Annotated in this window: 59 protein-coding genes (1 of these 59 running past the window's edge); 28 read left to right on the forward strand and 31 right to left on the reverse strand. The window is 74.1% G+C overall.

The window, feature by feature from the left end:
- Window positions 1-83: 83 nt before the first annotated feature.
- The gene (locus tag AB0C78_RS34455) at window positions 84-2501 is read right to left on the reverse strand and encodes an FtsX-like permease family protein (protein WP_360756428.1); all 2418 of its coding nucleotides are present in this window, start codon (window positions 2499-2501) and stop codon (window positions 84-86) included.
- Window positions 2501-3232 carry an ABC transporter ATP-binding protein gene (locus AB0C78_RS34460; protein ID WP_360756254.1) on the reverse strand — a complete coding sequence of 244 codons (732 nt, stop codon included), beginning with the start codon at window positions 3230-3232 and terminating at the stop codon, window positions 2501-2503. Before AB0C78_RS34460 ends, AB0C78_RS34455 begins: the two co-directional genes overlap by 1 nt.
- Window positions 3233-3341: 109 nt before the next feature.
- On the opposite strand from AB0C78_RS34460, the gene AB0C78_RS34465 reads away from it, so the two are divergent.
- Window positions 3342-3947 carry a response regulator transcription factor gene (locus AB0C78_RS34465; RefSeq protein WP_360756256.1) on the forward strand — a complete coding sequence of 202 codons (606 nt, stop codon included), beginning with the start codon at window positions 3342-3344 and terminating at the stop codon, window positions 3945-3947.
- A gap of 52 nt (window positions 3948-3999) precedes the next feature.
- On the opposite strand, the gene AB0C78_RS34470 is transcribed toward AB0C78_RS34465, so the two are convergent.
- Both AB0C78_RS34470 and AB0C78_RS34475 read right to left on the reverse strand, forming a co-directional pair.
- A complete protein-coding gene (locus AB0C78_RS34470; RefSeq protein WP_360756259.1) occupies window positions 4000-6069 on the reverse strand; it encodes a histidine kinase in 2070 nt (689 codons plus the stop codon).
- 88 nt (window positions 6070-6157) lie between these two features.
- Window positions 6158-6613 (reverse strand): carboxymuconolactone decarboxylase family protein, encoded by a 456-nt coding sequence (locus AB0C78_RS34475; RefSeq protein ID WP_360756262.1) that lies wholly within the window; start codon window positions 6611-6613, stop codon window positions 6158-6160.
- A gap of 139 nt (window positions 6614-6752) precedes the next feature.
- Between AB0C78_RS34475 and AB0C78_RS34480 the strand changes: the two genes are divergently transcribed.
- Complete coding sequence (locus AB0C78_RS34480; protein ID WP_360756264.1) at window positions 6753-7631, forward strand: sigma-70 family RNA polymerase sigma factor; 879 nt, start codon at window positions 6753-6755, stop codon at window positions 7629-7631.
- 25 nt (window positions 7632-7656) lie between these two features.
- On the opposite strand, the gene AB0C78_RS34485 is transcribed toward AB0C78_RS34480, so the two are convergent.
- The gene (locus AB0C78_RS34485; RefSeq protein WP_360756266.1) at window positions 7657-8679 is read right to left on the reverse strand and encodes a zinc-dependent alcohol dehydrogenase family protein; all 1023 of its coding nucleotides are present in this window, start codon (window positions 8677-8679) and stop codon (window positions 7657-7659) included.
- Between the two features lie 246 nt (window positions 8680-8925).
- Here AB0C78_RS34485 and AB0C78_RS34490 point away from each other — a divergent pair, with 246 nt between their 5' ends.
- From AB0C78_RS34490 to AB0C78_RS34530, 9 genes are all read left to right on the forward strand, one after another.
- A complete protein-coding gene (locus tag AB0C78_RS34490; RefSeq protein ID WP_360756269.1) occupies window positions 8926-9867 on the forward strand; it encodes a helix-turn-helix transcriptional regulator in 942 nt (313 codons plus the stop codon).
- A 110-nt stretch (window positions 9868-9977) separates the two neighbouring features.
- Complete coding sequence (locus tag AB0C78_RS34495; RefSeq protein ID WP_360756272.1) at window positions 9978-10907, forward strand: alpha/beta fold hydrolase; 930 nt, start codon at window positions 9978-9980, stop codon at window positions 10905-10907.
- Window positions 10908-11146: 239 nt separating this feature from the next.
- Window positions 11147-11314 carry a hypothetical protein gene (locus AB0C78_RS34500; protein WP_360756275.1) on the forward strand — a complete coding sequence of 56 codons (168 nt, stop codon included), beginning with the start codon at window positions 11147-11149 and terminating at the stop codon, window positions 11312-11314.
- A 127-nt stretch (window positions 11315-11441) separates the two neighbouring features.
- Complete coding sequence (locus AB0C78_RS34505) at window positions 11442-12056, forward strand: heme-binding protein (RefSeq protein WP_360756277.1); 615 nt, start codon at window positions 11442-11444, stop codon at window positions 12054-12056.
- Between the two features lie 95 nt (window positions 12057-12151).
- Window positions 12152-12730: a sigma-70 family RNA polymerase sigma factor gene (locus AB0C78_RS34510; RefSeq protein ID WP_360756279.1), complete on the forward strand. Its 579-nt coding sequence runs from the start codon at window positions 12152-12154 to the stop codon at window positions 12728-12730.
- The gene (locus AB0C78_RS34515; RefSeq protein ID WP_360756282.1) at window positions 12727-13371 is read left to right on the forward strand and encodes a hypothetical protein; all 645 of its coding nucleotides are present in this window, start codon (window positions 12727-12729) and stop codon (window positions 13369-13371) included. The genes AB0C78_RS34510 and AB0C78_RS34515 overlap by 4 nt, the downstream gene beginning before the upstream one ends.
- A 286-nt stretch (window positions 13372-13657) precedes the next feature.
- Window positions 13658-15466, forward strand: a complete 1809-nt coding sequence (locus AB0C78_RS34520) for a hypothetical protein (RefSeq protein ID WP_360756285.1) — start codon at window positions 13658-13660, stop codon at window positions 15464-15466.
- An 82-nt stretch (window positions 15467-15548) separates the two neighbouring features.
- Window positions 15549-16709 (forward strand): MBL fold metallo-hydrolase, encoded by a 1161-nt coding sequence (locus AB0C78_RS34525; protein ID WP_360756288.1) that lies wholly within the window; start codon window positions 15549-15551, stop codon window positions 16707-16709.
- A gap of 4 nt (window positions 16710-16713) precedes the next feature.
- Complete coding sequence (locus AB0C78_RS34530) at window positions 16714-17103, forward strand: nuclear transport factor 2 family protein (protein ID WP_360756290.1); 390 nt, start codon at window positions 16714-16716, stop codon at window positions 17101-17103.
- On the opposite strand, the gene AB0C78_RS34535 is transcribed toward AB0C78_RS34530, so the two are convergent.
- From AB0C78_RS34535 to AB0C78_RS34580, 10 genes are all read right to left on the reverse strand, one after another.
- The gene (locus AB0C78_RS34535) at window positions 17036-18253 is read right to left on the reverse strand and encodes a cytochrome P450 (RefSeq protein WP_360756292.1); all 1218 of its coding nucleotides are present in this window, start codon (window positions 18251-18253) and stop codon (window positions 17036-17038) included. The two genes, AB0C78_RS34530 and AB0C78_RS34535, sit on opposite strands and share 68 nt — an antisense overlap.
- A gap of 95 nt (window positions 18254-18348) precedes the next feature.
- Window positions 18349-18948: a 3-isopropylmalate dehydratase small subunit gene (gene leuD / locus AB0C78_RS34540; RefSeq protein WP_360756294.1), complete on the reverse strand. Its 600-nt coding sequence runs from the start codon at window positions 18946-18948 to the stop codon at window positions 18349-18351.
- Window positions 18948-20348 (reverse strand): 3-isopropylmalate dehydratase large subunit, encoded by a 1401-nt coding sequence (leuC, locus tag AB0C78_RS34545; RefSeq protein ID WP_360756297.1) that lies wholly within the window; start codon window positions 20346-20348, stop codon window positions 18948-18950. Before leuC ends, leuD begins: the two co-directional genes overlap by 1 nt.
- Complete coding sequence (locus tag AB0C78_RS34550) at window positions 20345-21301, reverse strand: NAD(P)-dependent oxidoreductase (RefSeq protein ID WP_360756299.1); 957 nt, start codon at window positions 21299-21301, stop codon at window positions 20345-20347. Before AB0C78_RS34550 ends, leuC begins: the two co-directional genes overlap by 4 nt.
- Window positions 21298-22569, reverse strand: a complete 1272-nt coding sequence (locus AB0C78_RS34555) for an enolase C-terminal domain-like protein (RefSeq protein WP_360756302.1) — start codon at window positions 22567-22569, stop codon at window positions 21298-21300. The genes AB0C78_RS34550 and AB0C78_RS34555 overlap by 4 nt, the downstream gene beginning before the upstream one ends.
- Entirely contained in the window at window positions 22566-23594 is a 1029-nt protein-coding gene (locus AB0C78_RS34560) for an aminoglycoside phosphotransferase family protein (protein ID WP_360756304.1), read from the reverse strand. The genes AB0C78_RS34555 and AB0C78_RS34560 overlap by 4 nt, the downstream gene beginning before the upstream one ends.
- Window positions 23570-24685: an alpha/beta hydrolase gene (locus AB0C78_RS34565; RefSeq protein WP_360756306.1), complete on the reverse strand. Its 1116-nt coding sequence runs from the start codon at window positions 24683-24685 to the stop codon at window positions 23570-23572. The genes AB0C78_RS34560 and AB0C78_RS34565 overlap by 25 nt, the downstream gene beginning before the upstream one ends.
- A complete protein-coding gene (locus AB0C78_RS34570; RefSeq protein WP_360756308.1) occupies window positions 24682-25491 on the reverse strand; it encodes an aldolase/citrate lyase family protein in 810 nt (269 codons plus the stop codon). The genes AB0C78_RS34565 and AB0C78_RS34570 overlap by 4 nt, the downstream gene beginning before the upstream one ends.
- Window positions 25488-27044 (reverse strand): AMP-binding protein, encoded by a 1557-nt coding sequence (locus AB0C78_RS34575; protein WP_360756311.1) that lies wholly within the window; start codon window positions 27042-27044, stop codon window positions 25488-25490. The genes AB0C78_RS34570 and AB0C78_RS34575 overlap by 4 nt, the downstream gene beginning before the upstream one ends.
- A gap of 179 nt (window positions 27045-27223) precedes the next feature.
- On the reverse strand, window positions 27224-27847 hold the full coding sequence (locus AB0C78_RS34580) for a TetR/AcrR family transcriptional regulator (protein WP_360756313.1): 624 nt from the start codon (window positions 27845-27847) through the stop codon (window positions 27224-27226).
- A 145-nt stretch (window positions 27848-27992) separates the two neighbouring features.
- Between AB0C78_RS34580 and AB0C78_RS34585 the strand changes: the two genes are divergently transcribed.
- The 3 genes from AB0C78_RS34585 to AB0C78_RS34595 all read left to right on the forward strand — a co-directional run bounded on the left by AB0C78_RS34585 (window position 27993) and on the right by AB0C78_RS34595 (window position 30653).
- Window positions 27993-28571: a VOC family protein gene (locus AB0C78_RS34585; protein ID WP_360756316.1), complete on the forward strand. Its 579-nt coding sequence runs from the start codon at window positions 27993-27995 to the stop codon at window positions 28569-28571.
- 13 nt (window positions 28572-28584) lie between these two features.
- A complete protein-coding gene (locus AB0C78_RS34590) occupies window positions 28585-30108 on the forward strand; it encodes an AMP-binding protein (protein WP_360756318.1) in 1524 nt (507 codons plus the stop codon).
- Window positions 30109-30332: 224 nt separating this feature from the next.
- Entirely contained in the window at window positions 30333-30653 is a 321-nt protein-coding gene (locus tag AB0C78_RS34595) for a nuclear transport factor 2 family protein (RefSeq protein WP_360756321.1), read from the forward strand.
- 56 nt (window positions 30654-30709) lie between these two features.
- Here the strand turns inward: AB0C78_RS34595 and AB0C78_RS34600 are convergent, their stop codons facing one another.
- Entirely contained in the window at window positions 30710-31882 is a 1173-nt protein-coding gene (locus AB0C78_RS34600) for an FAD-dependent oxidoreductase (protein WP_360756323.1), read from the reverse strand.
- A gap of 86 nt (window positions 31883-31968) precedes the next feature.
- Here AB0C78_RS34600 and AB0C78_RS34605 point away from each other — a divergent pair, with 86 nt between their 5' ends.
- Window positions 31969-32559 (forward strand): TetR family transcriptional regulator C-terminal domain-containing protein, encoded by a 591-nt coding sequence (locus AB0C78_RS34605; protein WP_360756325.1) that lies wholly within the window; start codon window positions 31969-31971, stop codon window positions 32557-32559.
- A gap of 5 nt (window positions 32560-32564) precedes the next feature.
- On the opposite strand, the gene AB0C78_RS34610 is transcribed toward AB0C78_RS34605, so the two are convergent.
- Window positions 32565-33302, reverse strand: coding sequence for an HD domain-containing protein (locus tag AB0C78_RS34610; protein WP_360756328.1), 738 nt, complete (start codon window positions 33300-33302; stop codon window positions 32565-32567).
- A 120-nt stretch (window positions 33303-33422) separates the two neighbouring features.
- Here AB0C78_RS34610 and AB0C78_RS34615 point away from each other — a divergent pair, with 120 nt between their 5' ends.
- The 3 genes from AB0C78_RS34615 to AB0C78_RS34625 all read left to right on the forward strand — a co-directional run bounded on the left by AB0C78_RS34615 (window position 33423) and on the right by AB0C78_RS34625 (window position 35790).
- Window positions 33423-33869: a MaoC/PaaZ C-terminal domain-containing protein gene (locus AB0C78_RS34615; protein ID WP_360756330.1), complete on the forward strand. Its 447-nt coding sequence runs from the start codon at window positions 33423-33425 to the stop codon at window positions 33867-33869.
- A gap of 92 nt (window positions 33870-33961) precedes the next feature.
- Entirely contained in the window at window positions 33962-34936 is a 975-nt protein-coding gene (locus tag AB0C78_RS34620) for an alpha/beta hydrolase (RefSeq protein ID WP_360756332.1), read from the forward strand.
- Window positions 34927-35790, forward strand: coding sequence for an SDR family NAD(P)-dependent oxidoreductase (locus AB0C78_RS34625; protein ID WP_360756335.1), 864 nt, complete (start codon window positions 34927-34929; stop codon window positions 35788-35790). Before AB0C78_RS34620 ends, AB0C78_RS34625 begins: the two co-directional genes overlap by 10 nt.
- Before the next feature lie 20 nt (window positions 35791-35810).
- On the opposite strand, the gene AB0C78_RS34630 is transcribed toward AB0C78_RS34625, so the two are convergent.
- Window positions 35811-37214, reverse strand: coding sequence for a hypothetical protein (locus tag AB0C78_RS34630; protein ID WP_360756338.1), 1404 nt, complete (start codon window positions 37212-37214; stop codon window positions 35811-35813).
- A gap of 238 nt (window positions 37215-37452) precedes the next feature.
- On the opposite strand from AB0C78_RS34630, the gene AB0C78_RS34635 reads away from it, so the two are divergent.
- Complete coding sequence (locus AB0C78_RS34635) at window positions 37453-38235, forward strand: CAP domain-containing protein (RefSeq protein WP_360756341.1); 783 nt, start codon at window positions 37453-37455, stop codon at window positions 38233-38235.
- A gap of 14 nt (window positions 38236-38249) precedes the next feature.
- On the opposite strand, the gene AB0C78_RS34640 is transcribed toward AB0C78_RS34635, so the two are convergent.
- Window positions 38250-39722 carry a sigma-70 family RNA polymerase sigma factor gene (locus AB0C78_RS34640; protein ID WP_360756344.1) on the reverse strand — a complete coding sequence of 491 codons (1473 nt, stop codon included), beginning with the start codon at window positions 39720-39722 and terminating at the stop codon, window positions 38250-38252.
- 178 nt (window positions 39723-39900) lie between these two features.
- Here AB0C78_RS34640 and AB0C78_RS34645 point away from each other — a divergent pair, with 178 nt between their 5' ends.
- The 3 genes from AB0C78_RS34645 (at window position 39901) to AB0C78_RS34655 (ending at window position 42850) form a co-directional block, all read left to right on the forward strand.
- Window positions 39901-41061 carry a histidine kinase gene (locus AB0C78_RS34645; protein ID WP_360756345.1) on the forward strand — a complete coding sequence of 387 codons (1161 nt, stop codon included), beginning with the start codon at window positions 39901-39903 and terminating at the stop codon, window positions 41059-41061.
- An 8-nt stretch (window positions 41062-41069) separates the two neighbouring features.
- Window positions 41070-41723 (forward strand): response regulator transcription factor, encoded by a 654-nt coding sequence (locus AB0C78_RS34650; protein WP_360756348.1) that lies wholly within the window; start codon window positions 41070-41072, stop codon window positions 41721-41723.
- A 98-nt stretch (window positions 41724-41821) separates the two neighbouring features.
- Window positions 41822-42850, forward strand: a complete 1029-nt coding sequence (locus tag AB0C78_RS34655) for a hypothetical protein (RefSeq protein ID WP_360756351.1) — start codon at window positions 41822-41824, stop codon at window positions 42848-42850.
- Here the strand turns inward: AB0C78_RS34655 and AB0C78_RS34660 are convergent.
- Window positions 42826-43320 (reverse strand): DUF3237 domain-containing protein, encoded by a 495-nt coding sequence (locus tag AB0C78_RS34660; RefSeq protein ID WP_360756353.1) that lies wholly within the window; start codon window positions 43318-43320, stop codon window positions 42826-42828. The genes AB0C78_RS34655 and AB0C78_RS34660 overlap by 25 nt on opposite strands.
- 6 nt (window positions 43321-43326) lie before the next feature.
- Entirely contained in the window at window positions 43327-43779 is a 453-nt protein-coding gene (locus tag AB0C78_RS34665) for an ester cyclase (protein WP_360756356.1), read from the reverse strand.
- 54 nt (window positions 43780-43833) lie between these two features.
- On the opposite strand from AB0C78_RS34665, the gene AB0C78_RS34670 reads away from it, so the two are divergent.
- Both AB0C78_RS34670 and AB0C78_RS34675 read left to right on the forward strand, forming a co-directional pair.
- On the forward strand, window positions 43834-44442 hold the full coding sequence (locus AB0C78_RS34670) for a TetR/AcrR family transcriptional regulator (protein WP_360756358.1): 609 nt from the start codon (window positions 43834-43836) through the stop codon (window positions 44440-44442).
- A 73-nt stretch (window positions 44443-44515) separates the two neighbouring features.
- Entirely contained in the window at window positions 44516-44986 is a 471-nt protein-coding gene (locus tag AB0C78_RS34675) for a VOC family protein (protein ID WP_360756361.1), read from the forward strand.
- 40 nt (window positions 44987-45026) lie between these two features.
- Here the strand turns inward: AB0C78_RS34675 and AB0C78_RS34680 are convergent, their stop codons facing one another.
- The 3 genes from AB0C78_RS34680 to AB0C78_RS34690 all read right to left on the reverse strand — a co-directional run bounded on the left by AB0C78_RS34680 (window position 45027) and on the right by AB0C78_RS34690 (window position 46359).
- Window positions 45027-45599, reverse strand: a complete 573-nt coding sequence (locus AB0C78_RS34680) for a dihydrofolate reductase family protein (RefSeq protein WP_360756363.1) — start codon at window positions 45597-45599, stop codon at window positions 45027-45029.
- 187 nt (window positions 45600-45786) lie between these two features.
- Entirely contained in the window at window positions 45787-46044 is a 258-nt protein-coding gene (locus AB0C78_RS34685) for a GntR family transcriptional regulator (RefSeq protein WP_360756365.1), read from the reverse strand.
- 81 nt (window positions 46045-46125) lie between these two features.
- The gene (locus AB0C78_RS34690; RefSeq protein ID WP_360756368.1) at window positions 46126-46359 is read right to left on the reverse strand and encodes a winged helix-turn-helix domain-containing protein; all 234 of its coding nucleotides are present in this window, start codon (window positions 46357-46359) and stop codon (window positions 46126-46128) included.
- 166 nt (window positions 46360-46525) lie between these two features.
- Between AB0C78_RS34690 and AB0C78_RS34695 the strand changes: the two genes are divergently transcribed.
- A complete protein-coding gene (locus AB0C78_RS34695) occupies window positions 46526-46810 on the forward strand; it encodes a hypothetical protein (RefSeq protein ID WP_360756371.1) in 285 nt (94 codons plus the stop codon).
- 112 nt (window positions 46811-46922) lie between these two features.
- On the opposite strand, the gene AB0C78_RS34700 is transcribed toward AB0C78_RS34695, so the two are convergent.
- Window positions 46923-47675: a helix-turn-helix transcriptional regulator gene (locus AB0C78_RS34700; protein WP_360756373.1), complete on the reverse strand. Its 753-nt coding sequence runs from the start codon at window positions 47673-47675 to the stop codon at window positions 46923-46925.
- 87 nt (window positions 47676-47762) lie between these two features.
- On the opposite strand from AB0C78_RS34700, the gene AB0C78_RS34705 reads away from it, so the two are divergent.
- Genes AB0C78_RS34705 through AB0C78_RS34715 form a run of 3 tightly spaced genes read left to right on the forward strand, consistent with a single transcriptional unit; the run spans window position 47763 to window position 49403 of the window.
- Window positions 47763-48146, forward strand: coding sequence for a nuclear transport factor 2 family protein (locus AB0C78_RS34705; protein WP_360756374.1), 384 nt, complete (start codon window positions 47763-47765; stop codon window positions 48144-48146).
- Between the two features lie 31 nt (window positions 48147-48177).
- Complete coding sequence (locus AB0C78_RS34710; RefSeq protein WP_360756376.1) at window positions 48178-48531, forward strand: BlaI/MecI/CopY family transcriptional regulator; 354 nt, start codon at window positions 48178-48180, stop codon at window positions 48529-48531.
- The gene (locus AB0C78_RS34715) at window positions 48528-49403 is read left to right on the forward strand and encodes a M56 family metallopeptidase (protein ID WP_360756378.1); all 876 of its coding nucleotides are present in this window, start codon (window positions 48528-48530) and stop codon (window positions 49401-49403) included. The genes AB0C78_RS34710 and AB0C78_RS34715 overlap by 4 nt, the downstream gene beginning before the upstream one ends.
- Here AB0C78_RS34715 and AB0C78_RS34720 read toward each other — a convergent pair whose 3' ends face one another.
- The 6 genes from AB0C78_RS34720 to AB0C78_RS34745 form a co-directional block, all read right to left on the reverse strand.
- A complete protein-coding gene (locus AB0C78_RS34720) occupies window positions 49404-49859 on the reverse strand; it encodes a TerB family tellurite resistance protein (RefSeq protein WP_360756381.1) in 456 nt (151 codons plus the stop codon).
- A 126-nt stretch (window positions 49860-49985) separates the two neighbouring features.
- A complete protein-coding gene (locus AB0C78_RS34725) occupies window positions 49986-51143 on the reverse strand; it encodes a sulfotransferase (RefSeq protein ID WP_360756383.1) in 1158 nt (385 codons plus the stop codon).
- A 14-nt stretch (window positions 51144-51157) separates the two neighbouring features.
- Window positions 51158-51943, reverse strand: coding sequence for an SDR family oxidoreductase (locus AB0C78_RS34730; protein WP_360756386.1), 786 nt, complete (start codon window positions 51941-51943; stop codon window positions 51158-51160).
- Window positions 51943-53151 carry a hypothetical protein gene (locus AB0C78_RS34735; protein WP_360756387.1) on the reverse strand — a complete coding sequence of 403 codons (1209 nt, stop codon included), beginning with the start codon at window positions 53149-53151 and terminating at the stop codon, window positions 51943-51945. The genes AB0C78_RS34730 and AB0C78_RS34735 overlap by 1 nt, the downstream gene beginning before the upstream one ends.
- 109 nt (window positions 53152-53260) lie before the next feature.
- A complete protein-coding gene (locus AB0C78_RS34740) occupies window positions 53261-53734 on the reverse strand; it encodes a nuclear transport factor 2 family protein (protein WP_360756390.1) in 474 nt (157 codons plus the stop codon).
- Between the two features lie 45 nt (window positions 53735-53779).
- Window positions 53780-54620 carry the 3' portion of an ATP-binding cassette domain-containing protein gene (locus AB0C78_RS34745; RefSeq protein ID WP_360756393.1) on the reverse strand. 5 nt of this gene lie beyond the right edge of the window, so only the last 841 of its 846 coding nucleotides appear in the window; the start codon falls outside the window, past its right edge; its stop codon occupies window positions 53780-53782.

A 54620-nucleotide genomic window follows, 5' to 3' on the forward strand; every position in this document is an offset into this window, starting at 1 on the left:
CCGGGGCCCCCCCCTCCCCCCCCCCCCCGCCCGGGGGGGCGGGGCCGCCCCGCCGGGCGCCCGGCCGGGCGCCCGGCGGGGCGTCACTCGCGGGCGCCCACGGCGTCGGCGGGACGGGTCCGCATCGCGAGCCGGGCGGGCAGCGCCGTGGCCGCCGCCGCGAGGAGGCCGCCCCAGGCGATCACGCCGAGGTGGGCGAGCGGCGGGACGGACGGCCCGCCGCCGGTCATGCCGCGCCCGAACGCGGTGAGGGTCGCGAGCGCGATCGCGGTGCCGAGGACGCCGGCGACCAGCACGACGGCGAGGGTCTCCCCGCCGAGCATCCGCGTGATCTGCCGGCGGGTGGCACCGGACAGCCGCAGCACGGCGAGCTCGCGGGCCCGGCCGGCGGTCGACATCGCCAGCGTGTTGACGACGGCGATCGCGGTGAACGCGATGATCAGGCCCATCGCGATGTAGTTGACCTCGGCGTTCGCGGAGGCGGTGTCCTCGGCGAGGGTCGACGCGCTGACGGTCGGGACGCCCTTCGGGGCGGCACCCGCGATGAGGACGGTGCCGCGCGGGTCGTCCACGTGGGCGGCGAGGAGGGCGTGGTCGGCGGTGAGGTCGCCGAAGCCGAGCCCGCGCCCGTAGACGGCGACGACCTTCAGCGCGGCGGGGGTGCCATCGCCGAGGGTGAGCCGGAGCGTGTCGCCGGGCCCGACGTGCAGCCGGGACGCCGCCGTGGTGCTGACCGCGATGGACGACGGGTCCAGCGCCTTGATGTCGCCCTTGCGGACGTCGAGGTCCATGGTCTTGCCGAGCCCTGCGGTGGTGACGCCCTGCACGCCGTAGTTCTCCAGCCCGACCCGGACGGTGCTGTGCACGACCTCCGTCACGGCGGTGACGCCGGGCGCGCGGCGGATCTCTTCCGCGGTGCCGTGCGGGATCTTCGGGCCGGCGACGTGCGCGGCGAGCGTGCCGTCGGTCGCCTGCCGCACGGCGGCGCGTCCCGTGGTCGTCTGCGCGAACAGGATCGTGGCGGTGAGCCCGATCATCAGTGTCAGCGGCGTGATCACGGACGCGAGGCGCCGCGCGCCCGCGCCGAGGTTCGCGGCGGCGAGGTGCCCGGCGACCGGGAACGCGCGCAGCGGGACGGCGAGGACGGCGACGGCCGCGCGGGCGATGACCGGGCCGAGCAGCGCGACCGCGACCGTCCAGGCCAGCGCGGTCAGCATCGTGACGGGGCTCGCCGCGGCCTCGGTGTGCAGGCCGGACAGGACGATCGTCAGCACGACGGATCCGGCGAGGACCAGCAGCCCGGCGGCGGTGCGCGCGACGCCGAGCCGGGGCGGGGTCAGCGCCGCGTCCCCGAGCGCTTCGACGGGGCGGATCCGCGCCGTCCGGCGCCCGGCGATCCGGGCCGCCGCGACGGCCGCGACGATCGCCGCCACCGCAGCCGCGGCCGGCGGGAACGGGCTGACGACCAGGTCGAGGTTCGGGGGCAGGGCGCCGAGGCCGCGGAACCGGTCGCGCAGCCAGAACGCCAGTGGCAGCCCGGCGGCGGCGCCGAGCGGCCCGGCGGCGAGGCCGATGAGCAGCGCCTCCCGCCCGATCATCCGGCGGACCTGCCGGGGCGTCGCGGCGACGGCCCGCAGCAGCGCGATCTCCCGCTGCCGCTGCTGCACCGAGAGCGCGAACGTGCCGGACACGACGAGGATCGCGACGAGCAGCGCCGTCCCGCCGAGCGCGCCGCCCATGCTGATCAGCTTGATCCGGGACCGCTCGGCGCCGGGGAACTCGGCCCGGCCGCGGTCCGCGCCGGTGTGGACGGTGGCGCGGGTGCCGCGCAGCGCGGCGGCGATCGCGGCCTTGGAGCCGGTCGCGCCGATCGCGGTGACCTGGCCGGGGTGCCCGGCCAGCCGGCGCGCCTCGGCGGTGGTGAAGAAGATCGCGGCCTGGTCCTTCAGGGCCTGCCGCGTCACGCCGGACACCCGGTAGGAGCCCGGTTCGGCGGACGCGACCCGGACCCGCGAGCCGGGGCGCAGGCCGTTCGCGCGGGCCGTCGCCGCGTCCACGACGATCTCGTCGGCGGCGGTGGGCGCCCGGCCCTCCCGCAGCGTGAACGGGGTCAGCGCGGCCGACTCCCAGCCGTGCCCCCACGACTCGTCCGGCCCGGCGCCGATCTCCGCGGGGAACGCGACCTCGGTGACGACGCCGCGGGCGCCCGCCGCGCGGACCGCGTCCGCGGCCGAGGCGGGCAGCCACGCCCGCTCCGCGATCGCCTTCGCCTTGTGCTTGACCTTGCCCTTCTTCTTGATCTTCGTCTGGTGGACGAACTGGTCGCCGGTCACCACCACCGGCGCCCCCGCGTACCGCTCCGGCGCGACCGAGCCGCGCAGCCCGGTGTCCAGGAGCACCCCGCACGCGCACACCAGCGCCGCCGCGCACAGCAGCGCGACGAACGCGCCCGCGAACCCCGCCTTGCGGTGCCGCACCGTGGAAAGGACGATCCGCAGCATCAGTTCCACGCCCCCAGCCGGGTCATGCAGGCCGCCACCTTGTCGCTGGACGGCGCGTCCATCGCGTCGGCGATCCGGCCGTCCGCGAGGAACAGCACCGTGTCCGCGTACGACGCGGCGACCGGGTCGTGGGTCACCATCACGACCGTCTGCCCCATGGCGTCGACGGTCTCGCGCAGCAGGGTCAGGACGTCCCGCGCCGTCATCGTGTCCAGCGCGCCCGTCGGCTCGTCCCCGAACACCACTTCCGGACGCGTGACCAGCGCGCGCGCTATGGCGACCCGCTGCTGCTGCCCGCCGGACAACTGCGCCGGACGATGCCCTAGGCGTTCGCTCAGGCCGACTCTCTCGACGACCTCGTCCAGCCATTTCCGGTCGACCCGCGTACGGGCGAGCCGCAGCGGCAAGGTGATGTTCTGCTCGACCGTCAGCGACGACACCAGGTTGAACGCCTGGAACACGAAACCGACCCGCTGCCTGCGCAGCTCCGTCAGCTTCGTCTCGTTCAGGCCGGACAGCTCGGTGTCGCCCAGCCGGACGCTGCCGGACGTCGGGCTGTCGAGGCCCGCCGCGCAGTGCAGGAACGTGCTCTTCCCCGATCCCGACGGGCCCATCACGGCGGTGAACCGGCCGCGCGGGATGCCCGCCGACACCTCGCGCAGCGCCGCCACCGCGCCCCTCCCCTTGCCGTACACCTTGCTGACCGCGTCCATCCGCACCGCTTCGTTCATGCGGACAAGTCTTCTGACCTGCGGCTTCACGGGCCAGAGAGCACATCACCGGTCATATGTGATCTCGTCATGGTCCGGCCCGTGACCGCGTCACTGGTAGACATGAGCCGTGATCAACGTGCTCCTCGCGGACGACCACCACGTCGTGCGCAGCGCGCTGGCGGCCCTGCTGTCGCTCGAACCGGACCTGACCGTGGTGGCCGAGGTCGAGCGCGGCGACGAGGTCCTCGCCGCCGCCCGCGCCGCCCGCCCGGACGTCGCCGTCCTGGACGTCGACATGCCCGGCATGGACGGCCTCGCGGCCGCCGCCGCGCTGCACGACGCCCTCCCCGGCGTCGCCACGCTGATCCTCACCGGCCACGGCAAGCCCGGCCACCTGCGCCGCGCCCTCGCCGCGAACGTCCGCGGCTTCCTGCTGAAGACCGCGCCGCCGGACGAGCTCGCCGCCGGGATCCGCACGGTCGCCGCGGGCGGGCGCGTCCTCGACCCCAAGCTCGCGCTGACCGCCTGGGACCTCGCCGACAACCCGCTCACCCCGCGCGAGACGGACGTGCTGCGCCTCGCCGCCGAGGGCGCGGAGGCACCGGAGATCGCCGAGCGGCTGCACCTGTCGGCCGGGACGGTCCGCAACTACCTGACCGCCGTCGTCACCAAGCTCAACGCGCGCAACCGCACCGACGCGGCCCGCATCGCGCGAGAGGCGGGCTGGCTCTAGAGCGAGAGGCGGGCTGGCTCTAGAGCGAGACGCGCTGGGGACCCCGCCGGCTTCAGCCGATCACGGCCTCCACCCGGAAGCCGCCCTTGCCGTCGGCGCGCGCGCTGAGCGTCCCTCCGGCCGCTGCCAGGCGCGTCGTCAGGTTCCCGATTCCCGACCCGGGAGCCGTACGCGGCGCCGCCGGATCCAGCCCGTCGTTCTCCACGACCAGCCGGACCACACCGTCCTCCTGCGCGGTCACGATGACGCAGCGTTTCGCGGCGCTGTGCCGGAGCACGTTGGTCACGGCCTCGCGTAGAACGGTGCCGAGCACGGCCGACGTCCCGTCCGTCAGTTCCCCGTGCGCGAGGTCCATCTCGACCTCGACCCCTGCCGCGGCCAGCACCGACCGCGCCGAACGCGCCTCCCCGTCCAGCGACAGCCCGGCGTCGCCGCCGGTGGCCGCGTCCAGGTCCCGGCCGGCGCGTTCCGCCATCGCCACGACCTCCTCCAGCTCCGCTCGCGCGCGCGCCGGATCGACGTCCGCGAGCCGCCGCGCCAGCTCGCACTTCAGCAGGATCGCCGCGAGGCTGTGCCCCAGCAGGTCGTGCAGGTCGCGCGCCGCCCGCAGCCGCTCCTGGACGGTCGCGGCCCGCGCCAGCTCCTCCCCGGCCGCCCGCAGGTCCCGGACGAGCCGCGCCAGCCGGACGAGCCCGTACACGACCAGGCCGGTGACCAGCGTGCTGATCACGTAGTTGGTGACGGCCGCCGGCCCGAGCCCGAGTGCCGCTCCGCCCGCCCCGACCGCCGCCATCACCGCGGCGACCAGCGGGATCGCGACCTTGCGCGGCAGGCCGACCAGCAGCGTCCCGACCAGGAACCCCGCGACGCCCAGCCACGGCTTCCCGAGCAGCGGCACGGGCGCGACGCTCAGCACCGCCAGGCCCAGCGCCCACGCCTTGGGCCGCCCGGTGCTCGTCCACAGCAGCTGAAGCGCACCGATGCAGACCAGCAGCGCCGCCGCGACCGGCCACTCCCACCCCCACGGAACCTGCAGCAGCCCCTTGACGGAGAACCCCGCCAGCACGGCCGCGAGCAGTCCCACCGACAGCCGGTAGGCGGCCCGGTCCGGCAGGCTCACCGGCCGCTCGCCCGCCTTCACCGAAGCCTCGACCGCGAACCTGCCGTCCTCCCCGAGCCCGGTGGAGAAGCCGCCGCCCGCCGCCCGCACCCGCCGCGCGGCGTCCTCCAGCCCCTCCTCGCCGAGCTCGGCCGTCCGGACTCCGTCGTTCACGACGCGCAGCCGCACGAACCCGTCCACTTCGGAGGTCTCGATGACGCAGGTCCGCGCCGTCCCAACGCGCACGACGTCCGTGACCGCCTCGCGCAGCGCCATCGCCAGGAGCGCCCCGGCCGGTCCCAAAGGCTCGCTGTGGCTCGTCCGCACCTCCGCGTGGACGCCCGCCGACTCCAGCAGCGCGCGCGCCGCCGACGCTTCTGGGGCTAGCGACATGCTGCGGAAATCGGCCGCCGCTGCGCGGGCCTCGTTCAGCGACCTCCGCGCGACGTCCAGCACGCCCGCGATCTCCTTGGGCCGCTCCAGCGCCCGGCGGCTCCCCGCCGAGATCTCCCGCAGCCCGTCGCCGAGCCCGCGGTTCAGCTCCGCCGCGATCCGCAGCCGCTCCCGCGCCACCGCCGCCATCGTCAGCGGCAGCCGCGCCGCCGCGGTGTCGTCCGCCCGGTCCGCCAGCCGCACCAGCCCGTAGACGACCAGCCCGGTGAGCAGGCACGTGATCGTCACGTCGGCGCCGCCGAGGACCGCCGCGCTCCCGACGACCGCCGCCGCGAGCGGCCACGCGCCCGCCAGCAGCAGCGAGCCCGCCGCGAACCCGAGGACGCCCGCGGACGTGCCGAACGCCAGCACGCCCGCGTAGCCCGCGGCGGCCTGCACCGGGATCCCCCAGCGCCACCGGCCGTCCCGCGCGACGACCCGGACGATCTGGACGCCCAGCACGACCGCCACCAGGGCGACCGCGGCCGCCACCCGGCCGGGCCCCGCCGTCCGCGCCGGCGCCGCCAGGACGTACACCCCGGCGAACGACGCCAGCACGGCTCCGACGATCAGCCGCGCCCGCCCCGGCACCCGACCCTCCACAATCCGGACACACCCCCACATAGTCGGCGTGTCACGATCCTGCCACGCCGCCCGCGCGGCGCGGCCGGGCGCCGGGTCAGTCCCAGCGCGTCCCGGCCGGGATCCGGAACGTCGTGTTGATCCGGTTGAAGAAGTTGGTGACCGCCACCATCAGCACCAGCGACCCGAGCTGCCGCTCGTCGAAGTGCCGCGCGGCCTCCGCCCAGATCTCGTCCGTGACGGCGCCGGGCCGGTCGGACAGCCGCGTCGCCGCCTCGGCGAGCGCCAGCGCGGCCCGTTCCGCCTCGTCGAACAGCGGGTTCTCGTACCAGGCCGCGACGCCCATCAGCTTCTCGTGGGCGATGCCCGCCTTGGCCGCCGCCGTGGCGCCCGCGTCGACGCAGGCGCTGCAGCCGTTGATCTGGCTCGCCCGCAGATGCACCAGCTCCAGCGTCTCGCGCGGCACCCCGCCCGAGTACACCTCCTTGAACAGGAGCTGGACGCCTTTCGTGATGTCGGGCTGGCTCTTCGGGTCCTGAATGCGTGCCGTCATCGCTCCTCCTTGGAACATCCGGTCGGTGGACGGCACTACGACGTCCGGACGCGGCGGGAGGTAACGCGCGGCCCGCGGCGTTACCTCGCTAGCGCCCGGCGCGTCCTGATAGTGAGAACGCCATACGCCGAGGAGGATCGTGACCGAAGAGGACCAGCTCGCCGCGGAGTTCGAGGCGCAGCGCCCCTACCTGCACGCGGTCGCGTTCCGCGTACTCGGCTCCCACTCCGACGCGGACGACGCCGTCCAGGAGGCGTGGCTGCGGCTCGCACGGACCGGCGCCGACGGCATCGACGACCTGCGCGGATGGCTCACCACCGTGACCGGCCGGATCTGCCTCGACCTGCTGCGCAAGCGCGGAACGCGGCGCGAGCAGCCCCTCGAACTGGACATCGGCGCGCTCCCCCTCGACGCGGACGCGGACGCGAACGCACGGATCGATCCGGAGGAGGAAGCGGTGCTCGCCGAGTCCGTGGGCCTCGCGCTGTACGTCGTCATGGACGCGCTGACCCCGGCGGAACGGGTGTCGTTCGTGCTGCACGACGTGTTCGAGGTCCCGTTCGACGCGATCGCGGCGGTCCTCGGCCGGAGCACCCCGGCCGCCAAGATGCTCGCCAGCCGGGCCCGCGGACGGCTGCGGTCCGGCGCGCCCGCGTCCGGCTCCGGCGCCGCCGGCCGGGACGTCGTCGACGCGTTCCTGGCGGCGGCGGGCCGGGGCGACGTCGCCGGGCTGCTGGCCGTGCTCGCCCCGGACGTCGAGCTGCGGGCGCACGGCCCCGGCGGGAGCGTCGTCGTCCGCGGCGCGGGCGAGGTCGCGGCGCAGGCGCGCCGGTTCGCGCGGCCGGGCGCGACCGGCCATCCGGTCCTCGTCGACGGCCTGCCGGGCGTCCTCATCACGGTCGGCGGGCGGCCGGTGACGGTTCTGGCCTTCACGGTCGCGGACGGCGCCGTGACCGCGATCAGCGGGCTCACCGACCCCGCGCGGCTGGGCCGGATCGTCCCGTCCTGGGTCGCCTGACCGCCGCCGCGCACGCGGTCGGGCGTCAGGGCGTCAGGAGGACCTTGATCGCGCGGCGCTCGTCCATCGCCCGGTAGCCCTCGGCGGCCTCCGCCAGCGGGAGCGTCAGGTCGAAGACGCGGCCCGGGTCGATCTCCCGGTTCCAGATCAGGTCGACCAGCTCCGGCAGGAACCGGCGGACGGGCGCCGGCCCGCCGTGCAGGTGCACCTGGGAGAAGAACAGCTCCTCGCCGGGCAGCTCGACGCCGTGCGCGACGCCGACGAACCCGACGTGGCCGCCGGGCCGGGTGGACCGGATCGCCTGCGCCATCGACTCCTGGGTGCCGACCGCCTCGATGACGCTGTGCGCGCCGAGCCCGCCGGTCATGTCCTTGATCTTCGCGACGCCGTCGGCGCCGCGCTCGGTGACGACGTCGGTGGCGCCGAACGCGCGCGCGAGCTCCTGGCGCGGCGCGTGCCGGCTCATCGCGATGATCCGCTCGGCGCCGAGCTGACGGGCGGCGAGGACGCCGCACAGGCCGACCGCCCCGTCCCCGACGACCGCGACCGTCTTGCCCGGACCCACGTCCGCCGCCACGGCGCCGAACCAGCCGGTGCCGAGCACGTCGGACGCGGCGAGCAGGCTCGGGACGAGGTCCGCCGGCGGCGGCTCCGGGGTCGCGACCAGCGTGCCGTCCGCGAGCGGGATCCGGGCGAGCTGGGACTGCGTCCCGATCGTGCCCATCAGCACGCGGTGGACGCACGAGCTCTGGTAGCCCGCGCGGCACAGCTCGCACGTGCCGTCGGACGCCCAGAACGAGCCGATCACGAACTGGCCCGGCCTGATCGTCCGGACGCCCGCGCCGACCTCCTCGACGACCCCGACGTACTCGTGCCCCATCGGGGCGGGGCCGTCGGGCTTCTCCACGCCCCGGTACGGCCACAGGTCGGACCCGCAGACGCAGGTCGCCGACAGGCGGACGATCGCGTCGGTCGGCTCGATGATCGCCGGGTCGGCGCGCTCCTCGACGCGCACGTCGCCGGGCGCGTGCAGCACTGCTCCGAGCATGGAACGGAACTCCTCGGTCTTCGGGAATCTTCGGCTTCGGAATCTTCGGCTTCGGGAAACTTCGGGCTTCGGGGAACGCGGTCAGGCGCCGCCGCGGCTCGCCGGCCGCCGCTCGAGGATCTCCATGTGCTCTCCTTCCTTGCCGTCAGCCATGAAACCCCTGCTGAGAGGCCTATGACAGGGACGGCTGTGTCAGGTAACGGCAGTACCCCCCTCGCCGCGGGCATGCCGCATAGCGTGGATGGCATGGACAGCAGGAACGAGGTCCGGGACTTCCTGGCGTCCCGCCGCGCGCGGATCACGCCGCAGCAGGCGGGGCTGCCCGTCTACGGAGGGAACCGGCGCGTTCCCGGGCTGCGCCGCGAGGAGGTCGCCATGCTCGCGGGCGTCAGCGTGGACTACTACATCCGCCTGGAGCGCGGGAACCTGTCCGGCGTGTCCGACAGCGTCCTGGAGGCGCTGGTCCGCGCGCTGCAGCTGGACGACGCGGAGCGCGCCCACCTGTTCGACCTCGCCCGCGCCGCCGGGCCCGGGGGCGCCGTGCACCGCGCCCGCCGTTCCGCGCCGAAGGTCCGGCCGGGGCTCCAGCGCATGCTGGACGCGATGACGGACGCGCCCGCGATCATCCGCGACGGGCGCATGGACGTCGTCGCCGCCAACCGGCTCGGCCGCGCCATGTACTGGCCGGTCTACCAGAGCCCGCGCCCGGCCGGGCGTCCGCCGAACATCGCGCGCTTCCAGTTCCTCGACCCCGCCGGGCCCGGCTTCTTCCCCGAGTGGAACACCGCCGCCGACATCACGGTCGCGCTGATGCGGACGGAGGCGGGCCGCGACCCCTACGACAAGGTGCTCACCGACCTGATCGGCGAGCTGTGCACCCGCAGCGACGACTTCCGCACCCGCTGGGCCCGGCACAACGTGCGGCGGCACCACGCCGGGACCAAGACCTTCCACCATCCGGCCGTCGGCGACCTCGTCCTCGACTACGAGTCGATCGACCTGGCGGCCGACGGGGGCCTGAACATGACGGTCTACACCGCGAACCCGGACTCCTCCAGCCATGACGCGCTGCGGCTCCTCGCCAGCTGGGCCGCCACCCTCGACGACGACGCCCGCACGAACGACGCCGCGCGCGGAGACGGCCGGCCGCGCCGCGCGCCCGGCCGGTCCCCCGGCCCGCGCGCCTGAGCCCGCCGCCGGCGACGAATCCGCACCGCCCGCGTTGTCACGCGGCCGCATAGAACCGCGGTTTCCAAATAGATACTGTTGTTCTTATGAAACGCACGCGAAGGAACCGCATGCGACGCCGCCTCACCGCGGCCGCCCTGGCGGCGTGCGCCGCCCTCACCGCGCCCGCCGCCGCGTCCACCCCCGCCGAGGCGGAGACCGCGTACCCGGTGGGCGACCTGGCGACCTCGATCGGCAACTTCCTCTTCAGCCCGGACGCCGTCCCCGGGGCCAACATCTGGTCCTGCCGGCCGTCCGCCGCGCACCCCTACCCCGTCGTGATCGTGCACGGCACCACGTCCAACTTCGGCTCCGCCGGCGCCATGATGGCGCCCACCCTCGCCAACGCTGGGTACTGCGTCTACGGGTTCAACTACGGCGAGACGTCCCTGACCGCCGGCCACGTCTACGGGCTCGGCGAGGTCGCCGCGTCGGCCCGCACCATGAGCGCGTTCGTCGACCGCGTGCTCGCCGCGACGGGCGCCCCGAAGGTCGACGTGATCGGCGGCTCCCAGGGCGGGATGATGCCGAACTACTACATCAAGCGGCTCGGCGGCGCGGCCAGGGTCCGCACGATGATCGGGCTCGCACCGACCAACCACGGCACCACCATGCAGGGGCTGGTGAACCTCGGCCGGTCGCTGCACGTCCTCGGGCTGGTCAACGACGCCTACCGGTTCATCGGGGCGCCCACCTACCCGGAGCAGGAGGAGGGGTCCGACTTCCAGAAGGCGCTGTTCGCCGATGGCGACACCGTCCCCGGCGTCCGCTACCTGACGATCGCGACCTCGCACGACACGACCGTCACCCCGCTGGCGAACTCGTTCCTGCACGGCGGCGACTCCACCAACATCCTGCTGCAGGACCTGTGCCCCGACGACCCGGTGAGCCACTCCGGGATGTCGCTCGACGGCCCGATCATGCAGATCGTCCTCAACGCCATCGGACCCGACGAGCCGGGCTTCAAGCCGCGATGCACCGGCTACGGCCCGAACGTCTAGCCGGGGCCCGCCGCCGCGGCGGCATCCATCACGGGGGCCGGATGTCAAGCAGCGGCGGCGGGCGGGCGCCGTACCCGCGAGGGACGGGCTCTGTGGCGCCGGAGCGGTAAACGAAGAGTCGCGCATCATCAACGCAGAGTCATCGCGTCGGGAGAGGTGCGCCGCCGTGCCTCACGGGCGACGCCTTATCGATCACCACGTACGTCGATCACCACGTACCGCGCCATGGGGAGACCTCGATGCCCGACACCGCGATCAGCCGCCACGCCGTCCCCGTCCACCGTGCCGTCCTGGCGTGCGACTGCCCGGGCTGCCCCACATGCGGGGGCAGCGGCACGCTGTCGGGCGGCCGCACCTGCGGGACGTGCCAGGGGACGGGACGGTGCTCGCACGGCGGCGGCCGCTGACCGGGGTGTTTTACCGAGAGTTGCCCGGACGCTGCCCGCGACGCGTTGTCCCCCATCCTCACGCACGGTTACTTTCCGACCTGGAGGGTCACTCCATGTGACCGAATGTCAGGGAATCGGGGGGAACATGTCGATCAGGCGTTTCATCGGCGGCGCCGTCGCGCTGGGCGCGGCCGCCGCCGGGGCGGTCGGCGTCGCCGGGCCGGCGTCCGCCGCCGCGCCGGCCGCTGCCGTCGCCGTCCAGGACGGGCACGGCAAGCCCGCTCACGGCCACGGGAAAGGCCGTGCCCACGGGAAAGGCCATGGGAAAGGCCACGGCCATGGTCACGGCAGGCACGACAGCGCCACGGCGCCGGAGCGGGTGCTGTCGAACAGCGCGCTCGTCCGCGCGTCCAGGGAGTTCGTGGAGTCGGCCCGGCGGCACGGGAACCAGCGCGTCACCATGGTGATCATGGAGCGGGCCGGCACCATCCGGCTGGTGGTCCGCACGCGCAGGGCGGGCCCGCAGACCTACGTGTCCGCCAAGGCCAAGGCGTACACGGCGGTGGCGTTCGGCCAGCCGACCAGCGCGCTGTCCGGGAACGAGACGATCAAGCAGATCCCGGGCACGCTCACGCTGCCCGGCGGCGTCCCGGTGTTCTACAAGGGCTTCCCGATCGCGGGCATCGGCGTGGGCGGCGCGCCGGACGGCCGGATCGACGAGGCGATCGCCAACGACGTGCTGGCGGCGATCGAGCGGTGATCCGCGCGGGGCGGGGCCGCCGGCGGCAGACTCTCCGGTAACGCGTTCGCTCCCCCGAGCCAAGTGGGGGTGAAGCGGCGAGAGGGAGTGAGCGCATGGCCGGATCCGACGACGGCCTCGCCCGCGTGGGACGAGATCCCGCGGCGTTCGAGGAGTTCTACCGGCGGCACGTCGAGGCGGTGGGCCGGTTCGTGGCCCGCCGGGTCGACGATCCGCACACCGCCGCCGACCTGACCGCCGAGGTGTTCCTCGCGGTCATCGAGTCGGCGCACACCTACCGGCCCGCGGCGGGCTCGGAGGTCGGCTGGCTGTACGGGGTGGCCCGCAACGTGGTCGCGGCCGAACGGCGCCGCGCCGCCCGGGAGCGCCGCACGACCGGCCGGGAGGCGGGACGGCGGCGGCTGGAGGCCGACGACATCGCGGCGCTGGTGGAGCGCATCGACGCGGAGGCGGCGGGCCGTCGCACGTACCGGGCGCTGGACGAGCTGCCGGAGGGCGTGCGGGCGGTGCTGGAGCTGATCGCGGTCGACGGGCTGACGGTGACCGAGGCCGCGGCGGCGCTCGGCATCCGGCCGGTGACCGCGCGGGTGCGGCTGCACCGGGCGCGGCGGGTGCTGCGCGACCTGGTGCCGGAGGCGGGCGTGGCGCTCGCGTACGCGAAGGAGGGCGCATGAACGGGTACGAGGAGCGGATCATGTCGGAGCTGAAGGTCGTGGTCGCCGAGCGCGCCGCGGCGGCGGGCACGGCAGCGGAGGCGCCGGCGGCGGCGCGGCGGCGTCCGGGCCGCCGGATCGGGCTCGGCCTGGCGGTCGTCGCGGCGGCGGCGGGCGCCGCGGTCGCGCTCCCGATCGTCACCGGCGGGGGCGAGGCCAGGGCGAACGCGGTCGAGCTGCGGCGGGACGGCGCCGTCGCGGTGCACGTGCGCGAGTTCTCGCACCCCGAGCGGGTCGAGCGCAAGCTGCGGGGCTTCGGGATCCCGGCGAAGGTGCAGTTCCTGCCGAGCGGCAAGAAGTGCAGGCCGGGACGGGCGCACTGGATCTACGACGGGTCCGCCGACCGCGTGTTCGGGACGATCCCGAAGGAGCTGAACGAGAGCGCGACGCTGATCTACCCCAAGCGCCTCAAGCCGGGGCAGACCGTCGTCCTGGACGTGTGGGCGCTGCTCGGCAAGGACGGCGAGATGAGGACGAGCGTCCTGAACGAGAAGGTCGCGCAGGGCCGGGTCGGCGCGTGCGTCGTGGTGCCGGGCGGCCCCGAGGTCCACGAGAACTGGGCGGGCGACGGCCCGAACACGGTCGAAGACCCGAACGACTGACGGTCCCGGCCCGCTGGGGGCGCCGCGACGCAACCCGTCGCGGCGCCCCTCCGCATGTCGCGGGGAACCGGGGCGCGGGCGGGCCGCATCCGGCCGTTGTGCGCAGGACGGCATGGACGCCGCGCGAACTCCGGCTTACCGTGCAGGCCCCGGCAGGCCCGCCAGAGGAGTTCGCATCGAGGACGCAGACCCGCGCGCCGCGCCCCGGCCGGATGGGCCGGCCCGGATCGGCCATCGGATCCGGACAGCCCGCTCCCTGGTCTGGCGCGGCGACCGTCACGGCGCGGTGCTCCTCGCCGGGATCGCGCTGGACGTGACCCTGGACCCGCAGGACCGCGCGGCCGCGGCACGGGCGCTCATGGCCGATGCCTCCCTGGTCGATCCGGCGCTGCTCGCCCGCCTCGTCACCTGCGCGACGCTTCCCCGGGCCCAGCGGGCGATCGCCCTCGACCTCCTCGACGGGCTCGGCGCGTCCGGCGGCCCGGCGCTGGACGCGCTGTGCGCGACCGCCACGGACCGCGCCGTCGACGCGCCGGCCCGGGCGTCGGCCGCGGCTAGGCTGCTCATGACCGGCCGGGCGGCCCGGACACCGCCGGACGTCCTGGAGACGATCGCCGCCGACACCGGGATCGACACGTGGCTGCGGCACGGCGCGCTCAGGAGGCTCGGCGCCGAGGTCCACGCGCGGATCGCCGTGGACCCGGCCGCCGACCCGGAGGTCCGCGTGTGGGCGTTGCGGAGCGCGTTCGCCGCGGGCGAGGAGGACCGTCCTCTCCTCCGTCCCGTCGCATGGCGGCTCGCGTCCGACCCCGGCCTGTCTCCGGAGCTGCGGCTCCAGGCGATGACCGCGCTCGCCGCGGATCCGCCGTCGGCATGGCACCTGCTCAAGATCGCCGAGATCGCGGAGACGGTCCCGGGCGGCGTGCCGGAGGAGTTCGCGGACATCGCCGCGGGCGGCGTCGCGGAGCGGCTCGCGTCGGCCTCCGACGGCACCGCGCGGACGCTGCTCCTCGCCCCGGGGCTGCCGGAGCGCGTCCGGGCCGTCGCCCTGGAACGGCTGCTCCAAGGGTTCCCGCGCGCCGCCGCCCGGCTGCTGCGCGGCGTCCTCCTCGGCGCGGACACCCCGCCCGGCCTGCGCGGGCTCGCCGCCGGGGCCGTCGTCGGGCGGCCGGTCGGGCCGCTCCTCACGCTGGTCGCGGACGGCCGCCTGGACCGCGGCGTCTGGCTGCCCGCCGCCCTCCGCGAGCCCGCGGCGGGCGCGGCCCTCGCCTGGGAGGACGTCCGCACCGGGCGCGGCACCCCGGCGGAGCGGTCGGCCGTGATCGCGTGCCTGTGCGCGTCGGGCGCCGCGCCGCCGGCCGGCGTGCTCGACCGGCTCCTCGCCGACCTGCCGCGGTGGGACGCGGCGCGCCCGTGGCTCGCCGCCGAACTCGCCCGGCGCGACCGGGACGCCGGCATCGCCGCCCTGCGCGCCATGGTCCTCGCGCGCGAGGCGCCGCCGGCCCTGCGGCGGTCCGCCGCCGAACGGCTGCACGGCCTGGACTGCGAGGCCGCGCTCGCCGCGTTCGTCCAGGCCGCCGAGGACGACCCGGTGCCGTCCCCCGGTGTCAGGGCGATGGCGCCGCTGTTCGAGCCCGGCGGTTCCCTCGGCGACGCGGTGCTCCGCCGTCTGGCCGAGCACGCCGTCCCCGGCGCCGCGGCGCCACTGCTCGGCCGAGACGCCGCCGCCGAACTCCTCGACCGTCCGGACGTCTGGGCCCGCCTGTCCCGCGACAGGAGGGTGATGAAACGCGTTGTCCGGTTCCTGCGGTTCCTTGCGGGATGGGCGTCCCGGGTGGTCGCCGCGGCCAGGCGCGGTGCCGCGTCCCTGTCTGGCCGCGCGCCGAAGTCCTTGCGTTTCCGGGGGCGCCGCTTCGGACGCACGCCGCCGCGACCGGCCGTCGAGGCGGCCGGCCTTTCGGAGTTGCCCGCCCGTCCTGCCGACCTCCTCGCCGCGTGCGAACGCCTCCTGGAGGCGATCGACGAGGAGGACGAGGCGGCGTTCCGGGCGCTCGACGAGGCCGTACGCCGCGCGCGCGACGACCGGCGCCGATGATCACGCCCGTCCGGAGGGTATTGCGCTCTGGCGGTTTATGAATCTAATGTCAGCTTCATTCGTGGTACGGATCGGAGCTGACATGTGCGACGGGCAAGTGGACGGGACCGGGACGGCGGGGGCGCGGCCATCGCGGCGGGCGGTCCTCGGGACGGCGGCGGTGGCGGGCATGGCCGCCTTCGGCGCCGCCGCCGCGCCGGGCCGGGCGCTCGCGGCGGCGCCGGCGCGGCCGGACGGCGGGCGGCCGGACGCGCGGACGCGGCTGGTGCTGCTCGGCACCGCGGGCGGCCCGGTGCCGATCGCGGAGCGGTTCGGGATCTCCAGCGCCGTCGTCGTCGGTGACCGGACGTACCTGTTCGACGCGGGGCGCGGGTCGGCCAGCCAGTACGTGCGGGCGGGGCTGCCGTTGAAGTCGCTCAAGGCCGTCTTCGTGACGCACCTGCACGCCGACCACACCGCCGACCTGTTCAACTACCTGATGCTGGCGCAGGCCAGCCCGGACGGCGACGCGCTGGTCCCGCCGGTGCGGGTGTTCGGGCCGGGCCCGGCCGGGGCGATGGGGCCGCCGTTCGCGGGGCCGCGCCCCGTCCCGGACGTCAACCCGGACAATCCCACGCCGGGCCTGAAGGACCTGATCAACGGCAGCCTGGACGCGAACGCCTACACGTTCAACATCTACGGGCGGGAGGGCGCGACGCCGATCCATCCGGAGTCGATCCTGGAGCTCACCGAGATCGACGTGTCCCGGACCGGCGCGGACCCGCTGAAGAACCGCGCGCCGCGCATCCGCCCGTTCACCGTGTTCGAGGACGACCGGATCCGCGTGCAGGCGACGCTCGGCGCGCACGGCCTGGTGTTCCCGGCGTTCGGGTTCCGCTGCGAGACGCCGGACGGGGTGATCACCTTCTCGGGCGACACCGCGTACCACGAGAACATCATCGAGCTGGCGCACGGCAGCGACGTCCTCGTCCACGAGGCGGTCAGCGTGGACTACTACAAGGACAAGAACCAGAACGCGGCGTTCATCGAGCACCTGAAGGAGGCGCACACCGACGTCACGCAGGTCGGGGACGTGGCGCGGCTGGCGGGCGCCGGGAAGCTGGTGCTGAGCCATCTCGGCCCGGCGAAGCCGAGCATGGTGCCGGACCGCGTCTGGTACCAGGGCGCGCGCAGGTCGTACCGCGGGCCGGTGGTGGTCGGGAACGACCTGGTCACGGTGGCGCTGCGCGGGAAGCGGGGCTGACGTCGTGGAACGATCCATCGAGCGCCTCGCGGACGAGTTCGTCGCCGCCGTCGAGACCGGCGACCTGGACGCGATCCGCACGTCCCTCTACGCCCCGGACGCGGAGATCTGGCACAACACCGACGGCAAGGTGATCGGTGTCGAGGAGAACCTGCGGGTGCTGGGCTGGCTGACCGGGGTCCTGCGCGAGATGCGGTACACCGGGATCCAGCGGCGCCTCACGCCGGACGGCTACGTCCAGCAGCACGTGCTGCGCGGCGTCGTGCCGAACGGCGACGAGCTGACGCTTCGCGCCTGCTTCATCGTGACGGTGAAGGACGACCGGATCACCCGGCTGGACGAGTACCTGGACCCGGCGCAGAGCCGCTGCCTGGATCCCTATCGCCCCAGGTGAGCGGGAGGGTGTCGAGGCCGAGCACCAGGCTGGCGTGCTCGGCCGGGCGGGCGCCGTCGGGGACGCGGTAGTGCGGGATCCGGCGGTGCCACTCCTCCAGGGCGACGCGCAGTTCCAGGCGGGCCAGGTGGGAGCCGAGGCAGCGGTGCGGGCCGGCGCCGAAGGCGATGTGCCGGTTGGACGCGCGGTCGAAGTCGACGGTCCGCGGGTCGGGGAACATGCGGGGGTCGCGGTTCGCCATCGCGAGGGGCAGCATCACCATGTCGCCGGCGTGCATGGGGCAGCCCTGGGCCGTGACGTCCTTGACGAGCCTGCGGGCGGGCAGCACCAGGGAGTAGGCGCGCAGCAGTTCCTCGACGGCATCGGGGACGATGCCGGGCTCCGCCGCGATCCGGGCCCGGTCGGCGTCGTGGCGGGCGAGGTGCCAGAACGAGTACGACAGCTGCGCGGCGACGGTGTCGAGGCCGGCGAGGAACAGCAGGGTGCACAGCTGCAGCAGCTCGCCGTCGGTGACGGGCCTGCCGTCCGGCTCGAAGGCGATCGCGGCGCTGACGACGTCGTCGCGCGGGTCCCGGCGCCGTTCGGCGATCAGCTCCTGGAACAGGGCCGTCACCTTGCCCATGGCCTCGACGCGCCCGCCCCGCGCCGGCGGCGCGTGCAGGATCGCGTACTCCCACTCCAGGAACTCCTCCAGCCGGGAGACGGGCAGCCCCATGAATTCGAGGAAGACGGCCGTCGGGTAGCGGCGGGCGAAGTCCGCGACGAAGTCGCACTCGCCCCGGGCGGCGAGCGCGTCGATCAGCTCGGCGCACCGGCGCCGGACGGCGCCCTCCATCGCGGCGGCGCGGGCCGGGGTGAACAGCGGGCGCAGCAGCCGCCGCCACATGGTGTGCTCGGGCGGGTCCAGCATGACCGGGATCCACCGGTAGGACGGGTCGGGGTCGATGACGGCGATGGCGCGGCTGGAATGGGCGTCGGTGTCCTGGTAGGCGGCGAGGATGTCGGCGTACCGGGTCAGCACCCAGAACCCGTTCCGGGCGGAGCTGTGGAAGGCCGGGCACTCCTCGCGGAGCTCGTCCAGCATCGCGTGGGTGGTGCCGGGCGGACGGGGTTCGCCGAAGGGGTCGAAGTCGATCCGAGGATGGCTCATCGCGCTCCCGCCCGCCGCGCGCGGCCCGGCGGCCGCACGCGACGATCATAGGTTCCCGGAGCGCTTCCGGCTGGGATGCCCTTTTTCGGACGCCCTCAATGTCCGGGGCGGCCGGTGGGGAGCCAGGGCGGGCGGGTGCGCTCGTGGGCGGCGATGGCCGCGTCGCGGGCGAGGGTCAGGTCGATCTCGTCGAGGCCGCGGACGAGCCGGTGGTGCGCGGACTCGTCCAGCTCGAAGGGCGCGTCGCAGACGCCCGCGCAGCGGACGGTCCGTCCGGCGACGTCCACGACGATCTCGGTCGCGGGGTCGGCGGTGACGGCGGCGAGCAGGGCGGACACCGTGTCCGGCGCGGCCCGCACCGGGACGAGGCCGCTGTTCGGCAGGTTGCCGCGGAAGATGTCGGCGAAGCTCGGCGCGATGATCGCGCGGAAGCCGAAGTCGCGCAGCGCCCAAGGGGCGTGCTCGCGGGACGAGCCGCACCCGAAGTTCGGGCCGCTGACCAGGATCGGCGCCCCGGCGTACGCGGGATCGTTGAGCACGAACGCGGGGTCGCGGCGCCACTTCTCGAACAGCCCGTCGGCGTAGCCGGTGCGCTCGACGCGCTTCATCCAGCGGGCCGGGATGATCTGGTCGGTGTCGACGTCGGACCGGTCGAGCGGGACGGCCCGTCCGGCGACGCGAGTGACGGGTTCCATCAGCGCGCCTCCCCGAGGTCGGCGGCGCTCGCGAGGTGCCCGAGGACGGCCGACGCGGCGGCGGACGCGGGCGAGACGAGGTGGGTGCGGGCGCCGGGCCCCTGGCGGCTCTCGAAGTTGCGGTTGGACGTGGACGCGCTGTGCGCGCCGGGCTCGACGACGTCGCCGTTCATGCCGACGCACATCGAGCAGCCGGACGAGCGCCACTCGAACCCGGCGGCGCGGAACACCTCGTCCAGGCCCTCCTCCTCGGCCTGCCGCTTCACGCGGGTGGAGCCGGGGACGGCGAGCGCCCGGACGGACGGCGCGACGCGGTGTCCGCGCAGCACGTCGGCGGCGGCGCGCAGGTCGGTGAGGCGCCCGTTGGTGCAGGAGCCGATGAAGACGGTGGAGATCGCGATGTCGCGGAGGGCGGTGCCGGGGGCGAGGTCCATGTAGGCGAGGGCGCGTTCGGCGGCGGCGCGCTCGGCGGGGTCGGCGAACGAGGCCGGGTCGGGGACGGTGCCGTCGATCCCGGTCGTCTGGCCGGGGTTGGTGCCCCAGCTGGCCTGCGGGCCGATGGCGGCCGCGTCGATGACGGCCTCGTGGTCGAAGTCGGCGCCGTCGTCGGTGCGGAGGGTGCGCCAGTCGTCCAGCGCGCGTTCCCAGAGCCGGCCGCGCGGGGACCGTTCGCGGCCCTCCAGGTAGGCGAACGTGGTGTCGTCGGGCGCGATCATCCCGCTGCGGGCGCCGGACTCGATGGCCATGTTGCACACGGTCATGCGGCCCTCCATCGGCAGCGCGGCGATCGCGTCGCCGCGGTACTCGATGAGGGTCCCGGTGCCGCCCGCGGTGCCGATGCGGGCGATGATCGCGAGCGCGAGGTCCTTGGCGGACGTGCAGGGACGCGGCGTCCCGCGCAGGGTGACGGCCATGGTGCGGGGACGCGGCATCCACAGCGTCTGGGTGGCGAGGACGTGCTCGACCTGGCTCGTCCCGATGCCGAACGCGACCGCGCCGAACGCGCCGAGGGTGGCGGTGTGGCTGTCGCCGCAGACGATCGTCATGCCGGGCTGGGTCAGGCCCAGCTCGGGGCCGATGACGTGCACGACGCCCTGGCCGGGCGAGCCGAGCGGGTGCAGCTCGATGCCGTGCCGCGCGCAGTTCTCCTGCTGGACGCGGAGCTGGCGGGCGGCGAGGCCGTCCAGCAGGGACAGCGGGTCCGGCCCGGTGGGGACGTTGTGGTCGGCGGTCGCCACCGCGAGGCCGGGCCGCCGGACGGGCCGTCCGGCCAGCCGGAGCCCCTCGAACGCCTGCGGCGAGGTCAGCTCGTGCAGCAGGTGCATGTCGATGTAGAGGAGGTCGGCGTCGCCGCGTTCGATGACGTGGCGGTCCCAGACCTTTTCCGCGAGGGTCGTCACGACGCCGCTCCTTGGACGACGTTCTCCAGCGGCCGCCCGGACGCGAGGCGGCGCGCGTTGCCGGCGGCGATGGCCACGCACCGTTCCAGCGTCTCGCCGGTGAGCCACGCGACGTGCGGCTGGACGACCACGTTGTCCAGCGCGAGCAGCGGGTTCGCCGGGTCGACGGGTTCGGTCGCGAACACGTCGAGCCCGGCCGCGCCCAGATGGCCGGTGCGGAGCGCCTCGACCAGCGCCGCCTCGTCGACGACGCCGCCGCGCGAGGTGTTGACGAGGATCGCCCCGCGCTTCATCGCGGCGAGCCGGACGGCGTCGATCAGCCGTTCGGTGTCCGGGGTCAGCGGCAGATGCAGCGAGACGATGTCGGACGCGGCGAGCAGCTCGTCCAGCGGCCGCCACGACGGGTCGGCGGCCGTGCCGGACGGGCTGTGCCACAGCACGGTCGCGCCGAGCGCGGTGAGCGGCGCCTCCAGCCGCCGGGCGACCGCGCCGTGCCCGACGAGCCCGACGACGCGTCCGCCGATCTCGCCGACGCGGTCGGCGAGGGCGGTGTCGAGGGGCCAGCCGTGCCCGGCGCGGGTGGCGGCGTCCAGCGGGACGACCCGCCGCAGCGCGGCGAGCATCAGCGTCAGCGCGGCCTCCGCGACGGCGGGCGCGTTCGCGCCGACCATGTTCGCGACGGTCACACCGCGCGCGCGGGCCGCGTCCAGGTCGATGGTGTTGACGCCGGAGCCGAGCTTCTGGATCAGCTTCAGATCGGGGGCGCGGCGCAGGTCGTCCGCCGTGATCGGGCGCAGCACGTGCCACAGGACATCGGTGTCGGGCAGCAGCGCGGCGAACCGGTCCTCGTCGTCCTCCGCGCACCACCGCACGTCGAGGCCGTCGAGCAGCGGTTCCAGGCGCGCGAGCATCGCAGGCGTCGGCGCGAGATGGCACAGGACGCGCGGCGTCATGGTGCGAGCCCGGCGCGTCCGGCGTAGCGGGCGGCGGCGCCCAGCTCCTCCTCGACGCGCAGCATCTCGTTCCACTTGGCGGTCCGCTCGCCGCGCGTGGACGACCCGACCTTGAACCCGCCGCTGCCCCAGCCGACCGCGAGGTGGACGATCGTGACGTCCTCGGTCTCGCCGGACCGCGCCGACACGATCGCGCCGAGCCCGCTCTCGGCGGCGGCGTCGAGCGCGGCGCGCGCGCGAGTGAGCGTGCCCGCCTGGTTCGGCTTGACCAGCACGGTGTTCGCGGTGCGCCGCGCGGCGGCGGCGCGGACGCGCTCGGCGTCGGTGACGAGGAAGTCGTCGCCGACGATCTGGATCCGGTCCCCGGCCGCCTTGGTGATCAGCGCCATGCCGTCGGGGTCGTCCTCGGCGAACGGGTCCTCGACCGACACGATCGGGAACCGGTCGAGCCAGCCGAGCAGGACCTCGCCCCAGCCGTCGCGGTCGTACTCCCGTCCCTCGCGGGCCAGCCGGTACGTCCCGCCGGAGCCGAACTGGGTCGCGGCGACGTCGATCGCGATGCCGACCTGGTCGCCGGGCGTGAGGCCCGCGCCCTCGATCGCGGCGACGAGCGCTTCGAGGGCCTCGGCGTTGGAGTCGAACGCGGGCCACCAGCCGCCCTCGTCGGCGGTCCCGGCGAGCCGCCCGCGCTCGTCCAGCCAGCGGCCCGCGCTGCGGTGGATCTCGGCGGCCCAGTCGAGCGCCTGCGCGAACGAGCCGGCGGCGAGCGGGACGACCAGCAGGTCCTGGATGTCGAGGCGGCCGTGGGCGTGCGCGCCGCCGCCGAACACCTGGATCTCCGGCAGCGGCAGCCGCGTCGCCGCCGGGTCGAGGTGCCGCCACAGCGGCACGCCCCGCGACGCGGCGGCGGCGTGCGCGACGGCCATCGACGTGGCGACCGCCGCGTTCCCGCCGATCCGGGAGAAGCCGGGCGTGCCGTCGAGCTCTTCGAGGCGCTGGTCGACGGCGGCCTGGCCGGTGACGTCCATCCCGGTCAGGGCCTCGGCGATATCGGTGTTGACGGCCGCGACCGCGCGGGTCACGTCGTGCCCGCCGAACGCGTCGCCGCCGTCGCGCAGGTCGACCGCCTCGCCGGACCCGGTGGACGCCCCGGCGGGAGCGAGCGCGCGTCCGGTCCCGGAGGCGGTGCGCACGACGACCTCGACGGTCGGCCGGGCGCGCGAGTCCCAGCGGCGGTGGCCGGTGACGGAGATGATCTCGGTGCTCATGCGTGTTCTCCGGAAGTCAGGTCGAGCCAGCGGGCGGTGAGGGCGGCGAACCCGTCCGGCGGCCGCTCGACCAGGTCGGCGGCGGCGTGCCGGACGGTGCGGCGGGCGTCCTCGTCCAGGTACTCGACCGGGGACAGGCCGTCGACGCGGGCCAGCGCGAGCGCGGGCAGCAGCCGCGCCGCCCGCGCCTCCGGCCCGCCCGCCGGTTCCCAGTCGACGCCGTCGAGGTACGCGGCGGCGAGCGCGCGCGCCGCCTCGATGTAGCGGTCGCGTCCGGCGGGCCGCCAGACGGCCTTCAGCAGCAGGTGGTTGGCGCAGAACGCCAGGTCGAAGGCCGGATCGCCGGGGCTCGCGCACTCGGCGTCCAGCAGCACGGGGCCGTCCGGGCCGAGCAGGATGTTCTTCGGGCTGACGTCGCCGTGGATCACGGTGATCGCGGCGGTCGCGAGCCCCTCGGCCAGCGCCGCGAACCGCGGCGCGAGCCGGGGATGCGCCCGCGCCGTCGCGGTCAGGTACGGGTCGATCCGCAGCGACGCGAACAGCTCCCGCGCGGGCTCCCACTCGGACAACGGCCCGCGCGCGGCGCCGGCGTGCAGGGCGGCGAGCCGCCGCCCGACCTCGGCCGCCACCGGAACGTCGACGTCGCCCGCCGCGAGCCGCTCCTTCCACACCCTGTGGACGAACGGGTCGAGCCATTCGAGCACGAGGACGTGCCCGTCCGCGTCGTAGCCGAGCGGGCGGCACGCGGCGCCGGGCAGCAGGTCGGCGGCCAGCGCCAGCCAGCGCGCCTCCCATCCGGAGCGGTCGGTCGGCGCCCGCCAGTCGCCCTCGACCTTGAGCCGCGGCAGCGCGCGCTTCGCGCAGACGGGCCCGTCCGGCAGGTCGACCCGCCACACGTCCGACGAGACGCCGCCGGTCAGCGGCTCGCCGCGCACCGGGCCCGGGCCCGCGAGGCCGAGCCGCCGCAGCCCGGCGGCGATCTCCGCGGGGACGTCGGCGGTCACCGGAAGCGCTTGCCGAGCCACGACGCGATCAGGTCGGCGAGGTCGTCGCGCGCGCCGTCGGGTGTGAGGAAGTAGTGGTCGCCGGACAGGTCGTGGCGCTCCTTGTCCTCCGCCGCGAGCGCGTCGTACATCGCGGCGGCGTCGCTCGGGAACACGCCGGTGTCGGCGTCGGCGTTGACGACCAGCGACGGGACGGTGATGCGGGCGAGGTGCGGGTGCGCGCGGGTCTGCGAGTCGTCCAGGCTCCACAGGTTCAGCCAGGTGCGCAGCGTGCAGGCGGCGGCGATGCCGAACACCGACCGGTTCGCCCGCTCCGGCTTGCCGGGATAGCAGCTGTTCGGGCGCCGGTTCGTCGGCTCGATGGACGGGTCGACCATGCGCGGGTCGGCCCACGTCCGGAACACGCTGAACGGCCGGTCGTGGTACCCGGCGGCGGACAGCCGGGCCAGCTCGTCCTTCACCCAGGCGGTGATGCGCCGGTTCCGGGCCTCCTGCGCGGCGCGGTACCGGGCGAGGAACTCGGCGCTGTACGGCGGGCCGTTCTCGGGGTTGAACAGGTCGAGGGACGGGTCGGTCGCGACGGGGTCGGACTCGTCGGTGACCGACGCGTCCATCCAGGACGTGAGCACGTCGGGACGGCCGAGGTGCGCGGCGACGGAGATGTAGGCGTCGCCGGCGGGCAGGTCGTCGACCCCGGCGGCGAGGCGCAGGCCCGGCAGCGTCGTGACGTTCGGCTCGACGGCCTGCGACTGGTAGGCGGCCATCAGCGAGCCGCCGCCGGAGTTGCCGAGCAGCACGACGGTCTCGGCGCCCGCGACCTCGCGCAGCCACCGCACGCCCACGCCGATGTCGACGAGCGCGTGGTCGAGCAGGAAGTGGCTCTCGTCGCCGCGGAACCGGGTGTTCCAGCCGAGGAACCCGAAGCCGCGCTCGGCCAGGTACTCGGCGAGGTAGTGCTCGGAGAAGTCGATCTGGTAGTGCGTCGCGATGAAGGCGACCTTCGGCCTCGTGCCCGCGCGCCGGTGGTAGAGGCCCTGGCAGGGGTGGCCGCCCGCGCCGGCCCGCCCGATCGTCGGGGAGGGGAGGCCCACGAAGGTGCGTTCGATCGTCATGCTGCTCCGTCCTGTCGTGCGGTGCCCTGTCGAGGGTCGCGCCGTGCGGTGGCGGCGTCGAGGGCGCGGCGGAAGTCGCGCGCCCCGGCGGTGATCCAGGCGTCGTAGGAGGTGTAGAGGAACCGGGCGCCGAGGCCGGTGAACCGGTCGATCTGGTCGGCGGGGCACAGCGTGCCGGGCGCGGTTCCAGCGGCCGCGATCCGGGTGAGCGTCTCGTCGATGGCGTCCGCGACCTCGGGGTGGTCGGGACGGCCCTGGTGCCCCATCGCCTGCGCGAGGTCGTTCGGCGCGACGAACACGACGTCGATGCCGGGCACGGCCGCGATCTCCTCCGCGTTGCGGAGCGCGTCCGGGTCTTCGAGCTGGACGACGAGGACGGTCTCGTCGTTCTCCTTGTCCAGGAACCCGGGACGGCCGTAGGAGCGGCGTCCCCGCGACACCCCGCGCGCCCCCTGCGGCGCGAACTTGGCGGCGGCGACGAGGCGGCGCGCCTCGTCGGCGGTGCTCACCTGCGGGACGACGATGCCGTGCACGCCGAGGGTCAGCGCGCGCGCCACCAGCGACGGCTCCAGCGTCCGGACCCGGTACATGGCGGCCATGTCCCACAGCTCGCAGGCCCGGCTGAGGTCGCCGATGCGGTCCCAGGTGACCGCGCCGTGCTCGCCCTCCAGCCACAGGCCGTCGAAGCCGAGCTGCCCGACGAAGTCGGCGGTGTCGGACGTCGCGGAGTGCCCGGCCACGACGACCGCGATCTCTCCGCCGTCGAGCGCCCGCCTCACCCGGTTCCCGCGTGCCGGGCCGGTCATCCGACGCTCCTTCCGCCGGCGGGCCAGTAGGCGGCCCGCAGATCGCGCTTGAGGATCTTGCCGCTGGGGTTGCGGGGCAGGTCGTCCACCACGTCGACCGAGGTCGGGCACTTGTAGTGGGCGAGGCGCTCGCGGCAGAAGGCGATCACCTCGTCCGGCGCGGGCGGTGCGGCCGGGGCGCCGCGCGCGACGATCAGCGCCTTCACGGTCTCGCCCCAGCGCTCGTGCGGCACCCCGATGACCGCCGCGTCGGCGATGCCGGGATGCGCCATGAGGACGTTCTCGACCTCGACCGGGTACACGTTCTCGCCGCCGGACACGATCATGTCCTTCACCCGGTCGGTGACGAACAGGTAGCCGTCGGCGTCGAGGTGGCCCGCGTCGCCGGTGCGGAACCAGCCGTCCGGGGTCATCGCGGCGGCCTGCTCGGCGGGCCGGTTGCGGTATCCGGCCATCACCATGTCGCTGCGCGTCCAGATCTCGCCGACGTCCCCGGCGGGCAGCGGCTCGCCGGTCGCCGGGTCGCGGACGGACAGCTCGACGCCCTCGACCGCGCGCCCCGCCGACGCCAGCCGGTGCTCGGGCGTGCCGGGCGCGTGGTCGGCGGGCCCGAGGAACGTGATCGGCCCGCACGTCTCGGTGAGGCCGTAGCCCTGGACGAGGTCGCAGCCGAGCAGCTCGCGGGCCTCGACGAGGACGGCCGGCGCGATCGGCGAGCCGCCGTAGATCAGCGTCCGGAGCAGCGAGAAGTCGGTCTCCTTCGCGACCGGGTCCCGCACGAGCATCCGCAGCAGCGCCGGGACGACCAGCGCGTGCGTCACCCGCTCCGACTCCAGCAGCCGCAGCACGTCCGCCGGGACGATGTCGCGGACGTAGAGCGCGTGCGCGCCGACGCCGAGGCACAGGAACAGCCAGCCGCTGCCGGACACGTGGAAGGTGGGCGCGGGCACGAAGACGGTGTCGCCGGGGCCGATCGTCCACGGCGCGGGCTTGGCAAGGTTCGCGGCCACGTTCCGGTTGGCGAGCTGCACGCCCTTCGGGCGGCCGGTCGTGCCGGACGTGTAGAAGAGGAACGCCACGTCGTCGGGCTCGGCGGGCAGCCCGGGGTCGTCGGCGTCGTGACCGGCGAGCCACGCGTCGAGCGGGACGGCCGCGCCCTCGACGACGACGTGCGGCTCGGCGCCGTCCGCCGCCGGGAGCCCGAGCAGCGGCAGGAACTCCGGCTCGCACACGACCGCGACGGGCGCGGCGTCGGCGAGCACCTCGGCCGTCTCCGGCCGCGACAGCCGCCAGTTCAGCGGCACGCCCATCGCCCGGACCTTGGACGCCCCGACCAGGGTGACCGCCCAGGTGGTGGCGTCGCGGCCGAGGAACGCGACGCGGTCGCCGGGCGCGGCGCCGGCGGCGAGCAGCGCCCGGGCGAGGCGGGAGCCCAGCGCGTCCAGCTCGGCGAACGTCAGCGAGCGGCCGCCGCCCGTCGACACCGCCGGGGCGCCGGGGCGCGTCCGCGCCCAGTGCCGGACCATCCCGGCCGGAGATCCGTCCGTCCCCATGCGGCCTCCTCTGCCATATCTAAATCTGACGTTGGAATCATGTTAGAAGCGCACGAGGTTTGGCAACCCCCGCCCCCGAGGTCGTCAGCCCTATGGCCTTGTGGGGGGCGACCCCCACACCCCCGGAAGGGACTGACCCGCACCTTCCGCTCCGCTGGCGCTCCGCTCCAGGCGACGGGTCAGTCTTCGGCTCGCCAGTAGATGGCGCGGTACCAGATCTCGCCGAGGGCGCGGATCGCGGCCTCGTCGTCGATGTCGGCGTCCTCGCCCGCGCCGGCGAGGCGGTCGTAGCAGAACTGGTTGAGCATCGCGACGATCGCCGCGGCCGTGAGGCCCGGGTCGACGCCGGGGCAGTAGCCCTCCCGCTGCGCGCGCCGGACGCTCTCGGCGATGCTCTCCACGGCGTCGTCGCACAGCTCGCGCCAGTGCCCGGCGAACTCCTCGTTGATCATGGCGAGCTGGAAGACGCCGACCATCTCGGCGAGCCGTTCGCGATAGGTCATCCAGTGCGCGCGCGCCGACTCCATGACGCGCTCGCGGTGCGGCACGCCGTGCTTGTAGGCGACCACCGCGCGGGCCTTGGCCTCGGCGCGGAAGTCGTCCGCCCAGTGGGCGAGCAGGTCTTCCTTGGAGTCGTAGTAGTTGTAGAACGAGGCGGGCGAGCGGCCGGCCTCCTGCGCTATGTCGGCGACCGTCATCGCGAGGAAGCCCTTGCGGGCGATGATCCGGCGGGCGGCGGCCTCGATCGCGGCGAGCGTCTTGCGCCCGCGCACGGTCGGACGCGTGGTCTGATCCTTCTCCACACCTGAACCTAACACCGGTTTCTCCTCGCGCCGGGACGCCCCGGATGCCCTCGGGCGCGTCCCCGGGCCCTTTACAGCGGGGCCGGCGCGAGAGAGTATCTAAATCTGACGTTAGCATTAGATTATCCGCACCCGAGGAGTGAGCATGAGCGCAGAGAGCACCGGCGAGGAGCCGGCCTTCCGCATCCGCGGCTTCAACCACGTCGCGCTGGTCTGCTCGGACATGAAGCGCACCGTGGACTTCTACAGCGGCGTCCTCGGCATGAAGCTGATCAAGACGCTGGACCTGCCGGACGGCATGGGCCAGCACTTCTTCTTCGACGCGGGCAACGGCAACTCCCTCGCCTTCTTCTGGTTCCCGAACTCCCCGGAGGCCAGCCCCGGCGTCGCCGCGCCGGTGACCGTGCCGGGCTTCGGCGAGTGGATCAGCGGGATCGGGTCGCTCAACCACGTCGCGTTCGACGTCCCGCCCGACATGTTCGAGGAGTACCGGGCCCGGCTGAAGGCCAAGGGCGTGAAGGTCGCGCCGATCGTCAACCACGACGACAGCCCGACCCAGGTCGCCCGCGAGATGCACCCCGGCGTGTACGTCCGGTCCTTCTACTTCCAGGACCCGGACGGCATCCTGCTGGAGTTCGCGTGCTGGCTGCGCGACTTCACGCCCGAGGACGTCGCGCACGAACCGCGCACCGCCGCCGACCGCGACACGCCCCTCCAGGGCTGACGGGGCACCGGCCGTGCAGAGCTGGATCCACGTCCTCGAATGGCGCGCGTCGGCGCACCGCGACCGGACCGCCGTCCGCGACGACCGCGGCGCCCGCCTCACCTACGGGGAGCTGCTGGACGCGGTGGAGCGCCGCGCCGGCGGCTGGGCCGCGCTCGGGATCGGCGACGGCGACGTCGTCGCGGTCATGGCGCGCAACAGCGCCGACTTCCTCGTCCACGCGCTCGCGCTGATGCGGGCCGGCGCGATCCCCGCGTTCGTCAACTGGCGGCTCGCCGCGCCGGAGCTGGCGCGGCTCTGCGCGCTCCTCACCCCGGTCGCGGCCGTCGCCGACCCCGCCTTCACCGGCACCATCGACCAGGCCGCGCCCGGCCTGCGCGCCCGCGTGGTGATCGGGACGGCGGACGGCGGCTGGGTCCCGGACGCGGAGCTGGACGCTCCCCCGCCGCCGCGTCCGGTGGAACGGCTGTCCGCGACGGGCGTGTCCGGGCTGATGCACACCAGCGGCACGACCGGGCGCCCGAAGGCGATCCCGCTGGACAACGGCTCGCTCATCCGCAGCCTGTCCGGCTTCGCCATCGAGATCGGCGACCAGGTCCCCGGGTCCCGGCACCTGCAGCTGATGCCGCTGTTCCACCTCGCCGGGTGGGCGCAGGCGATGCAGTGCGTGCTGACGGCCGGGGAGCTGATCGTGCACGGCGCGTTCCAGCCGGACGCCGTCGTCGACGCGATCGCGGCCGACCGCGTCGAGTTCTTCACCGCCGGGCCCACGCTCATCGACATGCTGGTCGCCGAGGTGCGGGGCCGCGCCGTCCGGCCCGACCTGTCGTCGCTGCGGGAGATCCAGTACGGGTCGGCGCCGATCACCCCGGCGTCGCTGCGCGCCGCGCTCGACACGCTCGGCTGCCGGTTCCGGCAGATCTACGGCAACACCGAGTGCCAGTCGTTCATCAGCCTGCTGCACCCCGACGACCACGTCCCGGACGGCCCGCACCTGGCCAGCGCCGGGAACGTCACGCTCGGCTGGGAGGTCCGCGTCACCGGGCCGGACGGGACGGACGTGCCGCCCGGCGAGCCCGGCGAGCTGCTGATCCGCGGCGACTCGCTGACCAGCGGCTACTGGCGCGACCCGGACGCCACGGCCGCCGCGTTCACCCCGGACGGCTGGTACCGCACCGGCGACGTCGTCCGCATCGACGCGGACGGCTACCTGTTCGTCGTCGACCGCGCCAAGGACATGATCATCAGCGGCGGGGAGAACGTCTTCCCCGCCGAGGTCGAGGCCGCGCTCGCCGAGCACCCGGACGTGGCGGAGGTCGCGGTGATCGGCGTCCCGGACGAGCGCTGGGGCGAGGCCGTCCACGCCGTCGTGGTGCCCGCCCCGGGCGCCGCGCCGTCCGGCCCCGACCTGATCGCCTGGATCCGGGACCGGATCGCGCACTTCAAGTGCCCGCGCAGCGTCGAGTTCGTGGACGCCCTCCCCCGCAACGCCACCGGCAAGGTCGTGAAGAACGACCTGCGGACCGCCCGCCGCTGACTCCCCCCCGGAGCCCGCGGTGGGCGGACCGCCCCGCTGACCCGGCCCCCTTCGCGGGTCAGCGGCGCTCCACGCGCGCTCCGCCCGCCGGGCCCCCGCCCGCCGGCGGCCGGGGCGCCGCGGCCCGGCGTAGAGGCGCGCGCCCCGGGGTACGGGATCATCACTGTCCGTGACGCTCCGCCGGCACCCGCCCGCGGGGCGTCCTCCCGCGAAGGAGCGGTCCCGTGATCCCTGCCGAGCAGCTGAGCGAGCCGGCCGTCCGCGCCCTGGTGGACGCGATCAACGCCAACGACGTCGACGCGTTCCGCGCGGCGCTCACTCCCGACGCGACGATGAGCGACGACGGCAGCGACCGCGACGTGCGGCAGTGGGCCGACCGCGAGATCTTCTCCTCCAACGGGCACATGGACGTCGAGTCCGAGGCCGACGACGGCCGGTCGCTGGTCGCCCGGTACCGCAACGACACCTGGGGCGAGATGCGCACCGCATGGCGCTTCGACGTCCGCGACGGCAAGGTGAGCCGCTTCGAGACCGGCCAGGCCTGACCGCCCGGCCCGGTATCAGCGGCGGGCGGCGTCACCGGGGTCGCCGGCGGATGGCGTCAGCGGCGGGCGGGGTCGCTCGCCAGCTCGGACAGGTTCATCGCCATCGTCCGGTGCACCGCCGGGACGAAGTCGAGGGCGCGGAGCGCGGTGTTGCGGATGCCGCGCAGCGGGCCGCCGCTCACGGTCGCGACGCGGGTCATCTTGTGGGTGAACGCGACGACCTCCTCGGCGACCGGGCGGCGCTCCGCCTCGTACTCGTCCAGGACGGTCCCGGAGGCGCCGTCGCGGAGCACGGCGGTCAGCTTGGCCGCGAGGTTGAGCGCGTCCTGGATGCCGGTGTTCATGCCCTGGCCGCCCGCCGGGCTGTGCACGTGGGCGGCGTCGCCGGCGAGGAAGAGCCGTCCGGCGCGGTAGTGGTCGGCGAGCCGGTGGTGCACCCGGAACCGCGAGCTCCACACCAGGTCCTTGACGGCCACGGGGTGTGCGCGCGGGCCGCGCTCGTCCAGCAGCGCCTGCACGTGGGCGAGGTCCGGCGCCTCGGGGGCGTGGTCGACGGTCGCGACGATGCGGTGCCGGCCCCCGGGCAGCGGCGCCACCACCGTCACGCCCTCGGCGGAGAAGAAGAGCATCACCTCGTTCGGGACGTCGGGCCAGTCGAGATGGACGTCGGCGAGCACGAACGACTGGGCGTAGGTGTCGCCGGTGAACGCGATCCCGGTCTTGTCGCGGACGACGCTGTGCATGCCGTCCGCGCCGACCGCGTAGCGGGCCCGGATCGTCCGGCCGTCCTTCATCGTCGCGATGACGTGCGGGCCGTCCTGCCCGATGTGGGCCAGCTCGTGCGGGCGCAGGACGCGCCCGCCGGCGGCGCGCAGCCGGTCGCCGAGCAGTTCCTCGGTGACGTTCTGCGGGACGAGCAGGGTGAACGGGTAGTCGGTGGGGAGCGAGCCGAAGTCGACCTTCAGCAGCACCCGGTCGCGCTCGCGGACGGTGAAGCGGGGGACGATCACGCCCCGTTCGACCAGGTCCCCGGTGACGTCGATGTCGCGCAGCACCTCGAGCGTCCGGGCGTGGACGACCGCGGCGCGCGAGGTGTTCGCCCCGGCCGCCGCCTTGTCGATCAGCACGGCGTCGACGCCGGCGCGGGCGAGGGCCGTGGCGAGGGCCAGGCCGACCGGCCCGGCGCCCACGATCAGGACGTCGGTGGTGCCGGGAAGCTCGTCGGGCATGGGAGTCCCCTTCCTGCGGGAAAGTCCTCTACATCCGTAGAGGCGGGCGCCACTCTACACTTGTAGAGTCGCGGGGGGAGGACGAGGTGACCGACACCACAGCGGGCCAGGGGGCCGACCGCCGGCGGCTGCTCGCCGAGGCGGCGATCAGCACGCTGGCGCGCGCCGGCATGCGCGGCCTCACGCACCGCGCGGTCGACGAGACCGCCGGGCTGCCACCCGGGTCCTGCTCGTACTACTTCCGCACGCGGCAGGCGCTGCTGCAGGGCGCCGTCGAGCGGCTCGCCAAGACTGACCTCGCGGAGATGGCGGAACGGCCCCCGCTCGACCACCCGGCGACCCTCGCCGACATCGCCGAGCGGGCGGCCGCCCTCATCGCGCACATGACCACCGCCGGGCGCGAGCGCGTCCTCGCGCGGTACGAACTCGTCCTGGAGGCGACCCGGCGGCCCGAACTGAAGGACGTGCTGGAGGCGGCGGCCGACCGGCACCGGGCCCTCATCGAGGGCATCCTCGCCGCGGCGGGTGCGCCCGTCCCCGCCGAGCGCGCCCCCGCCCTCGTCGCCTGCCTGGACGGCCTCCTCCACGAACAGGTCGTCGGCACCGCCGACCTGACCCCTACCGAACTCCGGAGGACGGTGCGCACCCTCCTCGAATCCTTCACCGCCCCCCGTTGACCGGCTCAGGAGGCGGCGGAGACCTGGAGGGCGTGGGTCTGCAGGATCGCGGCGAAGCGCTCGTCGGCGCGGTCTAGCTGGCCGGTGATGTGCTGCTTGACCTGGGCGTCCAGCGGGGTGTCGGGGCGGTTGACCAGCTCCCGGAGCGGCGGGACGAGCGGCCGGTACTTGCGGGCGAGCTTGCGGACCTTCGGGCCGGTGGTGTGCATCAGCCCGACGCCGTTGTCGGTGAAGTCGGAGACCTTGATGATGCGCGCGGACGGGTTCCGGTCGAGGCTCTCGGCGACGTGCGCGCGGTACTGGGCGTGGACGTCGCCGCCGCGGTCGTAGACGGGGTTCGTCACCGCGCGGACGAGTCCGGCGACGCGCGGCCCGAACTCCGCCTCCAGCACGTCCAGGGCCGCCTCGCGCGGGTCTCCGCGGCCGTGGCCGTCCCCGGCGAGGTCGGCGGGGTGGTCCTCGACGGAGTCGTGCAGGAGCGCGGCGACGAGGACGTCCACGTCGTCCACCCGGTAGTGGCACATGACGCGCAGCGTCACGCGGAGCAGGTGGTTGATCGTGGGCTCGCTGACCCGGCGGTCCTGCCGGTGCAGGTCGCTCGCCAGGGCCAGGGCGGTGCTGAGGCGCCGCCAGTCCGCTTCGGGGAAGCGGAGGATCTCGCGGGAGAACCGGTCGCGGAGGCCGGCCTCGCCGTACACCGCGGTGATCGTGTGGAGCGGAAGGGTCTCGAGAAAGCCGGGCACCGTGCTCCCCTCTCGCGGGAAGGAGTCCCCGGGTCCGGAGTGTGCGGTCCGTTCCCGCGCACAGATCGGACGCATTGTGTGATCATCCGGTTCCGCCCGCATGACGGAAGGACGACCCGGATGGCCTACTCGCTCGCCGACTTCCCCGGCCTCGTCGGCAAGGAGCTGTTCTGCTCGTACTGGGAGTTCATCGGAATCGCCGACGAGGAGGCGTTCAGGTACGCGACGTTCCTGCGCGAGGAGTTCATGGGCCGGCCGGTGTCCGGGGGCGGCGGGTCCGGCGAGCGGACGGCCTCGGGGTTCCTGCTGCTGTCGATGCTGGTCGCGTTCCACAAGCGGGAACTGGACCTCGGCTCCGGCGGGCTGAACTACGGCGTCGACACCGTCCGGTTCCTGCGGCCGGTGCGGACCGGCCGGCGCGTCCGGGTGCGGGCGACGCTCCTCGACGTCCGGGAGAAGGACGGCGGGACGCGCGTGCTGACCCGCAACGAACTGGAGGCCGAAGGCGCCGGGGGCCCGGCGATGGTCGCCGACTGGATCACGTTCTTCCCGCGCGGCGGCGCCTGACGGTTTCCCACTGAGCGAGACACCGCGCTGCCATCGGCGGCGCCGTCCTGCACGCTCCGAAGGTCAGGTCCTCGTCGCGAAGGAACCGCAGCATGGCCGGCTGGACTCATCGGTACGCGCGCATCAACGGCCTCGACGCCCACTACGTGGAGCAGGGCGAGGGGCCGCTCGTCGTCCTCCTGCACGGGTTCCCGCACCTCTGGTTCAGCTGGCGGCACCAGATCGGGCCGATCGCCGACGCCGGCTTCCGGGTCGTCGCGCCCGACATGCGCGGCATGGGCGGGACGAGCGGCCCCGCCGACCACCGCCAGTACGGCGTCGAGCACATCGTCGGCGACGTCGCCGGGCTCCTCGACCACCTCGGCGCGGAGCGGGCCGTGTTCAGCGGCCTCGACTTCGGCCTGTTCGCCGCCTACGACCTCGCCTACCACCACCCCGAGCGCGTCGCGGCGATCATCGGACTGGAGAACCCGTTCTTCACCCCGAGCGACGAGTCTCCGCTGACGCTCGCCGCCCGGCAGGCGAAGCGGCACTTCAACCACATCCATTACTTCGCCGAACCGGGCGCCGCCGACCGGGACCTCGGCGCGGCGCCCCGCGAGTTCCTGCGCAAGGTCTTCTACGCGCTGTCCAGCGACTACCACTACCTCGACGTCTGGCGGAAGCCGCCCGGGACGACGTACATCGACGCGCTGCCGGACACCCCGCCGCTCCCCTGGACGTGGCTGACCGACCTGGAACTGGAGTTCTACGTCGACGCCTACAGCCGCAGCGGATTCACCGGCGGGCTGAACTGGTACCGCGCGATGGACCTTTCCTGGGAGCACCGGAAGGCGTACAAGGGCCGGAAGAACCCCGTGCCGTTCTATTTCATCGGCAGCGAGCAGGACGCCGACCTGGAGGGCTGGCACGGCGACGACCCGCTGAGCAAGCTGCACGAGCATTACGAGGACGTCCGCGACGTCCGGATGCTCAAGAACGCGGGCCACATGATGCAGATGGAGAAACCCGAGGAGACGACCGCGACCATGCTGGAATTCCTCGCGAGGAGCGGTGAATGGGCCTGACCGGAGACCGGGTGGCGGTGGTCACCGGGGCGAGCCGCGGCGCCGGGAAGGGCATCGCGCTCGCCCTCGGCGAGACCGGCGCGACCGTGTACGTGACCGGGCGCACCCGCGCCGACGGCGACGCGGACCTGCCGGGCAGCGTCTTCGCCACCGCGAAGGAGATCGACGAGCGGGGTGGCACCGGCGTCCCGGTGATCTGCGACCACTCCGACGACGCGCAGGTCAGGGCCCTGTTCGAGCAGGTCGAGCGGGAACGCGGCGGGCTGGACGTCCTGGTCAACAACGCGTTCACGATCCCCGACGGCCTGACCCGCAAGGGCCCCTTCTGGGAGAAGCCGCTCGGGCTGCAGGACATGCTGGACGTCGGCATGCGGTCGGCGTACGTCGCGACGTATTACGCGGCGCCGCTGCTGATCCGCGGCGACGGCGGCCTCGTCGTGAACACGTCCTCGTTCGGCGGACGCTGCTACATGCACGGCCCCGCCTACGGCGCCGGAAAAGCCGCCGTGGACAAGATGGCCCACGACATGGCGGTCGATTTCCGCCCCTACAACGTCGCCGTCATCTCGCTGTGGATGGGGCTGCTGAAGACCGAACGGAACCAGGCCCTTTTCGACGGCGTCCCCGACAAGTACGCCTCGTTCGCCGCCGGTGCCGAGTCGCCGGAGTTCAGCGGCCGGGTCATCGACGCCCTCGCCCGTTCCGCCGACCCGATGAAATGGACGGGACAGGTCCTCATCGGCGCGGAACTCGGCGAGGAACTCGGCGTCACCGACATCGACGGCACCCGCCCCCGCTCCCACCGCGCCATGCTCGGCGACCCGCCCACCTACAACCCGGCCGTCGTCGAATAGCAGCCGCTCTGATCAGCGGGTCACTTGTTCTTGCGGGGGACGTAGAGGCGGATGTCGTCGATGACCGCCTCGCCCTCGTAGTAGTTCAGGTGCGGGTCGCCGATCACGAAGGAGTCGGGGTACGCCGAGCCCTTCGGCCACGTGTGCGGAGTGACCCAGGTTCCGTTCGGGCCCTTGTGGACGAGCCTGCGGTCGAAACGGCCGTCGTATTCGCCGGGCGTCTGGTTGTAGTGCCAGATCGGGCGGCCGTTCTCGATGAAGTCGTGGTGGACGCGCAGCGTCGCCTGCCCGATGAACCGGAACGGGCCGCTCATCTCCAGCGTGTACCCGGTGTCGTCGCGCTCGACGGCGAACCGGTACGACGCCTTCGGCAGCAGTTGCGGCTGGATCTCCGCGCTGGTCAGGTGGCCCTCGAATCGCTTGCCGGGCCCGTACGGCTTGTCGAGCGAGGCGTTCCCGCAGGCGGTCTTGGCGTAGTACTCGGTGCTGATGTCGTTGTCGGGGCCGCCGATGAACTTGTCGCCGCGCGCGAACAGCGCGTTCACGCCGTTGAAGGTGCCGTCGAACGTCCGGTACATCTTGCGGGTCTTCGGGTTGCAGGTCGCGGCGCGCTTCCAGCGGGGAAGGTCGCTGTAATAGCCGTCCATGATGACCTTGCGGCGGAAATGGATGTCCGGGTTGCCGTGCGGCGCGGGCGTCGCGTAATCGAGGATCGTCATGTAGTAGAAGCCGTTCTCCCGCGTCACGTCGTGGTACTGGCAGCGCGACTTTCCGGGGAGAGCGCCGGTGAACGTCCACGGGAAACGGGTCTTGCAGGGCTCCTTGGTGTAGCCGTTGTGGCGGCCGTTGTAGTCGAACGTGCCGTTCCGCTTCCCGCCGAAGTCGATGCCGCGCAGCGTCATCTCGACGCGGTAGTGCCGCGGCAGCGGCCGGGTCGGCCGGATCAGCACGCCCGCGTCCCAGCTCGGCTCGGAGAGCCGCGCGGCCTTCTGCCCGCCGGGCAGGGTGACCGTCGACAGGCCGGGGCGGGAGTCGGGCCGGCCGTCGTGGTCCTTGTCGACGGCGGCGACCTCGGCGGTGAGCCATCCCCTGCTGCCGAACGCGACGCGCTTGCGGTACACGTTCAGCGTCGCCATCTGCTTCTTGAAGAGCGGGCCGCTCATCCTCGTCCAGGCCTCGCCGTCGTCGTCGAACGCGTCGACGTTCCACGGGCTGCGCCTGCCCTGCGGGTCGAGCCGCCACTTCGCGCCGTCGACGCGCAGCGGACGGTTGAAGTTCTCGGCGTCGACCAGGACCCAGCGCCCCTTGCCGGAAGCACCGGACGGGGCGGACGCGTTCCCGGCGGGCGAGGGCCACGCCACGGAGGCGGTGGTCATGACGGTCGCCCCGGCGGCGGCGACGGCGGCCTTCCAGCTTCTCTTCACGGCGTGACTCCTCGAATGCCCGGACCAAAGGGGCGCAGTGCCCTCCGGTGGTCAATGAGAGAGCCCGCCTCCCGCGGACATGGCGTCCGACATGCGGTCTTGCCCCTTTCTTGGCCGGGCCCGGCGCCGTCCCGGGGACGCTCCTGAAGAAGCCCTGGAATTTTCGGTTATCGCCCGTCCCGCGCGGGGTCTGCTGCGTGTTCGCCCAGCCCCGACGAGAGAAGGATGTGGCATCGCCATGAGCTACCCCCCTGGCCCGGGCACCGGACGGCCGCGTCCCGCGAGGCCGCGCCCCGGCCGGCCGCGCAGGGCGTCCCGCCGCGTCGCCGCCTGGACGGCCGCGGGCGCGGCGGGCCTGCTGGTGATCGGCGGCGTCGCCGGGACGGCCGCCGGCGCGTTCGGGGGCGGCGCGGACGGCTCGCCCGCCGCGAGCGGCTCGTCGCTGTCCCCGAGCGCCGCCGCGCCGCCGAGCCCGGTCGCCGACGCGCCGCGCCCGTCGCCGAGCCGCAAGGCGCAGCCGAAGCACCACAAGAAGGCCAAGAAGTCGCACAAGCCGACGCCGCGCGCGACGCGGCACCGTCCCGCCACGACGGCGCCCGCGAAGCCGAAGGCCCCGGCCGCGCCCGCCGGCGGGACCGCCGGACGGTACGCCGCGCAGGTCGTCGCGCTGGTCAACGCCGAGCGCGCCAAGCACGGCTGCCGCGCCCTGACCGTCAACAGCAAGCTGGCGCGGGCCGCGCAGGGGCATTCGGCCGACATGCACGCCCGCAACTTCTTCGACCACACCAACCCGGACGGCAAGGACCCGGGCGACCGCATCACCGCCGCCGGCTACCGCTGGTCCTCCTACGGCGAGAACATCGCCAAGGGGCAGGCGACCCCCGCGAGCGTGATGCAGGCGTGGATGAACAGCTCCGGCCACCGCGCGAACATCCTGAACTGCGGGTTCAAGGAGATCGGCGTCGGCGTCGTGCTGAGCGGCGGCCCGTACTGGACGCAGGACTTCGGCACGAGCCGCTGACGACCCGGCACGTCTCAGGCGGGGGTCGCGAAGTCCTGGGTCCACCAGGGGCCGCCGGACCCCCGCACGAAGCCGACCCCGATCATCGTCAGCCCGCAGTTCAGGATGTTGGCCCGGTGGCCCTGGCTGTTCATCCAGGCCGTCACCACGGCGGGCGGGGACGCCTGGCCCTGCGCGATGTTCTCCGCCCACGCGCTCCAGCGGAACCCGGCTGCGGTGATCCGGTCGCCCGGGTCGGTGCCGCCGGAGCCGCGGTGGTCGAGGGCGTGCCGGGACGCCATGTCCTCCGTGTGCGCCTGCGCGGCCTTGTGCAGGGCGGGCGAGACGCGCAGCGGGCGGCATCCGGCCTTCGCCCGGTTCCGGTTGACCAGGTCGACGACCTGCTGTTCGACGGTCCGCTTCGCCTTCTTGGTGGGCGGCGGCGCGATGTGCTCCTTGACGGACGTGGCGCCGGACCGCGGCGCCGGGGTGCGCGACGGCGTCCGCTGCGCCGCGGCCGGCGGGTCGTTGCGCGGCGGTGGGTCGTCGGGCGAGCCGTCCCGCATGCCCCAGAAGACCACCGCGGCGCCCGCGACGCCGACGGCCGCGGCGCCCGCCACCCACTTGGCCGCGGCCATCCCGGCGCCCTTCGCCGCACCCGCCCCGCTCGCCGCGCCAGACGCGCCCGCGGCGGACGCGGCGGTCGGCGTGGACGAGGCCGTCAGCGCCGTCGGCAGCGCGTGCAGCGGGTGCGCGGCGGGCAACGGCACCATGACCAGGCCCGCGAGCAGCGCCTCCGGCGGCAGCAGGTCCCGCTGCCGGGCGCCGCAGGCCCGGCACCCGCGGACGTGCTTGGCGACGCGCTTGCGCCACAGCGGGGACGGCCGCCCGTCCCACTGCGCGAGGACCGGGGCGAGCGCGTCGCAGCGCCGCTCCGCCCCGACGACCCGGACGACGGCGCGGCACGTCGCGAGCTGCTTCTTCATCCGCTGCACCCGGACCGCCGCGTGCGCCGCCGACACGCCCAGCGCGTCGGCCAGCTCGCTCCGGGTCAGGTGCCCGGAGGCCTCCAGCCACCACAGGCCGAGCAGCTCGCGTTCCCCGGCGTCCAGCCAGCGGGTCGCCTCGGCGATCTCGCGGCGCTGCCCGGACAGCTCCAGCCGCAGCACGGCGGCCTCGGCGAAGTCGGCCTCGGACGCGGCGACCCGCGCGATCGCGTCCGGGTCCATCGGCGTGCCGCGCTGCAGCGACGTCCAGCGGCGGCGCACCTGGTTCATCGCGATGGACACGAGCCAGGAGCGGAACCGTCCGGGCTCGCGCAGGCCGTGCAGCCCGCCGAGCGCGCGCAGCACCGAGTCCTGGACGACGTCGTCCACGTCGGCGTGGCCGTCGAGGGCCCAGCCGACCACGTTGTACAGCAGCGGCAGGTGCTCGGCGACCAGCCGCTCCCTGGCCTCGGGGTCGCCGTCCTGCGCCGCCCGGACCAGCAGGTCCACGTCCTCGCCCACGCGCGTCACCGTCCCTCCAGCGGATCGCCCCCGACCCCCTGGAGACCTCCCGAGACACCGCAGATAACAACAAGCACGCCATTCCCGGCAAGTCACCTGCCCTCAGTACGGTCCCGGACGGCCCCGCGGTTGCGCTCCCCGTCCCGTTCCGGGGGCCGGATTGGTAGCGTCGGCGAGCGTGCGGGATCGGTATGCGGCGGTGTTGCCGTCCTGGTGGCGAGCGGTGTCCGGGGCGTGCGCGCTCGCCGCGGCGGGAGCCGTCCCGTTCCTGGACGCCGGCCGGCCCGCGCGGGCCGCGATCGTCGCGCTGCTCCTCGTCCAGGCGGCGGCGGCCGGATGGCTGATGCGGGGCCGTCCCGGGATCGCGGTCGCGGTGACCGCCGCCGCGGGCGCCGGGATCCAGGCGCTCGGGCCCGAACTGGGGCCGGGCATCCTCTTCGTCGTGCTCTGCGCGTTCGCCTGGCTGCGTCCCGCGCGGATCTCGCTGTGGGGCATGGGCGCCGTCGCCGCCGTGACCGCCGCCGTCGCCGCCGTGCAGGGCGGGACGGTCGCGCTGTGGCCCGTCGCCGCCCTCCTCGCCTGGAGCTGGGGCGCGCTCGGACGGGCGGGCGCGGCGCGCCGGCACGCCGAGGCGCGGCGCGCGGCCATGGAGGAGCGGGCGCGCATCGGACGCGAACTCCACGACGTCCTCTCCCACACCGTGTCGGTCATGGTCGTGCAGGCCGCCGCCGCGGACGACGTGTTCGACGCGAACCCGGACCTCGCGCGGCGGGCGGTCCGGAACCTGGAGGCCGAGGGGCGGCAGGCGCTCGCGGAGCTGCGGCATTTCCTGCGGTCGGTGCGGGACGCCGACGGCGGTGAGGCGGACGGGTCCGTGCCCGGCCTGGGAGACTTGGACCGGCTCGCCGCGTCCGTCACCGGCGCCGGGCTGCGGGTGCGGATCCAGCGGGAGGGGATGGCCGGCGTGCAGGTTCCGTCCGGCGTGGGCCTCGCGGTCTACCGGATCGTCCAGGAGGCGCTGACGAACGCGCTGCGGCACGCCCGCGCGGGCCGCGCCGACGTGCTGCTGCGGGCCGCGGGCGGGCGCCTCGACGTCGACGTCCGCGACGACGGCCCGGGCGCGGCCTCCGGCGGGACGGAACCCGCCGGGAGCAGGCAGGGCATCGCCGGGAGCGGGCAGGGCATCGCCGGGAGCGGGCAGGGCATCGCCGGGAGCGGGCAGGGCATCGCCGGGATGCGGGAACGCGCGCTGCTGCTCGGCGGCACGTTCGAGGCCGGCCCCGATCCGGACGGCGGGTTCCGGGTGCGGGCGTCGCTGCCGGTCGGGGAGGCGCCGTAACGATCCGCGTGCTGGTCGCCGACGACCAGGACCTCGTCCGCGCCGGGTTCAGCATGATCATCGAGGCGCGGGACGACCTGACCGTCGCCGGCGAGGCCGGGGACGGCGAGTCCGCCGTCCGCGCCGCCGAGCGGCTCCGCCCCGACGTCGTGCTGATGGACGTCCGGATGCCCGGCGTCAACGGGATCGACGCGACGCGGCGCATCACCGCGTCCGGCGACCCGCCCAAGGTGATCATCCTGACGACGTTCGACCTGGACGAGCCGCTGTACGCGGCGCTGCGGGCGGGCGCCGCCGGGTTCCTGCTCAAGGACGTCCGGCCGGACGACCTGGCGGAGGCGATCCGGGTCGTCGCGCGCGGCGACGCGCTGCTCGCGCCGTCGGTGACCCGGCGGCTGCTCGACCGGTTCACCGCCACCGAGCCGCGCCCGCCCGTCCGGCCGGAGGCGCTCGCCGAGCTGACCGGCCGCGAGATGCAGACCCTGGAGCTCATCGCCCGCGCCGCGTCCAACGCCGAGATCGCCGAGCGGCTCGTCGTCACCGAGGCGACGGTGAAGACGCACGTGTCGAGCATCCTGCGCAAGCTCGGCCTGCGCGACCGCGTGCAGGCGGTCGTCCTCGCCTACGACCTCGGCCTGGTCCGTCCGCGCCCCTCCGCCTGAGCCCCGCGTTCCGGCGCGGTTCTCCGACGAAAGTCGCAGAGCCGAGACCGATCCTTCGTTGGAAGCGCTCCGTGCCGCGCGTTCCTAGCGTTGGCGGCATGAAGAAGCAGCGTTCGGGCACGGCCCCGCGGTCGCGCCGGGCGGCGTGGACCCTGACCCTCGTCGCCCCCGCCGTCGCCGAGCTCACCCTCGGCACCGTGCCGGTCCGGATGATCTGGCTGGTGCTGCTCTACGTGCCGATCTACGGCGCGGGGGTGCTGCTGATCCGGGAGCTGGTCCGCCGCCTCGGGGGCGGGTGGAGCAGCGTCCTGGCGATGGGCCTGGTCTACGGGCTGGTCGAGGAGGGGCTCGCGTTGCAGAGCCTGACCAGCCCGCACCTGTACGGGGCGGCGGGCTGGGGGCCGCGCCCCTTCGGGATCAACGCCCCGTACGCCGAGCTGAACCTGCCGTACCACGCGGTGTTCAGCGTCCTCGTCCCGATCGCGCTCGTCGAGCTGGTGTTCCGCCGCCACGGCCGGGCCCCGTACCTGCGCCGCGGCGGCATGATCATCGCCGGGCTCGTCGCGGCCCTCGGCGCGCTGCTGCTCCGCGTCTCGGTGCCGCCGTCCGAGGACCCGCACTACTCGCTGCCCGGCCGGGCCGCGCTGATCATCCTCGGCCTGTGCGCCGTGCTGACCGTCCTGGCCCTGGGCGTGCTGCCCCGCCTCCACCGTCCGGCCCCGCGGGGCACGCCGCCCGCTCCCCGGTCGCTCGGCGTCCTCTGCGGCGTCGCGTCGTTCGGGTACCTCGCCCTGCTGTTCCCGTTCGCGGGCGCCGACCACTCCGCCTTCGTCCCCCGGGCGTGGGTGCCCGTCCCGATGGCCGCCGCCGCGCTCCTCGCCGCCGCGACCGCCGTCCTGCTGCGCCGGACGGGCCCCTGGACGGACCGCCACCGCCTCGCCGCGATCTCCGGCGCCCTCGTCGCGCACACCGCGTTCGGGCTGGTCGCGAACACCGGCAGCGTTCCCGACGCCATCGGGCTGGTCGCCATCGCGGCCGCGATGATCTATCTGCTCGGCGCCCTCGGCCGCCGCCTCACCGCACCCGGACCGGACCGCCCGCTTCACACCACGCGGGAGACCCTGTAGGCGATGCCGCCCTCGACGAGGTAGCCCGTCCCCACGCAGACGGCGTCGTTCAGCCACGCGTACCGCTCGGCGCCCGTCTCGAAGAGCGGGTTCGTCCTGAAGTAGTAGCGGGACGGGTCGACGCGGTGCCTCCCGGCGGGGTCGGCCATCTCGGCGCGCAGCTCCGGCGGGGTGGTGTAGCGACCGCCGTAGGTCATGTGGAGGAGGGCCCCGTCGTCGGTGCGCAGGGTGAGCCGGACGTCCAGGTGCATGGCCCTGTCGGGACGGAACAGCGCCCAGTCACCGCCGCCCGGCAGCACCTCGCCGCGCAGTTCCGGCCCCTCGAACGCACCGCCGGCGGCGCCGTACAGGACGCGCCGCCCGACCGGTCCCCGGCCGAAGTCCAGCGGCGCGTCGAGGTCGACGACGATGTCGAAGAGGAACCGCGTCCGGATCTCCCCGACGTCCTTCACGCGCGGGTCTGCGAGCATGCGGTGTCACCTTTCCCGGTCGCGGAACAGGCGGCGCCGGACGGCGTCGGCCGAGACGCCCGACTGCGCGCACAGCTCCGCCAGGTCGAAGAGGAAGTACTCGCCGGCGATCAGGTCGTCCTTGAAGGCGAACCGGATGAACACCGGCAGCTCGGCCCGCCGGCCGTTGGGGACGGCGCCGAACCGGTCGCCGGTCATGGTCATCCGGACCGTCCCCCAGCAGGCCAGGGCGTCGCGGTTCGCGGCGTGCCCCTGGAGGGCGACGGCGTAGTCCGGGAACGAGGCGAAGAACCGGCGCAGCGCGGTCGCGTTCTCCGCCGGGCCGCGCGCGGTCGTCCCGAAGGCCGGGCTCTCCAGCACCATCTCCGGATGCAGCAGTTCCAGGGCGGCGGGCACGTCCTGGCGGCTCTTCGCGGCGGCCAGCGCCTCCGCCAGCTCGATCATGCGATCGGGGTCCATGGAAAAAACAATACGATCGATCGTATGTATAGGCAATCTGGCACGATGGACGCGATGAGCGAGGACCTCCCGGCGGACGGCCGGCTGCAGCGCGGCGCGCGGGCGCGGCGGACCATCACCCGGCACGCCGTCGACGTCGCCTCCCTCGACGGGCTCGACGGCCTCAGCCTCGGCCGCCTCGCCACCGACCTGCGGCTGAGCAAGAGCGGCATCCAGACCCTGTTCCGGACCAAGGAGAACCTGCACCTCGCCACCGTCGACGCGGCCCGCGAGCTGTTCGTCGACGCGGTCGTCCGCCCCGCGCAGGACGCCGCTCCGGGCGCCGCGCGGCTGCGCGCCCTCGTCGCGAACTGGATCGACTACGCGGAGAAGCCGCTGTTCGCCGGCGGCTGCTTCTGGGCGGCGAACCTTCCCGATTTCGACAGCCGGCCCGGACCCGTCCGGGACGCCCTGGCCCGCCAGCATCGGGACTGGCTGTCCGTCCTCGCCGCCGAGTACCGGCACGCCGCGACCGCCGGCGAGATCGCGCCGCTCGACGCCGACCTGGCCGCGTTCCAGACCGACGCCGTCCTCACCGCCGCCAACACCGCCCTCCGCCTGGACGACCCCGACGCCACCAGCAAGGCCCGCCGCGCGATCGACGGCCTCCTCGCGCGTCCCTGACCCGGCGCGCCTTTCTGCTGCGGAACGCCAATCGCGGAACGTATCTGTCCGCGATATCCGCGAAGCTCGGACCATGACCTCGAACTCCAGCGGAGAGCGGGCCGGCCAGGCCCGCGAAACCCAGATCACCTTCGACTGCGCCGACCCCGGCGCCCAGGCCGCGTTCTGGGCCGAGGCGCTCGGCTACCGGCTCCAGGACCCGCCCGGGAACTTCAGCACCTGGGACGAGGCGCTCGACGCGATGGGCGTGCCGCCCGAACGCCGCAACGACGCCTCGGCGATCGTCGACCCCGACGGCGCCCGCCCGCGCCTGTTCTTCCAGCGCGTCCCCGAACCCAAGCAGGCCAAGAACCGCGTCCACCTCGACGTGCGGGCCGCGCCCGGCCTCACCGGCGACGCGCGGATGGCCGCCCTCGAAGCCGAAGCGGAGCGGCTCGTCGGCCACGGCGCCACGCGCCTCCAGCGCTACGAGCCCGCTCCCCCGCTCGGCGCCGGCCACATCGTGATGGCCGACCCCGAAGGCAACGAATTCTGCCTCGACTGACCCATCCGGCCGCCGCCGCGTCCCCGGCGGCGGCCCCGGGTCAGCGGACGACGTCGAACACGTTCTTCTGGATGCCGTTCGCGTACGCCTCGTGCTCGACGAGCTTGAGCTTCTGCGCGTCCTTGTCCGTGTCGCTGAACAGCCGCTTGCCCGCGCCGAGCAGCAGCGGGAACACCAGCAGGTGGTACCGGTCGATCAGGCCCGCGTCGGACAGCGCCCGGTTGAGCGTGGCGCTGCCGTGCATGATGATCGGGCCGCCCTCGGTCTCCTTCAGCGCGGCGACCTCGTCCAGCGAGCGCAGGATCGTCGTCTCGCCCCAGTCCGAGACGAGGTCGTCCTCGCCGAGCGTCGTGGACACGACGTACTTCGGCATCACCTTGTAGTCGGCGAACTCCGCCATGCCCGGCCACACGGGGCTGAACGCCTCGTAGCTGACCCGGCCGAGCAGCATCGCGGCGGCCTCCTTCTGCTCCCGCCCCTTGATCTCGTAGGCCTCCGGCAGGAACTCGACGTCCTTGAACGTCCACCCGGAGTTCCGGTACCCGGGCTCGCCGCCGGGCGCCTCGACGACGCCGTCGAGCGAAACGAACGCGGTGCTGATCAGAGTGCGCATCTGGGGTCTCCCGAGCATCTCGTGGCGGTTCTCAACGGGCGGGATCGCATCCGCCCCGGGGCCGTTCGCCCCACCATGGCAGACCGCCCGCGCCCGCAGAACTCATCGCCGCCAACGACCGTTTCCGGCCGCCCGCCCGGTGCAGGGAGGGCGGCGTTCCGGGCCCGTGCGGAGTGGCTCGCCCGGCCTACTGCTCGCCGTTGACGGCCGGGCCGTCGGCGGGGCGCTGGACGAAGGTTCCCCGGCCCGGCGTCGTCTTAACCAGACCGCGCCGCGTGAGTTCCTGGACGGCGTGCGCCGCCGTCGCGTGGGCCACTCCGAAGTCCTGAGCGATCGTGCGGACGCTCGGCAGCCGCCGCCCGATGGTGCCCGCCGCGATGCGCGTTTCCAGGATGTCGGCGATCTGGACGTAAAGCGGGTCGGGACCATCCATGTCGATGCTCACGCATCCACGGTAGAACGGCATCGGACGAGCTAGGCGCGCAAACGAGAACGGCCCGCCCGGCTCCCGCGGCGCCGAACGGCTTCAGGTGGAGGGGCGGACGAAGACGCCTCGGCCACGCACGCCGATCACCTCGCCGGACTCGCGAAGGACGCGGAAGGCTTCTGAGACGGTCCGGGAGGAAATGTCGAATTCCTCGGCGAACTCGCGCGCCGTAGGCAGCTTCGTGCCGGGTTGGTACTTCCCGGTTGCGATTCGCTCGCGGATCAACGCCACGAGCTGATCCCGCAACGCTTCGATGCCGTCCAGGCTTGCCATAGCACTACGATACGTCGCTAATCACAATGGTTCTGTTCGCTTCACTTTGCTTCTGTTCCTATTACTTCTCAACTCTGCAAGACTTTGACCAGGCAAAGAAGCGGCCCGCCCGGCGTTGCAGCGCCGGACGGGCCTAGGACCGGACGCCGCAGGAGGCGAACGACCCATGACACCCGATGCTAGGGCGCGGCTTGAGGCGCTCGGGACGGTTCTGCGCGCGCACGGGCTGAGCGCGTGGTTCACGCCGGACGGCCTTCATGTCGAGAACCCGGACGCGGACGGCTGCTGCACCGTCCACCCCTGCCTGGTCATGACCGTGGAGCCGCGCGCGGAGGACGCGGGGCGGGCGTGGTTCTGGACGGGCTGGCGCCATCCGGTCGCGGAGGTGGATCGGGTGGCGGACGCCGTGCTCGCGGTCAAGGGGTTGCTGGACGGGACTCCGGGGCTGTGACCGCGCTCGTGACGGCGGCGGTCGCGCTCGCGGCGGCTGTGTCGGCCAGTTGGGTTACCGCGCTCACCGTGGGTCGTCGCCCGAGATACGTCGGCAGGCACCGCGCACCGTTCTAGGCCTCGAAGTGGGCGGCGGTCTCGGGGTCGGCCGGGTAGTAGGACTCGATGGCGACCTCGTCGAGGGTGATGTCCTGCGGGGTGCCGAAGGTGGTGATGGTGGAGAAGAGGCGCAGCTCGCGACCCGCGTGGCGGACGATCATCTGGATCATGACGTCGGAGTCGGCGGGGGCGTCGCCGGCGGCGGGGGCGAGGAGCTCCTCGTAGAGGGCGGCGAGCCCGGGGTCGGGGGCGGCGGCGAGCTGGCGCCTGACCCGGGCGCGGAACACCGCGCGGACGTCGGCGAGGTTGACGACGAGGCGGGCGAGGCCGCGCGGGTCGAGGCCGAGCCGCAGCAGGTTGACCGGCGGGCGGAGCAGCTCGGGGTCGACCTCGGCGAGGAACGGGTCGACGGCGCGGTTGGTCATGATGATGTCCCAGCGGCGGTCGAACGCCAGCGCCGGGTACGGCTCGTGCGCGCGGAGCACCCGTTCGACGGCGTTCCGGGCGGCGGACAGGGCGGTGTCGTCCAGCGGACGTTCGGCGTAGCGGGGCGCGAAACCGGCGGCGAGCAGCAGGTGGTTGCGGTCGCGGAGCGGCACGTCGAGCTGGTCGACGAGCCGCAGGACCATGTCGGCGCTGGGGTTGGACTTGCCCGTCTCGACGAGGCTGACGTGCCGGGCGGACACGTCGGCGGCGATCGCGAGGTCGAGCTGGCTGAGCCGCCGGCGATGCCGCCACTGCCGCAGGAGCTCCCCGACCGTGTGCACGATTCCCGAGCGTACTCATCGCGGCGCCGGGCGCCATGAAATGGGATTTCATCGACAATCCGAAGAGGCCCCGGAAACACTGCGGCCATGACCAACAAGGACATCGTCCAGCAGGCACTCTCGGAACTGATCGCGACGGGCAGCACGGCGGGGCTCGCGCCGCTGCTCAGCGACGACTTCGTCCATCACCGGCCGGACGCGACGTCGTCCACCAAGAAGGAGTGGCTCGCGGCCGTGGAGGCGGCGCTCGTCCCGCTCGCCGGCATGCAGGTCGAGATCCGGCATCTGCTGGCCGACGGCGACCACGTGGTGCTGCACACGCGGCGGCGGCTCCCGGACGGCGGTCCGGAGATCGCGGTCGTCGACATCTGGCGGGTCGAGGACGGGCTGATCGCCGAGGCGTGGGAGATCATCGAGCCGGTGGCCGACGCCGCCGCGAACCTCACCTGGTGGGAGCCCGCCGGCCGCTGACCGGGGGCGCCGGATTCACTACGCTGGGGACGTGTCGCGTCGGGCGCTGGGGCAGTTGGAGGCGGAGGTCCTCGCGGCGCTGGCCGGGCTCGGCGGCGACGCCGGGACGGCGGAGCTGATGGCGCGGCTGGAGGGCGAGCCCGCGTACACGACGGTCGGCACGATCCTGTACCGGCTGTACCGCAAGGGGATCGTGACGCGGGTGCGGGACGGGCGGCAGTACCGGTACCGGCTGGCCGTCGACGAGTCGAAACTGGTCGCCGACCGGATGCGGGACCAGCTGCGGCACGCGAGCGACCCGGGGAGCGTGCTGAGCCGGTTCGTCCGGACGCTGACCCCCGAGGAGGAGCGGAAGCTCCGCGAGATCCTCGGCGGTCCGGAATGACGTGGTTCACCGTCCTGCCGTTCGCGCTGACGGTGGCGCTGAGCGTGGTGCTGGGCCGGGTCGCGCTGCCGCTGCATCCGGCGTGGTGCGCGCGGGTGCTGGCCACGACCGCGGCGATGACGGCGGTGGCCGCGCTCGGCACCGGCTTCTTCGTCGCGGTGAACTACGCGGCGACGCTCGCGCCCGCGGCGGCGGAGCGGCTGCCGGAGTGGGCGCTGTTCGGCGACGATCAGCCGGTGCCGGACGCGGTGGGGGTTCCCGCGGTCCTGCTGTCGGCGGCGGGGCTCGCGGTCGCGGGCCGGACGGCCGTCCGGTGGGCGCGGGAGCTGCGCCGCGCCCGCGACGGCGCCCAGCGGGTCGTCGAGACCGGGGTGCCGATGGCCGTCGCCGTGCCCGGGCGGGGAGGCGGGGTGCTCGTGTCGCGGGGGCTGCTGCGCGGCCTGGCGTCCGAGGAGCTGCGGGTGGTGTTCGAGCACGAGGGCTCGCACCTGCGGCATCGCCATCACCGGTACCTGGCGGCGGGCGCGGTGGCGGCGGCGCTGCTGCCGCTGCGGCGGCTGGACGGCGCGCTGCGGCTGGCGGTGGAGCGGTGGGCGGACGAGGACGCCGCCGAGGCGGTCGGCGACCGCGGCCTGGTCGCCCGGACGATCGCCAAGGTCGCCCTCGCCCAGCCCGCGGCCGCGAGACCGGCCCTGGGGTTCGCCGACTCGGGGGTCGTGCGGCGCGTCGAGGCGCTGCTCGGCGCGCCGCCCGCCCGCAACGCCGTGGCGGGGCCGCTGCTGTTCCTGGGCGACGCGCTCGTCACCGGCTCGCTGGCCGCGGTCGCGCTGCAGCTCGACCACGCCGTGGCCGCGCTGCCGCCGGTGTGGTGACTACAGCTCGAACTCGGCGGGCGGGAGCCCGACGGCGAAGCACGCCTCGCGGACGACGGCCTTCTCGGCGTCGTCGAAGTCGCCGTCGGCGCCGCCGATGACGATGCCGATCTGGATGACGGCACGGGCCTCGGCGGGCTTCTTCTTCACCTTGCCGATGTCCTGCAGGACCGACACCTTGCCGAAGTCGAAGTCGGCGGTGAGCTTCGCGACGTAGTCGTTGAAGCGGCGCTGCAGATCGTCGGAGGGGAAGTTCTGCAGCACCTCGTTGCCCATGATCAGCGACGCGGTGCGCTGCCGCTCGGCCGGGTCGACGGTGCCGTCGGCCGCCGCGACCAGCGCGCACATCGCCATGCTCGCGTCGCGGAACGCTCCGCTGGTCAGTTCGTTCTTCTTGCTGAGCAGCTGCGTCTGCATCGTCTGGGTCGACTCGCGGAGCCTGTTCCAGAGAGCCATCGCTTCCCTTCCCGTCGCCGTGCGGACGGTCCGCACCTGCTTCTACAACTGTAGTAATTGAGGGAAGGTTCCCGGGGACGCGACGAGGGCGGGACCGCGACCGGTCCCGCCCTCGCCCGCGGGGGTCTACCGCAGGTCGCTCGCGTAGTCGGCGAACCGCTCGTCCACCTCGTCCGCCGTCAGGCCGAAGTCCTCCAGCGAGTAGCGGTGCGCCGGCTTCGCCGAACCCGCGCGGCTCTCGGCGTGCAGCTCGGTCATCGCCGTCCGGGCCTCGCCGGTGAACGGCAGCCCGAAGTGCGCGTAGACGGCCTCGACGGTGCCGATCGGGTCGCGGACGAAGTCGTCGTAGTACACGTCCGCGAACTGCGCCTGGTCGTGCCGGGCCCGTTCCGCGCGGAACGCGTCCAGGCCGCGGCTCCACAGGTCGAGCTGGTCGCGGCCGATCGTCGCGCCGGTGAAGACGTCCGACCAGCCGGCGGTGGCGTGCGCGGCGAGGCTGCACATGGACGCCATCGCGGTGCGCGGCGTCCGGTGCGTCTGGACGATCAGCGCGTCCGGGTAGGCCTCCAGCAGCGCGTCGAGCGCGAACAGGTGGCTCGGGTTCTTCAGCACCCAGCGGCGGCCGGCGTCGTTCATGCCGATGAGCTGCAGGTTGCGGCGATGCCGGGCGTATGCGGGCGTCCAGTCCTGCTCGGCGAGCCAGGACGAGTACGTCGGCAGGTGCGCGAGGCACTCGAACGAGATCGACAGCATGTTCTGCCGGAGCAGCTGCCAGCACTCCTCGACGGAGTCCGCCGAGATGTAGTGGACGCCCATGAACTCCGGGTTCTCGACGTGGTGCTTGCGGTACGCGGCGTCGATCGCCTGGAAGAGCGGGTCGTCCGCCCAGGTCTCGCGCGGCGGGCGGGGCTGCGGGATCTCCGCGAGCCACAGGTCGAGGCCCTGGTGGGCGGGGTCGGCGGTGAGGAGCCGGTGCAGCGCCGTCGTGCCCGTGCGGGGCAGGCCGGTGACGAAGATCGGCCGCTCGATCGGCACGTCGGCGTACCCGGGGTGCTTCTTCCAGGCGGCCTCGGAGAACTGCCGGGCGGCGAGGGCGCCGCGCAGCATCGCGCGCTGCGCCTTGTTCCCGGCGGGGGTGAGCCCGGCGTCCTTCGTCAGCGATTCCAGCAGGACTTCGAGCCCGCGGAGGTAGTCGTCGTCACCGAACTCCGTCATGCCGGTGACCTTGCTCGCGGACGCGTGGAGGTCCTCGACGGTCCCCACGCTGTCGCGGCCTGCGCTCATCAGGTCCCGCCTTCCTAGTGGTGCCACTCGCCGGAGTTGACGTCCAGGCATTGCCCGGTGACCGCGCGCGCGAGCGGCGACAGCATGAACACCACGGCGTCGGCGACCTCGTCGGGTTCCGGGAGCTTGCGCAGGTCGGTGGTGGCGGCGTTCTCGTCGTACACCTGCTGCATCGGGACGCCGCGCTTCTCGGCGAGGTGGTTGAAGTACCACTGGAGGTTGTCGGCCCAGATGTAGCCGGGCGCGATCGTGTTGACGCGGATGCCGCGCGGCCCGAGCTCGGTGGACAGGTTCTGCGTCATCGCCAGCAGCGCGGCCTTCGCCATCTTGTACGCGCCGAAGGTGCGCCGCGAGTGCCGCAGCACCGCCGAGTTGATCATGACGACGGAGCCGCCGCGCTCTTCCAGCGCCGGGACGAGCAGCCTGGTCAGGCGCAGCGCGGCGAGCACGTTCGTCTCGAACCCGGCCCGGACGGCGTCGATGTCGACCTTCATCAGGTCGCGCAGCGGCGGCGTCGCGAACGCGTTGTTGATGAGGCCGTCGACGCGTCCGAACGAGGCGACGGCGGTCTCGGCGAGCCGTTCGCAGGCCGCGGCGTCGTTGATGTCGGTCGGGACGGTGACGGCGCGGCGGCCGAGGTCCTCGACCTCCTTCGCGACCTCCGCGAGCCGGGTCTCGTTGCGCGCGGCGAGCACGACGTCGGCGCCGGCCTTGGCGCACTGGAGCGCGAGGCCGCGGCCGAGGCCCGGGCCGACGCCGGACACGACGACGACCCTGTCCTTGAGCAGTTCGGAGGCCATCAGCCGAGCATCCTCCGCGCCACGGCGACCTGGCGGGCCGCGATCCGTTCCTTCCACTCCTCGGGGGTGACGCGCTGGTCCTCGTAGTGCGGCAGCACGCGCGGCAGCTCGTCGAACTTGACGATCTCGGCGGTCGGGCCGTCGGCGGGGGTGAGGTCGCGGGTGAGCCGCTGCCAGCGGAACTGCAGGTAGCCGCGGCTGTGGCCGGTCCGCTCGATCCAGTTGGCGAGGCCGGGGTCGCGCTCGCTGACGACGTAGCGGATCTTCCCGTCCGGGTCCACGCGGGCCTGGTCGCGGGTGAGGCTCGTCTGGTGGTTGATGTAGTCGAGCGAGATGTACCAGAGGCTGCCGAGCTGGAAGCCCATGTACGGCGCCACCGACGGGTCGGCGGCGGGCGCGGTGATGACCATGACCTCGTCGTCGGCGAGGTCGTAGTGCCCGACGGACGAGAACTGCGTCGACAGCCCGCCCGGCGTCGAGCGCGGCTCGGTCAGCGTGTTGACCGGCAGCTTCAGGTAGTGCCACTCCGGGAACGCCAGGAAGGTCTTGATCCGGGACACCAGCATCTTCCCGGCCACCGCGTACCGCCGCGCCATCTGGGCGGACGTGACGGGTTCCGGGGACGTCCCGAGGGTGTCGGCGCGGTGGATGCGGATCTCACCCGGCCGGTCGTTGTCCCAGTCGCTGAACACCTCGCGGACGATCAGCATCGCCGAGCCGGGCGCGAGCGCGACGTAGTCGTCGCCCTCGCCGTCCTTCGGCGGGCCGAACCGCAGCCGGAAGCTCCCGTCCGCGGCGATCGCCAGCTTCCGGTCGTCGAACGCGGTGAGGCTGTCCGGCGACTGGGTCGGCGAGTAGTCGCCGTTCATGATCTGGAAGCTGAGGTCGGCGGTGGTGCCGCGGCGCCCGGTGACGACGTACTCGGCGTCGTCCCGGAGGTAGGCGTGGAAGTACAGCGTGTCGGGGTTGTCCAGGCCCAGCTTGGTGTAGGGGCCGGTGGACGAGGCGAAGTACGGGTGGTCGTGCTGGTAGGCGCCGACCATGTGCAGCGACGCCTTGATGCTGCCGGCGAGGTAGTCCAGGCCCTCGGCGAGGTCCTGGTCCGTCTGGACGAACGGCGCGTTGCGGATGATCTGCTCGGCCTCGACGACGGCGTCGGCGAACGGGCGCGTCGCGGCGTCGGAACGGTCTGTTGCGTCGGTGGCCACCGGGCTCTCCTGGGGACGCGGGATCGGCGCGTGCGCGGGGCGCTGCTCGCGCGCATCGGGACCGGACGGTAGAACGCGTTCTATGCGCGGGTCAACGCACGGGTCCCGATCACCGGGAGCCGGGCACCGGGGTGGTGAACTTCAGGCTCGGGACGTCGTCGAGCGACATCATGTACTCGTAGGTCCGCCTGTGCCCGGTCTTCTCGACCAGCCAGCGGCCGTCCTCGCCGCGCCGGTAGACGTCGTGGTAGAACGCGGCGCCCCGGATGAGCAGCCGGTGCTCCGGGATGATGATCGTGTCGTCGAGGGACCAGACGCCGGTCGCCCGGTCCCCGTCGATGTCGATCTCCGGGGCGCCCGCGGTGTGCGCGCTGATCTTGTCGTCGCCCAGGTTGCCGCGCATGTACTCGACGATCGCGTCCCGTCCCTCCAGGCGGAGGGTCTTCTTGAGGACGGGGGTGTCGTACTCGGCGACGGCGCCGGGGAGGAACAGCCCGGCGAACTCGTCCCACTGCTTCAGGTCGACGCAGCGCAGGTAGCGGTGCTTGAGCCGGCGGATCTCTTCCAGGGCTTCCAGGTCCATGCGTGACAGCCTGACCGGTCCGCCCGCCCAAGACAAGAACACGTTCTAAAAATCGCCGGACGCGGCGGCCCGGGCCGCGCGCCGGCGGCGCTGCTCCGCCACGTCGGCGACCGGCGCCGAGAGCAGCAGCGTGCGGGTGTACGGATGCTCGGGATCCTCGGTGACCTGCGCGGACTCGCCCGTCTCGACGATCCGGCCGCGGTGGATCACGGCGACGCGGTGGCTCATGCAGCGCACGACGGACAGGTCATGGGAGACGAACAGGTACGCGACGGCGGTCTCCTCCTGGATCTCCAGCAGCAGGTCGAGGATGGTGCGCTGGGTCGTGAGGTCCAGCGCGGACACCGGCTCGTCGCAGACGACCAGCCGGGGCCGCAGCGCGAGGGCGCGGGCGATGGCGATCCGCTGGCGCTGCCCGCCGGAGAACTCGCGCGGGAGCCGGTGCGCGGCGTCGGCGGGCAGGTGGACGCGGTCGAGCAGCGCGGCGATGCGGGCGCGGGTGGCGCGGGCCTCGCCGCCCTGCGCGACGAGCGGCTCGGCGAGGGTGTCGCCGACGGTCAGCGACGGGTTCAGCGACGTGTACGGGTCCTGGAAGATCACCTGGAGGTCGCGGCTGAGGGCGCGCCGGCGGGCGGCGGTCGCGGTGTCGATGCGCTCGCCGTCGAAGGTGACGGTGCCGGACGCGACCGGGACGAGCCCGAGGATCGCCCGGCCGATCGTCGTCTTCCCGGATCCGGACTCGCCGACGAGGCCGAGCGTCTCGGCGGGCCGGACGTCCAGGTCGATGCCCTTGAGCACCTCGGTGCGCGCGCGCCGCCGCCTCCCGGGGAAGGACACGTGGACGTCGCGCAGCGACAGCAGCGGGCCGGTAGGTGACGCGGTGGTG

The organism is Actinomadura sp. NPDC048394 (assembly GCF_040651755.1).
Classification (GTDB): domain Bacteria; phylum Actinomycetota; class Actinomycetes; order Streptosporangiales; family Streptosporangiaceae; genus Spirillospora; species Spirillospora montaniterrae.

Bases quoted from the DNA above. Each gene is read 5' to 3' on its own strand.
- AB0C78_RS34525 (WP_360756288.1), top strand. From the start codon at position 15,549: ATGTGCGACGGGCAAGTGGACGGGACCGGGACGGCGGGGGCGCGGCCA.
- AB0C78_RS34670 (WP_360756358.1), top strand. From the start codon at position 43,834: ATGAGCGAGGACCTCCCGGCGGACGGCCGGCTGCAGCGCGGCGCGCGG.
- AB0C78_RS34485 (WP_360756266.1), bottom strand. From the start codon at position 8,679: ATGCTCGGAGCAGTGCTGCACGCGCCCGGCGACGTGCGCGTCGAGGAG.
- AB0C78_RS34505 (WP_360756277.1), top strand. From the start codon at position 11,442: ATGTCGATCAGGCGTTTCATCGGCGGCGCCGTCGCGCTGGGCGCGGCC.
- AB0C78_RS34665 (WP_360756356.1), bottom strand. From the start codon at position 43,779: ATGGACCCCGATCGCATGATCGAGCTGGCGGAGGCGCTGGCCGCCGCG.
- AB0C78_RS34635 (WP_360756341.1), top strand. From the start codon at position 37,453: ATGAGCTACCCCCCTGGCCCGGGCACCGGACGGCCGCGTCCCGCGAGG.
- AB0C78_RS34615 (WP_360756330.1), top strand. From the start codon at position 33,423: ATGGCCTACTCGCTCGCCGACTTCCCCGGCCTCGTCGGCAAGGAGCTG.
- AB0C78_RS34620 (WP_360756332.1), top strand. From the start codon at position 33,962: ATGGCCGGCTGGACTCATCGGTACGCGCGCATCAACGGCCTCGACGCC.
- AB0C78_RS34715 (WP_360756378.1), top strand. From the start codon at position 48,528: ATGACGTGGTTCACCGTCCTGCCGTTCGCGCTGACGGTGGCGCTGAGC.
- AB0C78_RS34680 (WP_360756363.1), bottom strand. From the start codon at position 45,599: ATGCGCACTCTGATCAGCACCGCGTTCGTTTCGCTCGACGGCGTCGTC.
- AB0C78_RS34550 (WP_360756299.1), bottom strand. From the start codon at position 21,301: ATGACGCCGCGCGTCCTGTGCCATCTCGCGCCGACGCCTGCGATGCTC.
- AB0C78_RS34675 (WP_360756361.1), top strand. From the start codon at position 44,516: ATGACCTCGAACTCCAGCGGAGAGCGGGCCGGCCAGGCCCGCGAAACC.
- AB0C78_RS34475 (WP_360756262.1), bottom strand. From the start codon at position 6,613: ATGACGGCACGCATTCAGGACCCGAAGAGCCAGCCCGACATCACGAAA.
- AB0C78_RS34725 (WP_360756383.1), bottom strand. From the start codon at position 51,143: ATGAGCGCAGGCCGCGACAGCGTGGGGACCGTCGAGGACCTCCACGCG.
- AB0C78_RS34730 (WP_360756386.1), bottom strand. From the start codon at position 51,943: ATGGCCTCCGAACTGCTCAAGGACAGGGTCGTCGTCGTGTCCGGCGTC.
- AB0C78_RS34575 (WP_360756311.1), bottom strand. From the start codon at position 27,044: ATGGGGACGGACGGATCTCCGGCCGGGATGGTCCGGCACTGGGCGCGG.
- AB0C78_RS34600 (WP_360756323.1), bottom strand. From the start codon at position 31,882: ATGCCCGACGAGCTTCCCGGCACCACCGACGTCCTGATCGTGGGCGCC.
- AB0C78_RS34625 (WP_360756335.1), top strand. From the start codon at position 34,927: ATGGGCCTGACCGGAGACCGGGTGGCGGTGGTCACCGGGGCGAGCCGC.
- AB0C78_RS34570 (WP_360756308.1), bottom strand. From the start codon at position 25,491: ATGACCGGCCCGGCACGCGGGAACCGGGTGAGGCGGGCGCTCGACGGC.
- AB0C78_RS34565 (WP_360756306.1), bottom strand. From the start codon at position 24,685: ATGACGATCGAACGCACCTTCGTGGGCCTCCCCTCCCCGACGATCGGG.
- AB0C78_RS34495 (WP_360756272.1), top strand. From the start codon at position 9,978: ATGCGACGCCGCCTCACCGCGGCCGCCCTGGCGGCGTGCGCCGCCCTC.
- AB0C78_RS34510 (WP_360756279.1), top strand. From the start codon at position 12,152: ATGGCCGGATCCGACGACGGCCTCGCCCGCGTGGGACGAGATCCCGCG.
- AB0C78_RS34460 (WP_360756254.1), bottom strand. From the start codon at position 3,232: ATGAACGAAGCGGTGCGGATGGACGCGGTCAGCAAGGTGTACGGCAAG.
- AB0C78_RS34695 (WP_360756371.1), top strand. From the start codon at position 46,526: ATGACACCCGATGCTAGGGCGCGGCTTGAGGCGCTCGGGACGGTTCTG.
- AB0C78_RS34660 (WP_360756353.1), bottom strand. From the start codon at position 43,320: ATGCTCGCAGACCCGCGCGTGAAGGACGTCGGGGAGATCCGGACGCGG.
- AB0C78_RS34515 (WP_360756282.1), top strand. From the start codon at position 12,727: ATGAACGGGTACGAGGAGCGGATCATGTCGGAGCTGAAGGTCGTGGTC.
- AB0C78_RS34455 (WP_360756428.1), bottom strand. From the start codon at position 2,501: ATGCTGCGGATCGTCCTTTCCACGGTGCGGCACCGCAAGGCGGGGTTC.
- AB0C78_RS34740 (WP_360756390.1), bottom strand. From the start codon at position 53,734: ATGGACCTGGAAGCCCTGGAAGAGATCCGCCGGCTCAAGCACCGCTAC.
- AB0C78_RS34690 (WP_360756368.1), bottom strand. From the start codon at position 46,359: ATGGCAAGCCTGGACGGCATCGAAGCGTTGCGGGATCAGCTCGTGGCG.
- AB0C78_RS34490 (WP_360756269.1), top strand. From the start codon at position 8,926: ATGGACAGCAGGAACGAGGTCCGGGACTTCCTGGCGTCCCGCCGCGCG.
- AB0C78_RS34655 (WP_360756351.1), top strand. From the start codon at position 41,822: ATGAAGAAGCAGCGTTCGGGCACGGCCCCGCGGTCGCGCCGGGCGGCG.
- AB0C78_RS34535 (WP_360756292.1), bottom strand. From the start codon at position 18,253: ATGAGCCATCCTCGGATCGACTTCGACCCCTTCGGCGAACCCCGTCCG.
- AB0C78_RS34585 (WP_360756316.1), top strand. From the start codon at position 27,993: ATGAGCGCAGAGAGCACCGGCGAGGAGCCGGCCTTCCGCATCCGCGGC.
- AB0C78_RS34500 (WP_360756275.1), top strand. From the start codon at position 11,147: ATGCCCGACACCGCGATCAGCCGCCACGCCGTCCCCGTCCACCGTGCC.
- AB0C78_RS34705 (WP_360756374.1), top strand. From the start codon at position 47,763: ATGACCAACAAGGACATCGTCCAGCAGGCACTCTCGGAACTGATCGCG.
- AB0C78_RS34720 (WP_360756381.1), bottom strand. From the start codon at position 49,859: ATGGCTCTCTGGAACAGGCTCCGCGAGTCGACCCAGACGATGCAGACG.
- AB0C78_RS34555 (WP_360756302.1), bottom strand. From the start codon at position 22,569: ATGAGCACCGAGATCATCTCCGTCACCGGCCACCGCCGCTGGGACTCG.
- leuD (WP_360756294.1), bottom strand. From the start codon at position 18,948: ATGGAACCCGTCACTCGCGTCGCCGGACGGGCCGTCCCGCTCGACCGG.